The sequence below is a fragment of the Haemophilus sp. SZY H56 genome (assembly GCF_054332415.1).
The window spans coordinates 115,344-172,764 of sequence record NZ_JBTGNX010000002.1; the positions used below are offsets into that span (position 1 = coordinate 115,344).

Below are 57,421 nucleotides of genomic sequence, written 5' to 3' on the forward strand. Positions count from 1 at the left end.
ATTTAAATGGACCTGCGATTTCGATATCGTTGAATACTCGACGCTGAGGGGTAGAAAAATCATTTGCCTCTTGGGCAAAGCGAGTGATGAACCTTTTTTCTTTGTCTAAAGCTCCTAAAATTTCTTGTTCAGGTGTCATGATGACAGGACGATAAGAATCAAACTTATCTACGGGAAGGACTGGAACACCCGCAAGAATGCTGCTAATTTTATTATTTCGAATGGATTCAAAAAGCTTCTTCTGATAGTTCGATATGTCATTTTGATTTAAGTCTGAATATAGGCGGCTATCATAATGAGGTAGTGCCACTAAGAGCGCAGCCATCGTAAAGAATGCTAACCAAAAGACAATAAATGTGCGTATAGTGAGCTGATTTAAGCTAAATTTTTTGACACGCATTATTCACATACCAATAGGTAACCATGCCCACGTAATGTTTTCAGCCATGGCAAACCATTTTTTCTTTCAGGAAGTTTTTTACGTAAGTTTGACATATGCATATCAATGGAGCGATCAAAAGGTGAGAGATTTTTGCCTAGCGCGTTTAGACTTAACTCTTCCCGAGAGATAATTTCTCCTGGTCGAAGTACGAGTTTATAAAGTAGAGCAAACTCAGAACCGGTTAGACCGAGATCTTGACCTTCATAAGAGGCTTGTTGAAGCCCTGAATGAAGTAATAGACCTTCGAATTCCAATGTATTTTCTTCTGATGATGAAGGCGTATTTTGTACGTCTTCGGATTGACTCGTACGTCTCAAAATCGCTTTGATACGAGCAACCAACTCTCGGTCATTAAAGGGTTTTGGTAAATAATCATCTGCACCCAGTTCTAGGCCAATTACACGGTCGATTTCTTGACCTCGTGCAGTAAGCATCATCACAGGAATATTTGATATTTGACGAATTTTTTTGAGTGTTTCAATACCATTTTATACAGGTATCATAACGTCTAGTAAAACTAACTGGTGGCTTTCATTCAGTTTTTCTAATGCCTCTTCACCATTATTGGCGACGTCGACTTCAAAGCCTGTAAGTTGTAAAATCTTAGCAAGTAAATCTGTAAGTTCAACATCATCATCAACTAATAGAATTTTTGACATTTTTATTCCCTTTTAATATAACAAACCTGCTTGGTTTAACAAGCAGGTATTATTCTTTAATGATTACCAAAATTTCCACCAGCTTTTTTTGTCTGGGTTATCAGGCGCACGGATGATTGTATTATTTTCATCTTGTTTTGCTACTTTAGGTAGCGGTTTATCTAATTCAGCACTGCTGACTAAGCCATTTTTATCAAATTTTACCGTGAAGGTGTGTTGTTCCGGTTTTTGGTAAGAGTGTTGTTGTAAGAACACGTAATACCAAGTTAAGTTACTATAAGGATCAATTAAAACCGGTGTACCAAGTAAATATTGAACTTGTTGGGCTGTCATGCCTGGTTTTACTTGTGCCACCGTGGCAGCCTCTAAATAGTTACCTTGTGGTACATCAATACGATAAACGACTTTTTGTACAGTTGAACAAGAAGTTAAGCTTAATGCTAAAACAACTGCACCTAAAAATGTTTTTAATTGCATATTTTTACCTTTTACTGCAAAGTTATGTCGAATGATACCGAAACTTTATGATCTTGCCAAATTAATTATCGCACTTTAATGCTTTTTGAAGTTGATCTTTCAAATTTGGTGGTATCCCTTTGATTGTTAAAGTATCTGTAAGTGGATCCCATTCAATACGGTTATTCAATAAATCCACATCAAAACTTAATGTCACCCCTTTACCGGAACCTGAAAATTTCGTTAATGTTTTTAAGGCTGAACGTACTGGTGGAATCGTTTCTTCCAAGCCGTAATCTTGCTCTTCTGTAAAGGTGACAAAAGGGCGCTCGTTTAGAGTCGGCAAATTAGCTGAAAGTTCAGTTAATGCGATCTCGCCGCCGCTAGCTAATTGACCTTTGCAGTACTCAAATACCTGTTTTTTGACTGCTTGGGTTTGTTCTTTATTTAGTTCACCTTGTTCACAGTAGTCACTTACCGCTTGTAATAAGCATTGGTTTTGAACTTGTGGATTTAATCCTTCTTCAGCCCCCAAGAAATCCATAAAGAAGTCACTGATTTTACGGCCAACACGACCTTTAATGAAGGTAAGGTAGCGGTTTGAGTTTGCGTTCACTTGCAAATCCGTTAAGTTGATACGTGCCGCAATATCAAATTGTGTGATATCTAAGTATTCTGTACGGCGAATTTCAAGATTTTCGTCAACTAACATACTGATACGGCTATCCAACAAAGCAATGAATAGGTAATCCGTCGCTAAAAAATTATATTGACACAGGATAAGCGTACCACTGTCTGCAAAATTATATTTACCTAATTCTTGCGCTAATAATTTTGTGGATTGTTGGCTGAAATTTAAAAAGTTGATTTCATTTTCTAATAAACGATTCAGATCTTGTGCAAAAATAGAGTTCTCTTGGAAGACACCAAATGCTTTACCTTTATTTTGATAGCCTTGATGTAATTGCAACATCATTTGTTCGACTTCTGGCGTAATGGTGAGAAGTTCATCACGCAACACGCTTTCCATGGTAGTGGTTTCATTTTCAGCGTGCTTAACTAATTGATGTAGCACGATTTGATTAACCGTAATGCTCATAATTTTTTCCTTTGTAAAATTTACCTTAAATTATAACCGCACTTTTTAAGCAAGAAAAAAGAAATTATTCAGATTGAGTAAATTATCGGGTATGATATGAGAAGTTTTTTTGTATTTAGAACAGGTTTAAAACATTCCAAATGGCTCAACATTCAAAGTATTCCGATGGGCAAGTTAATGCCATCATTAACGACATGATTAGCGTACTTGAAACTCACAAAGCACCCGTTGATCTTTCTCTTATTGCTTTAGGCAATATGGCCAGTAATTTATTGACCACTAGCGTACCAGCCGCACAGCGTGAAGCGCTCGCTCAAGCCTTTGCCAACTCTCTGATGAATTCGGTGAAAACAAAATAAAATGTGGTGGTTTAAAAAGAGCAAATTTAACGGACGTGAATACCGTGAAGAAACCTCACGAAAAATTTCGTGGGGACATTGGTTTGCTTTTTTTAACATTATCATCGCCATTCTTATTGGCAGTCGTTACGCCTTTCTCATTGACTGGCCTGACACCTTATTCGGTAAGATTTATTTCTTTATCAGCTTATTAGGACATTTCAGCTTTTGTGTTTTTGCCTTGTATTTGCTGGTTATTTTTCCGCTGAGTTTCATCATCAAAAATCACCGCACTTTCCGTGGATTAACGGTGATTATCACGACAATTTGCACCACTTTATTACTGTTTGATACGGAAGTATTTAATCGCTTCAATATCCATCTTTCTTCTATCGTTTGGAATTTATTAGTTAACCCTGAAAAGGGTGAGCTTTCACGAGATTGGCAAATTTTCTTTACGCCAATGCCGATTATTTTACTGATTCAAATGCTTTTCTCCCGCTGGAGTTGGGAAAAATTACGTAGTTTAGAACGTCAAAAATGGCTGAAGAAAGTCGGATTCGTGCTGACATCTACTTTTGTTGCAACACATTTAATTTACGCTTGGGCGGATGCATTTTTATATCGTCCGATTACCATGCAACGCTCAAATTTCCCACTTTCTTATCCCATGACTGCTCGAACCTTTTTGGAAAAACAAGGATTTATTAATGCGGAAGCATATTCTCAGCGCTTAGAGCAAGAAGGGCGTTTAGACGCATTAAAACTTGATTATCCGAAAAAAGACCTTCGGTTTGAGCAAGTTGAGAACAAACCAAATATTCTCGTGATTACCGTTTCAGGCTTACGTTATGATGCGCTAACTAGTGAGAAAATGCCTAAATTGTTTGAGTTTGCCACAAGTTCTACTCAATTTACGAATCATTACAGTAGTGGTAATACGAACAATGCCGGCTTAGTGGGCTTATTCTATGGACTTAATGCAAATTATACGGACAGTATTTTGAGTAATCACACACCGTCGGTATTAATTAAAAAGCTACAAGATGAGAAGTATCAATTTGTCGCTTATTCGTCTACGGCATTTAAAGACAGTTTATTTAAACAAGCCTTGTTCCGTAATGTAAAATTGCCTAAAGTGAAAGCCTCTTCGCCAAAAGAAGAGATAAATGGTGTTTTATCACTCTTAAAAAATGATAAGCCTTGGTTTGCTTATGTGGATTTAGATATTACGGATAAAACGCAAGAAAATTACACCAAATCGCTTGCAGATATAGATCAACAGATTGATGAAACCTTAGCATCAGTTTCTTTAGAGAATACGATTGTCATTATTACGGCAGAACATGGTACAACCTTTAATAAGATGGATGAAAAAGCGCAAGAAAACTATTTTAGTCGTGATGAAATCCAAGTGCCATTTATTGTTTACTGGAAAGATTTGCCGGTGCAAGAAGTTTCGAAATTAACGAGTCATACAGATTTATTACCGGCATTGATGTCATCGATCTTTAAAGTGAAAAATCCTGTTGTAGATTATGCACAAGGTCGCAATTTATTTGAGCTTAATGGCGATTCTTGGGTGTTAGCATCGAATTTCCGCTGGAATGTCATTATTCAGCCAGATGGCACACAGTACCATATTGATCGCAAAGGAAACTATAAGAAATTTGACCGCACTTATACTGAGCAATCCTCTAGTCGACCTCCGCTCGGCTTGTTTTTAGACGTTTTCAACCAAGAGCGTTCTTTTATTAATAAATAGGTAGCTTTTTTGTGCTTAAAATCTTATACTTTGCACCCAGTTGAAAGACTGAAAAGATGTTATTAATTAAAATCTGCGAATTTTTCATAACATTGCAAACAATTCACAATAGATCTGACCCTTATTGGGTTTGCTTTTCAATTAATACACTTCTCGTCTCTCTTTTCCTTTCTTTTTTGGCGGAGTTATTATGAGAAATCACGTTCGTAGCTTTAAAACGTTTATTCGAGACGAAATTATTAAAAAAGGTGGCTGGGTTAATGCCCACGCTCATGCAGATCGTGCTTTTACAATGACACCCGAAAAAATCGGCATTTACCACAACAGTAATCTTCAACAAAAATGGGATTTAGTGGACGAAGTTAAACGTACCTCAAGTGTTGATGATTATTACGCCCGTTTCTGTCAATCGATTGAGCTGATGATTTCCCAAGGGGTGACGGCATTTGGTACTTTTGTGGATATCGACCCGATTTGTGAAGACAGAGCCATCATTGCTGCACACAAAGCTCGCGAAGTTTATAAGCATGACATTATTTTGAAATTTGCGAATCAAACCTTAAAAGGGGTCATTGAGCCAGAAGCCCGTAAATGGTTTGATATTGGCTCTGATATGGTGGATATGATTGGTGGCTTGCCTTATCGCGATGAGCTTGATTATGGTCGCGGTCTTGAAGCAATGGATATTTTACTTGATGCGGCTAAGTCTCGCGGCATTATGTGTCATGTGCACGTGGACCAATTCAATTCTCCGAAAGAAAAAGAAACCGAACAGCTGAGTGATAAAACCATTGAACATGGTATGGAAGGTCGAGTAGTGGCAATCCATGGTATTTCCATTGGCGCTCACAGTAAAGAATATCGCTATAAACTTTATGAGAAAATGCGTCAGGCAAAAATGATGATGATTGCTTGCCCAATGGCGTGGATTGATAGTAATCGAAAAGAAGATTTAATGCCTTTCCATAATGCCTTGACACCGGCAGATGAAATGATTCCAGAGGGGATTACAGTCGCGTTAGGTACGGATAATATCTGTGATTATATGGTGCCACTTTGTGAAGGCGATTTATGGCAAGAACTAAGTTTACTTGCTGCGGGCTGTCGTTTCCCACATCTTGATGCAATGGTTGATATTGCCAGTATTAATGGACGTAAAGTGTTAGGTTTAGAGCCTGTTTAATCCAAAAAATTAGATAGAAGTGCGGTCATAAGACGAAAAGTTTTGTGGCCGTTTTTATTTATAAGACAAAACAGAACGAATACTAATTTGACTGATTTAAGTAAGGATTGTAAGAAAGTGGTGGGCGATACCGGTCTCGAACCAGTGACCCCCTCCTTGTAAGGGAGGTGCTCTCCCAACTGAGCTAATCGCCCGATGCACCTGAAAAGGTATTCGGATTTATTTAAACACTAAAATTAAGTGGTGGGCGATACTGGTCTCGAACCAGTGACCCCCTCCTTGTAAGGGAGGTGCTCTCCCAACTGAGCTAATCGCCCACATAAGAAAAGCGTTTAAATAATGGGAAAGTTTGAGCGGAAAGAACACTTTAGAAAAGTGGTGGGCGATACCGGTCTCGAACCAGTGACCCCCTCCTTGTAAGGGAGGTGCTCTCCCAACTGAGCTAATCGCCCGCTTGGTCAAACTTTTACAACATTAAAGCTTACTTTGGAAAAAGTGGTGGGCGATACCGGTCTCGAACCAGTGACCCCCTCCTTGTAAGGGAGGTGCTCTCCCAACTGAGCTAATCGCCCTTAATGTTGTGGATTGGCATTATAAGTATAATGAGATTTCAGTCAATATATTTTTATGAAAAAGCGTCTAGTTGTTGCAAAAATAGGCATAAAATCAGATTTTTTATTTAGAAGTCACGCAAGTCGTAGTAAAATAAAGGTAATTTTTGTAATGAATAGGTTATTAAGAAAATGAAAATTGATCCTCCTTTTGAATTAGATCCGAATGTCAAAGTACGTACACGTTTTGCCCCAAGCCCGACAGGTTATTTGCATGTAGGCGGTGCACGTACAGCCCTTTATTCTTGGTTATTTGCAAAACATAACAACGGTGAGTTTGTATTACGCATTGAAGATACCGATTTAGAGCGTTCTACACCGGAAGCAACAGCAGCAATCATTGAAGGGATGGAGTGGTTAAACCTGGCTTGGGAGCATGGTCCTTACTATCAAACCAAACGCTTTGAGCGTTACAATCAAGTGATTGATGAAATGATTGAGCAAGGCTTGGCTTATCGTTGCTATTGCTCTAAAGAGCGCCTAGAAGAATTACGTCATACACAAGAGCAAAACAAAGAAAAACCACGTTATGACCGTCATTGTTTACATGATCACAATCATTCAGCCGATGAGCCACATGTTGTACGTTTTAAAAACCCAACAGAAGGTTCAGTCGTGTTTGATGATGCCGTGCGTGGTCGTATTGAAATCAGCAATAGCGAATTAGATGATTTAATTATTCGTCGTACCGATGGTTCACCAACCTACAACTTCTGTGTGGTAGTGGATGACTGGGACATGGGTATTACTCATGTTGTGCGTGGTGAAGACCACATTAACAACACTCCACGTCAAATTAATATCTTAAAAGCGTTAGGCGCACCAATTCCTGTCTATGCGCACGTTTCCATGATTAATGGTGATGATGGTCAAAAACTTTCAAAACGTCATGGTGCGGTAAGTGTGATGCAATATCGTGATGACGGTTATTTACCTGAAGCCTTAATCAACTATCTTGTTCGTTTAGGTTGGGGGCATGGTGACCAAGAGATCTTTACACGTGAAGAAATGATTAAATTCTTCGAATTAGATCATGTGAGTAAGTCAGCGAGTGCATTTAACACAGAAAAATTATTGTGGTTAAACCACCATTACATTCGTGAGTTACCACCTGAATATGTGGCAAAACACCTTGCATGGCACTATAAAGATCAAGGTATTGATACATCAAATGGCCCAGCATTAACTGAAATCGTGACGATGCTTGCAGAACGTTGTAAAACCTTAAAAGAAATGGCATCAGCAAGCCGTTATTTCTTCGAAGAGTTTGAAAGCTTTGATGAAGCAGCGGTGAAGAAACACTTTAAAGCAGCGGCGATTGAATCACTTGAAAAAGTAAAAGAAAAATTGACCGCACTTTCTCGCTGGGATTTACATTCTACGCATGAAGCGATTGAACAAACCGCTGCTGAATTAGAAGTGGGGATGGGTAAAGTCGGAATGCCATTACGCGTGGCAGTGACAGGCTCAGGTCAATCACCTTCTATGGATGTGACATTAGTGGGTATCGGTCGTGAACGTGTGTTAGCGCGTATCCAACGTGCCATTGATTTTATTAAATCTCAAAACGCTTAATATTTAGGCTGATAAACGGGATTTGATTATTTCAATATTGACAGTTTATCAGCCGAAATTTATTATAGCTTGCGTTATTTGGGGATATAGCTCAGTTGGGAGAGCGCTTGAATGGCATTCAAGAGGTCGTCGGTTCGATCCCGATTATCTCCACCAAATTAATAAAGCAAGGTTAATCACCTTGCTTTTTTTTCGTGCAGAATAAGGCATTTTGCGCCATTTCATAACGCATAGTAACGCACAATAACGCATATTGACCGCAAATAATAGTACCCAATTTGGTACCCGAGTGTTATAGTACCCAAAAATTTGGGTACTAAAAGGGCTATTTATGGCACGTAAAATCACAGGACTAACCAATACTCAAGTAGAGCGCAGTAAGTACGATTCAAGCGGGAAAAATGAATTAAATGACGGCAATGGGCTATTCTTAGAACTTAAGCCAACAGGGGCTAAGGTATGGCGCTTTCGTTACAATCACCCCGCCACCAATAAGCGCACTAAAACCACAATAGGCAACTACCCCGAAATCACGCTTGCACAAGCCCGACAACAGCGCGAGGAATGGCGGGCGTTATTGGCGCAAGGGATAGACCCACAAACGCACAGGGCGCGTATAGCGCGAGAGTTAGAGCTCGCAGAGGCTAACACCTTTCTAGCCGTAGCCGAGAAATGGCGGGCGAAAAAGCAAGGCGAGATCACCAAGAAAACATTAGATAAATACTGGAGCAGTTTGCGCCTTCACGTCTTCCCTTTTATTGGCTCACATCCAATAGGCGAGATAGTCCCGACGGTAGCGCTAATTCCCTTGCAACGTGTAGAGGGGCGTAACAATATCGACATGGCAAACCGCCTAGCGAGCTATATCAACGAGATATTAAACTTTGCCGTAAATGGTGGGCTGATTCCATTTAACCCTTGCTTGCGAATGAATAAAACGCTAAAGCAACACAAGAAAGAGAACAACCCACGCATTAAGAGTGAAGAACTACCAGAGTTTATGCAAGCCTTAGCGCATGCAAAGATTGAGCCACAAACCCGCGCCCTAATTCAATTTCAAATGCTCACAATGACACGACCGGGCGAGGCAAGCGGGGCGCAATGGTCGGAAATTGATTTAGACAAGCGATTATGGACGATTCCAGCAGAAAGAATGAAAGCAAGAGAGGCACACATTATTCCGCTTTCTTCTCAAACCGTTCAACTATTGGAAACCTTGCAACCCGTAACGGGGCGCTTTGAATATGTATTCCCTAAACATGGCGATAACCACGCGTCTATGAGTTCATCAAGCGCGAATATGGCTATTAAGCGAATGGGCTATGCGGGCAGACAAACCGCCCACGGCTTGCGGGGATTAGCTAGAACTTACCTAGCCGAGCAGAACACCAACCACGAACACGCAGAGGCGTGCTTGGCTCATAAAACAGGCGGGAATGTAAGCCTAGCCTACAACCACGCCACCTATTTAGAGCAACGCAAGGCAATTATGCAAAAATGGGCGAATTATGTCGAACAATGCGCTCAAGGCTCAAGCCTTTTGAAATAATCTTCCGCCACCACACACCACAAGAGCGAGCAATCGCTCTTTTTTTTCGCCTTATTCTTACCATTCATCATTTTTTATAAAACTTTTTAAAAATTTTTCCACTTTTACACTTAACTACCTATTTCTTAATTTAACTATATGAAAATAAATAAAAATAATTAAGTGATAAATTAAGTGGTTTAAAGTGGTTAAGTGGAAAAATAGAAAAGGGAAAGAAAATGGCAATTTTGCCAACTGTTTAAAATCTATCCAATCAAAAATATTTTTGTTTCTTTCAAGTTCTAGAAAGAGCTTTATTATGTTAAATAAAGCCGTAAAAGTTCCTAAAACTCAATTCCGTTTAAACTACGTTTAAATTCCCCGCGCTTGCTTTAAATGCTTTTTGGTAAGCAAACGGGATCACCTCAAAAATTTAAACGCGCTTAAATGCATTTAAACGCCTCTTAAATCAATTTAAACCACTGTTCAAGCATACAAATTTACTCATTTTAATGTTTCTCATTTTTAGCGGTTAAAAACCGCTAAAAGTGGGAATTTAGCGATATTTAGACGCTATTGACAATATTTTTACCGCAAATTAGGCTAAATAACGCACAGAGCATTAACATGATGAATCAACAGTCACCAAGGGGATTTTATGAACGAACAAGAAAGCCAAGTAGAAAAATATTACACCGTAAAAGAACTTGAAGAACGCTTGAGCGTATCGCGCTCCACGCTTGACCGATTGGCGAAGAATGGAAAATTACAGAAAGTTAAATTTGGCAATAAAACACTCTTTACTGGGCGTAGCGTAAACGCGTATTTATTGGCGGTAGCGTAATGGTTAGACTTTTTCGCAAAGGCTTGACACCCTGCGGGGAATTTGGCACACTTTCCCCGCGGTCGCAAAAAACGACCGCCGAGCCTGGAAACTCGAATAAATTATCAACGGCGCAGAACACGCCCGAAGCGTGTTTTTTTATGCGTAAATTACACACACCCAAAGAACGCCCCGAGCGTCTATCTATGGTAGCGTGTAATGGGAAAGGTTCCGCCCTTTGCTGTGTTCCGTTGATCGCAGTTTTCCAGCCCGTTACACGTTACCGCCAAAACCTGGAAAATTTAGCGGTAACTCTTGAAAAATTTATCAACGGAGTTACGCAAATGTATCAATTCATTTTTGCGCTTATGCGCACACCTAAACAAAGCCTAAAAATCCGTATTTTAGCCGATAACGAACAACAAGCCCGCGCCCGTTTTACTCATGGCGATACCTTGTTATTTGTTGGCAGAATTAACCAAAACCCACGGAAAAACAACCGCACTTTAGCCTCACGTTTTCCCCTTTCTGCACCAGCAACACAAGGGGGCGTTTATGCGTAATATCCTACACACCGCCTTACGCGAACATTTAGCCCAATATGCGGGCAACCGTGAAAAATTAAACGAGCTTTATCAAGCTTTCAAAGACCACGAAGAAAGCACCACGGAAGCAATCACGCTTTATGCGGATTTAGTTTTTAATTATGGCGTTGATGAAGATAGCACGCTTTCAAAAATCAATGCGCACACCGTGATCGGAATGGGGCTAACCTTAAAAAGTCTAGCCAATGATTTAGAACTTTCGCAATACGGGCGCGAATATACGGATATTGAATTAAGCCGTGAAACCCAAGGGGGAAACCATGAAAACTAAACTTAAAAACGCCCCGCACTTGAACGAACAGAAAAATGACGGTGCGGAATTGCTGGTTTTAATTGGTTCTAAGGCGTGGAATGCATGGGATAAAGGCAATGGTACGGAATGGCTATTACTGGCGCAAGCCTTACGCACTGACCCGAAAGAAAAGCCTGTAATTATTGGCGCAAGCCAATTAGAAGAAATTAACCACTTGCGCCTTGCGGAAGAAACAGACCGCTCCGCAGTGCGTCTATTCCAATTTGGCAATCTTTCACAGGAACAGCTTTCAGCGGTGGTGGCGAATTTGGCGAAAAATAGCCAAGTAACACAGCTTACCCTTTGCGACAACCTAGGACACTTGCAAGATGACGGCAATTTATCGGATTGGCTAAAACGCACAAGAGCGCAAGGCGCGGAAAGTGTGGCGGAGGTGGTGGCGAAAACCTTAACCCCGAATGCGCCGTTATTGGATTTTGAAAGCGAAAAACCGACACAGCCAGAAATCGCCGAAGCCTTTTTAAACTGGAATACTAACCCACTTAGAACAGATGGCAACTCAGGTGAATCCTTTGAATATAACGGACTATATTGGGAAAAATTGCCAAGTATGGAACTTCAACGAAAAGTGCGGGAATTTTACAAGGCGCACGGCTATAACAAGTACACCGCCAACAGTTTAAAATCTATTGCGGATTTAATCGCGATTGAAGCAGAAAGAATCCCTACACCAAGTCCCGATTTTATAGGCTTTCAAAATGGCGTGCTCAATAAGAAAACGGGCGAATTTATGCCGCACAAAATCGACCATTATTTGCGTTCAGCAGAAAAATTTGAGTGCAATATTCAAAGCAAAAATACACCGCACTTTGATGACTGGCTTGATTTTGTATGCAATGGCAACGACAACAAGCGCAATGCAATTCTAGCGGGGCTTTATATGGTGCTCACCAATCGCAATGAATGGGGGCTATTTTTAGAAGCAACCGGCACGGCAGGCGCGGGGAAATCGGTATTTTCACGCATTGCATCCATTATCAACGGAGAAAGCAACACGGCTTATATCAGCCTACAAGAATTGGAGAAAGACGAAAAGCGGGCAATGCTTATCGGTAAAAGCCTGGCTATTTCACCTGATCAGAAACCTTACACTGGAAGTGCGGACGAATTGAAGGCTATTACTGGTGGGGATAATGTGGGGGTGAGAATGCTTTATGTGGGCTCATTTTCTACAAAACTTAGCCCAGTGTTTATGCTTGTTACAAATAATCCACTTACATTTACTGACCGTAACGGAGGGATTTTGCGCCGACGTATTATTATTCCATTTGAGCGGTCAATTCCGAAAGAGAAAAAAGACGTGCATTTTACGGAAAAAGTGCAAGCAGAAGTTTACGGCATTGTGAATAAATTATTAGCGCTATATCCGAATCCGGATAGCGCCCGCAAGATTTTGGAAGATTATCGCGAATTAGACGAAGGGAAAGGCGTGAAACGTGAAGCGAATCACCTAATAGACTTTTTGGGGCATTTTGAGTTACGCGAACACCGCAACGAAAAAGCCTTGCGCCTAGGCAATGCACGGGGTGGGTTTATTCCTTATGGCGATCAGACAAAACCTGATAGTTTATATTCCGCCTATTTGTTCTATTGTGAATGTAGCGGATTAAATCCAATCAACCGATTTACATTCAATAACGCATTAAGCGACGCGTTCAAAGAATGTGGCGAGAAGGTAGAATATGACGTAAAAATGTATTATGGCTATGAAACTACGAATGCATTTTGGAAAAATCGCGGGCTTTCTATACGACAATGGGAAGGTTAAAATATTATTGCGGTGGGGGTTTCCTACTGGAAAGGTTGCTCGGTGTAAGCCCGCATTATCCTGTTCGAATCAGGCAAGCCACCGCACCTAATCAAAAACAATAAGGCGATAAAATCGCCTTTTTTTTTGCTTAAAATTTGTCTTTTCTATCTGTTTTCACTTAAAAAAATCACTTGAGTGATTTGTATCACTGAGCCTTAATCCTTGTGGCGCAAGGCTTGAGCGTGTTTAAGTGGAAAAGTGGAAAAATTTTTCAAAAGTTTTTTTATTTGTTTGTTTATTTATTTTTCCTTTCTTTTGCTCCTCTTTCTTTAAATCGCTTGAAAATCAAAAATGATTAATTTGCTTTAAAGTTTCACTATAAACAGAGGGGTAAGAAATGGAAAAAAATGTTTTTAGTGAATTTGCCGAGAGTTTTCATTTAAGCATTAAAGAAGCTCAAGCAATGGGGCTAGAAGGTGAAGAATTGAGCACTAAAGCTTTAGAGTTATTTCAATTCTATTGTGGTGGATTAGTTTTATATATTCCTAAAGGTTGCACCAATAATTCATACAGAAACAAAGCCATTATTGCTGAGTTTAATGGAAAGAATCACAGAGAGCTTGCAAGAAAATATGGCGTATCAGTTCAATGGATTTATTCAATTTTAAATAATGGAAAGAAAAATGCAGAAAATTGAGATTTTCAAAGCGGGGAAACGACCCGATTCAAACGGTAACTTTACAGAAATAAAAGTATCACAACTTGCGCAAGCAGTGACGGCGTATGACCCTAGTCTACACGAAGCGCCCGCAGTGATCGGACACCCGAAAGATAATGCGCCCGCCTATGCATGGGTGAAAGGCTTAAGCCTTGAGGGCGATACGCTCAAAGCAGAATTAACGCAGATTGACCCCGAATTTTCTGAAATGGTACAGATGGGGCGTTTTAAAAAAATTTCCGCTTCTTTCTATCTCGAAGATAGTCCGCACAATCCTAAACCAGGCAAATTATATTTGCGCCATGTGGGCTTTTTAGGTGCAATGCCACCCGCGGTTAAAGGCTTGCGCAATCCCGAATTTTCGGAAAATGAGAAAGGCGTAGTTAATTTTTCCATAGAAATAGAAGACAACTTGGAGATTAATGCGTTACGCGCTGAAAATGAGCAATTAAAGGCAGAAGAAAGAGCTCGTAAAAATCTAGACTTTGCGGAAGGGTTAGTATCTATTGGCAGACTGGCACCAATCGCAAAAGGAAAAGCTCTAGAGCTTCTTAGCTATGCCGAAGAATGCGACCAGGCGGGCGTAATTAATTTTAACGAAGGAGAAAGCATGGCACAAAAAGTGCGAGAGTTTTTAGCCCTTCAACCCAAAGTGGTGAGTTTTGGCGAACTTGCCACAAAAGAACACGCGGTAAGCGGTCAATCTTCCGATTTAGTGGAGTATTCCGAGGATACGCCCGCAAATATTATCGAATTAGACCAACAGATCCGCCAATGTATGAAACAAAACAATGTGGACTACATAACCGCGTTTAACCTTATTCATAAATCAAGATAGGAGCCATAAATGAGCTTATCAGCACAACGAATCCAAGACCCGATTTTAACCGAACTTGCTCAAGGTTATTATAATGCAGAATTAGTATGTGAAAGCCTTTTCCCGGTGGTAGAAATTGAGAAAGAGGCGGGCAAAATCCCACAGTTTGGGCGTTTAGCATTCCGACAACAATCAACCGTACGCCAAGTTTTGGGCGAAAGTAACCGATTAACACCAGAAGACGTAACGGCAATTAATGTAGAACTTGAAGAGCATGATATTGAATACCCAATCGACTACCGCGAAGATAATGATGCAAGCTATCCACTGAAAAAATACGCGTTAGGCGTGGTGCAAGATATTATCGCGTTAGGGCGTGAAGTTGAAACGGCTAAAATCGCACAAGATGAAAGCAATTACAGCCAACACAACAAAATCCACCTTTCTGGTGCGTCTAAATTAACGAACGCTAAAAGCAATCCGTTACAGTTGATTGACGACGGCGTAAATGCGGTTTATTCAACGATTGGGCGCAAACCGAATGTTTGTGTTATTTCCGCTGACGTTTGGGCGGTATTAAAGCAAAATGAAACACTTTTAGAGCGTATTAAGTACACCCGCACGGGTATTCTTACTCCCGCAGTGTTTGCCGAGCTAATCGACGTTGAAACGGTTAAAATTGGTTCAGCTATGCAAGAAGTAGAGGGCAATTTAAAGCCGATTTGGGTAGATTGTATTATTTTGGCTTACGTCTCACCGAAGAGTAAAGAAAAAGCGGGCAATATCTTTGACCCGTCTTACGGTTACACAGTACGTAGAAAGGGGGGATTATTTGTTGATACTTATCAAGAAAAAGGCGGTAAAGTTGAAGTTGTGCGCTGCACCGATATTCACAAACCGCACCTAGTTGGAAAATCAGCGGGTTATTTAATCAAGGGTTGCATTACTGAATAAAAAGCGGCACACTAAGCTCTTAGTTGTTAAGTTGTTTATTTTTCAGCATAATCCCGCTATTACAGGGGTCCTTGAAGAAAATATGCGGGATTATGTTGAATTATGTGGAATTTAGCGGGAACAGGTTAATTATTAAGCTAATAAATTTTTGACTTTGTAAAATAGTACCCAATTAAGTACCCGTGCAAGCTCTGTTGGTTTTTTATTTTGTTTTAAATCAATCGCTTAAAGTTTTGTTTTGGTTGTGATTATACCACCAAATTCTAATTTTATATAGTATGATATAGTCCGATAAAGCCTTGATATATAGCATATCAAGGCTTTTTTGTTGTTCTAACAAGTCCGATAGAAACCAACCAAATCCACAAATTCTAGTAACACTAATAGTAACACCATGCTATGATAGGATCATATAGTGTTACTAAATTAATTATAACTTTATGATTTATAAAATAAATTTATAAAGTTTTTAGTGTTACTTCATTTTGGAGGTATCTAATGGCAAGAAGAACAACTCCCTTAACAGATACGGAGATAAAAAAAGCTAAGCCAAAAGAAAAAGAGTATAGCTTATGTGATGGTTATGGGCTTTTATTAAGAATTAAGCCTAACGGCTCTAAATTATGGCTATTTAATTATATACGACCTATTCTTGGTACAAGGACTAATTTAGGGCTAGGTACATATCCGATAGTTAGCTTAGCTGAAGCTAGAATGTTAAGAGATGACTGTCGTAAATTATTAGCTCAACAAATTGATCCTAAAAAACATAGAGAAGAACTAGAAAGAAAGCAGCTTATGGATACTCAAAGTTCCTTTGAGAAAGTTGCAGAACTTTGGAAAGAGAAAAAAAGTTCAGAAGTTGAAGAGAAAACGATCAATAAATATTGGCGAAACTTAGAGCTTCATCTTTTTCCTTTGATAGGTCGATATTCTATTAAAGAAATTAAGCCTTCTTTAGTAGTCCAAATGTTAAAGAAAGTGGAGGAAAATGGATCTCCAGATATGGTTCATAGACTATGCGGTCATCTAAATGAAATCTTAAATTTTGCGGTTAATAGTGGGTTAATTGAAAGTAATACTTGCCTAAAAATTAGCTCTACATTCAAGTCTGTTCGTCAAAGAAATAACCCTAGAGTAAGTATTGAAGAAATTCCTACCCTTATAAAATCAATACATAGTGCTAAGATTGAAAAGAAAACTCAATTATTAATCTTATTTCAATTATTAACAATGGTTCGACCTAGTGAAGCAAGTAACGCTTCATGGAGCGAATTTGATTTTGATAAAAAAGAATGGAATATTCCTGCTGAAAGAATGAAAGTGAGGTTTCTACATACAGTACCATTATCATCCCAAGTAATGGCTTTGATAGAACAGCTAAGACCAATGACGGGTCATAATAAATATTTGTTTACTCATAGAAGTGATTTAAAGAAAGCAATGAGTTCATCTACTGTTAATATGGCACTAAAAAGGATGGGTTACAAAGATAAACAGACTGCACACGGATTAAGGGGATTGGCTAGAACTTTTTTAGCAGAACAAGGCGTTCAACATGAGCATGCTGAAGCTTGTCTAGCACATAAAACAGGAAGCCAAGTTAGCCTAGCTTATAATCATGCTAATTATTTGGAGAAAAGAAGGGATATCCCTAAATAATGCTGCTAGCAGTGATTTAGATAGGTTATACAGCGTTTTCTGATAGTTAAATAATTTAGATAAAATAAGTATATTATAGATAGTGTCTATTTCGATTTAAGCAAAGAAATAATCTCTTTCAATGCTGAAATCTCGCTATCTTTTTGTTCAATCACTAGATCTCTTTGTTTCAATAGCTCATCTTTATGCGAAATAGTTAGTTTTAATCGATCGATTTCTGATGTCAAATTCTCATTTGAACCGTAGTAGTTAGTATTATGATCATTCATAAAGAACAATACATTCTTATCATCATTTTTGATTAGTTCTAAAACATCAATATTAAAGATATTGGCAATTTGCTCCAATTTATGAAGATTGAGCTTAGTTTCTCCACGTTCAATTTTTGCATATAGAGTTGCTGGACATACAACGGTGTCTCCATTGACTATAACGAAGATGACCTTCATCTGGATCAGGAGTATCCCATATCCAGTAAAACTCTTCTTTGAGTTCATAGGCTTCTTTTAAAGCAGGAAGATTACCTAACCAAGTATCTAAGAGGAATGATTCACGTTCATTTAGATCGTGTTTACGCTTTAGAAGGATAAACCTTTCACGCATAAGGGTACGTCTTTCTTTTTGGCTCATATGGGCTTTCAAAGACTTTCTGACGTTATCTAAGGCTTGATTAGCCATTCTAACTACATGAAACTTATCTACGACAACTTTAGCGTGTGGAAGGATAGTGTTCACTGCGTCTTTGTAGGGCTTCCACATATCCATTGTGACGTACTCAATGTAAGTCCTGTCACTGATTTCTGAAAGACGTTGGATGACTGTTTCCTTGTTACGGTTAGGCTTGATGTCATAAATAGTCCTGCGTTCAATATTAGTCAATACAAGCCGAGGTCTACGGATAATATTTATCTCGTCTATCCCAAGCCACTTAGGAGTTTCAAACTGGTATTCACGTTCTTTGAGTGCCACATAGTCCTTAAAAACGTTCCTAATGGTTTTCTCGTCAACACCAACGCTTTCTGCGACTTCTACAAAGGTCTTAGACATGGATTGCTCTTGAATGGACTTTAAAAGCCTTTTGGTCATACTACGCTTTTCATCTACAGATATTAGGCGTTCCCAGAAGGTAGATCCGCATTCACGACACTTGTATCGTCTACGGTTCAATTGTAAGCCCACTCGCTTTAAACGAATGGGCAAATCCATAATTAGTTGATTTCTTGAACTGTGTTTGTACAACTTGTCAAAACCACATTCAGGACAACGTTCAGGTGGTCCGACTGCTTCAACTTTAAACATCATATCGGTTTCATTTTATTGTGGCGGTTCTATTGTTTTAATGTCTGGTAGGGATAATAAGTCTGACATATTATTCATCCTTTATTACTCTGCGGTGTTAAGGTATCAATTATAGATTTGATGTCGAAATCATCAGTGTTAAATTATTTTTGTGACCACAAATGCACTTAGAAAATCCCTTAAAGCATTAGCTGGTTCACTTGAATAGGGAGTTGTAAAAAAGTTCCCTTAGCCTGCACAACAAGATAATTTCGAAATATCTTTATCGAACGTAAGTGCAACTAATTTTAGCCCTTCAGCCATTGTTAAATATGGTGCTAGGGTTTCTGTTAAATCTTCTATCGTTAAGCCAAATTTAACAGCTAATGATGCTGCATAGATGACATCTCCTGCATTTTCAGATACAATATGAACCCCTAATACTTTTAGTGTTTCTGCATCTGCTACTAGTTTAAATACACCGGTTGTTTCACGGTTTACAATTGCTCTTGGAACAGCATCTAAAGGTAATACAGATGTCTTCACATCATACCCTTTCTCTTTTGCTTGTTCTTCTGTTAAACCAACCGTTGCAACCGTCGGATTCGTAAACGTAACAGCAGGAACTACCGATAAATCTATTTTTTTGTTTAATCCACCAATAGCATTATCAGTAATAATTCCACCTTCATAGGCTGCTACATATACAAATTGTGGTCCTAAAGTCACATCTCCTGCTGCATAAATCTTTTCATTACTTGTTTGACCAAAATCATTGATCAGGATTTCATTATTTTTTCCAGTTTCAACACCTGCTGCACTTAAATTTAAAGAATCCGTATTTGGTTTTCTTCCAGTGGCAACAAGTAACTGATCTGATTCAATGACTTCTCTACTGCCATTTACTGTTACGTAAACCCTTTTTATCTCTCCACTTTGTTCAACACGCTCAAAAGTTGCCCCTTTGACAAGGTTTATACCCTGTTCAATTAACGCTTTTTCAACTGACTCTGAAATCTCAGGATCATACTCCTTTAAAAGTCGCTCACTTCTTTGCATAAGCGTTATTTCTGAACCTAAATGATGAAATAGTTGTCCAAGCTCCATTCCAATGTATCCTGAACCAATTACAGTTAATCGTTTTGGTATTTTCTTTAACTCAAGAAGTGTTGTACTAGTTAAATAGTCCATTTTTTCAAGTCCTGAAATTTGGGGCAACGAAGGCGATGCACCTGTTGCAATTAAAAAGCGTTTTGCAGATAACTTTGCCCCATTGACCTCAACCGTACTAGCATCAACGAATTTTGCTTCACCTTTAATTAAATCAAAATTATATTCATCAATTAAATCCATATATTTTTGATTCCGAAGTTCGCTCACCAATTTATCCTTTTGCGTGATTAAACTAGCTAAATCCACTTCTCCAGCGGATGTTTGTAAACCTATAAACGGATTGTCTTTTGATAAATGATTGATTTCCCCTGCCCTAAGAAGAGTTTTTGACGGAACACAGCCAATATTCACACAGGTTCCCCCAACCGTTCCACGCTCAATCATTCCAACTTTTGCACCGTATTCTATAGCTTTAATTGCCGAAGAAAAGGCAGCAGCACCAGAACCAATAATAAGAAGGTCATAATTGTCTTCATTAATTAACGCCACGTTTTCTAGTGATGATACTTCTTCAATTTCTCCGGCTTGGTAATTTGCTTCATCAATCGCCTTTATTGCACTTTCAACCTCAATATCATCGGGCAGTTCAAATACTGCTTCACCACGACGATAACTAGACTCAATATTTTTAGCACCTATCTTTTCAAGTGCTGATTCTACGTGTTTTTCACAACCCGTACAGGTCATTCCTGAAATGTTTACCTTAAATTTATTCATAAAAAAGCTCCTTTCGTTAATTAATCTCTCATGTTAATGTTTCTATTATTGGACACGAATGTAATTGCTTTTCAGCTGGACATCGTTGTTTTAAGTCGTCTAACATAGTTTCAATTCGTTTTAAATCCTCTATTTGTTTTTGCACTTCCTTTTGTTTTTTAGAAACAAATTCGAACATATCTTGACAACGAACTTCATCTTTATCTACAACAGCAAGTAATTTATAAATCTCGCTTAAAGAGAAACCAAGTTCCTGTATTCGTTTAATAAACCCAACACGCTTAACGTCATCATATGAATATATCCGATAACCAGCTTCCGTTCGGTGAGGTTCTTGTAATAAATTTTTTCGCTCGTAATATCTGATCGTTTCTTTATTAACTCCACATTTATCTGCAAACTCACTAATGCGATAAATCATCTTATTTCACCCCCTGAATATTATAAACCATGTACCATAGTACACGGTCAAGTAAATTGGACTATTTTATTTTTTTTCCAAAGTATCACTCGTATGTGATTGATACTTTTATATAATACTATTGATTATCCTAACATCCCACCAGAAAATCCAATTTAAACACCAGTTGTTTTTAAACTATTAAGAAAGTAATTCCATTATATATTCCGAAGACCCAAAAAAAGAAATAATGCTAAAAAATGCATTTAATGAATTTTCATTAAAAATGGATAAAAGAGAAAAAGAACAGTTATCTGAATTAGAAAATAAATATTCTAGTAAAAAGAACAGTCTTTCTTCAGATAAAAATAAAGCTATTTCTGATTCAGAACAAAAATTACTAGAAAATGAAAATCATTATAAAAGAATGTCTAGCCAAATCGAATTAGATGCTAAAAACTATAAAAGAGCAGGAGCAAGTGATAAAGAAGTGTCTGAGTCTTTAGAACGTAACAAAAAGGAACTTTCTAATAATTACAATCATCATAAAAATAGATTCAATCAAGAAAGGGATGATAAGGTTAAGAATATTGAAGATAATCTTAGGATTTTAGAAGAATCTTACCCTCAAGATATTAATAGAGTAAAAATTTATTATCAACAAGAAAGGGATAAATATTTATCTGAAACTAAAGAACAGTTAGATAAAATGGTTAGAGAACATGAACAAGCAATAGAAGTTTATAGAAATCAATATAACAGTGGCATAAAAGCACCTATACGTTATAAAATTGAAAGTAGTGATAATGGAAAAGATTTTTATGTAACTATTTAATAAAAAATAAAGCCTAATAGATTAACTCCCTATTAGGCTTTTATTTTATAAAGTTAAATTTATATTAAGGTATTCCATGAGAGCATTTTGAAGTGGTATAACATCTCTCCTAGATTTAAATTTATGATCAACAATATCATTTAATTCTTTAAGGCTGGTTTTAATTTCCATAATTTCATTTTTTAAATCTAAAATATTCATTTTACGAATGAAGTTTTTTACTTTTTTTAGTGTATTCTTATTCAATTCATTTTCCATTATATTTAATATTCTTCTCATTTTAACCATTCTTTTAAAATCATTATCTTCTATATTCAATATACTATTAATACTTTCTTCAAATGAATCGTATCCATCCAATAATTTCTCATTATAATTGTAAAAAAATGCGATAGATACTGACTTTCCTATTCTTGCTTGAGTTCTAAAAATTGCTTGAACTATTTCTGATTTTACTAGATCTTTAGATTCTATTTTAGTATTTAATACTTCAGAAAGTCTCTCTGCATGAAATGAATTATTAAACCACTCACCAAAAAATATTATTGAATCATATTTTATATACTCATTTGTAGCTCTACACTTTCCTGAATTATAATGAATAACCTCATATTTATCTCGCAAATCTTTACTAATATTTTCTTTAATGAAGTTAGGTAGATTCTCTATATGAAATGTATTATTCCATGTAATAACAAGATGTTTATTTCCATTATTCATAGAAATATATTTCTCAAGTTTTCTTATGTCTTCAACAATATCTTTTTTATGTTTCTCATTACTTTTTCTTGTCCTTCGTGTTGATAACAATGTATCATAATAAATATTATTATTTATAACTACTTTACTTTGATTATATCTTTCTATATTCCAATTATTACTACCTTCAAATAAAAATTCTGCTGTGGCATCTAAAATAATTAATTTTGTATCTTCATCTATAAAGTCATTAATATCTTGGTGTATGATAATATCTGATGATATATCTGTATTAGATAGATCTCCTAAAGATACTATAAGTTTATTGAATAGCCAGCTAACTCTTTCATGATATAGTTTTTCATTTTTTATATCAGGTAAATCATTAAATAATTCATTAAATATATTTTTGTCAAAATTTATTATATTCTTAATTGTCTCCTTATTTAGCCTTATCTCTTTTCCGTATATCAACTCTCTTTTATAAAGTTCTACTAATAATTTCTCATGTTTTACTACTATATCCGTATAAGGGGTCTGGAATTCATCAAAGATAACTAATTCTCTCTTTGTTATCTCTTTCTTTATGGGATCATCATAGTTAATAAATATATTGCTTGATTCATATAAAGCCCTCCAGTTATTAGTTACTACTATTCTATATTTTGACAAAGCATAAATATTACATTCTAATTCTTTTAATGTATCGCTTCCTTTATAAATTCCACAAATGGACTGTTTAGGATTTAATGCTTTAACATCAAATACAAGCCTTTTAATTTCTTCATTTGTTTTTACAATAATCAAAGTAGACTTATCAGTATTAGCACAAAGAACCTTTAAATTTGTGGTTTTCCCTGAGCCGCAACCCCAAGCTAAGACTTGCCTATTTGAATAGCTATCTATGCTATTCTTAAGTTTGTAACTGCTATCATCTACTTTATCTAGTAAATAGTTACGCCTAGAAAGTAGATAGTTATTATCATCTACATTGTAATCAATCTCATTATTTTTTAATCTCCATCCCTTCCATTTATCTGGAAAACTTACATTTTCTTTCTTCATAATAATCTCCATAAAAAAGCCACTAAATAGTGGCTTGGATTTAAATTTTTAGCATATAGATATTATCTATTTCAGTTCTTTTTAAATAATCTACTTTTATCAATTCATTTATAGCTTTAATGAATAAATCTCTTTTTAAGTTAAAAACAGATTCCGAGTTGAAAGTAGTTAACGTTATTTCTTTATTTTCATTTTTACTTTTTATGATTAATGTATATAAGACATTTCTAGCATTGCTAGTTAACTTCTTAAAACGTTTCTCTAATGGCAATTTCCTATTAATAATTGAAAAAATCTTATCATCTACTGTTTTAAGCATAGATCACCTCATTTAGGTTTTTAATGTTGTTTAAGTACCGATTTACATCAGATTCAAAGTAGCCTACGGAGTTAGCTCCTAGGCTAACTTTTTTGGGAAAATTAGGCTTATAATAAGCAGAACTTTTATCCTGCCAAGTGTAGAATGTACTTTTAGATATTCCTAATATCGTTAAAAATTCTTTTACCCTGATTATTCTATCCATGGTAAAACCCCTATATATAAAAAGGGTATTACTCTTTAGTTAGTAATACCCTTATATTATTGCGTTTAAAAAAATGATCTGTAATATCACTTTTGATAAGGCGTATAGCCTCTATTTCATATATTAATAAGAAATCCTTACTGTTGTATGGTCTAACTAAAATCAACTTGAGACCATCCTATACTTCCTCCAGATTGCTTGCAAGCATTTTTTGAACAAATTTTCTGCTTTCCAACATAGGAAACTTATCTTATTCATTCTCATATATAACTAATGTTTTCATTAAGAAAATTTTTAAAAATTTCTGTCTAAAAAATAGTCGAATAATACTATTTTACTTTTTTAGATATTTTCCTATTGTTGTGCTACCATTAACTCACAAGGTAGCATACCAGTGCTTTAATTATTATAGATAATCTATCACTTCATTTTTTAGTAACACCAATAGTAACACTGAACACAAACCCAACAAATAAAGTTATTATAAATCAAAGTCTTATATTGCTAGTTCAAGTGAGATTATCCCACCAAATTTAGAACCTTGAAACTTAAAGTGAGTTTCAAGGTTTTTTTCTTTATGGAAAATCTACATTTCTTTCAGATAATTTAAGCCTAATCCATTCATTTGTCCCATAATCCAACTTTGTTTTTTACGAACTAATGCACTAGGCTTATTCACTTTATAGATAATCGGATTCGGTAAAACTGCAGCGAGTAATGCCGCTTCTGATTGAGTTAAGTTTTTCGCTGATTTTTTGAAGTAATAGCGACTAGCTGCTTCTACACCAAAGATGCCATGACCAAATTCTGCGATGTTCAAATACACTTCTAAAATGCGTTCTTTGGACCAAAAGATTTCCATTAATGCCGTTATGGGAACTTCTAATCCTTTGCGAAACCAACTTTGTCCATGCCAGAGAACGAGGTTTTTTGCTGTTTGTTGAGAAATCGTTGAAGCGCCTCGGATTCGGCGAGATTTTTCATTAAATTTAAAGGCCTTTTGAATTGCTTCAAAATCAAAGCCCCAGTGGTTGGGAAATTTTTGATCTTCAGCGGCAATTACCGCAAGTTGCATATTCGGTGAGATTTCATCAAGGCTCACCCAATCGTATTTGATTGAATAGCTGAAATCTAACTGTAATAAGTGCCCGATTTTTTGCTGTGCCATATAGGCAGAGAAGGGAACAGGGATAAAGCGGAAGCAAATGAAAAATGCCAGGATTGCGAGAGAAAAACGCCACGCAACCCGTTGCCAATTTTTTTTCCACCAAGAGGGGCGAAAAAGATGTAAAAGTGCGGTCAGAATTCGCTTAGTTTTTTGCAGCTTGCTCATCGAGTTGGCTTTTCACCCAGTTTATAAAATCCGGATCCATTGTTTTGAGCATATTAGAACCACGCGTAATGGTTGCTGCACTGGTATTGAGATTTTGTTGAATCTCTCGTTGTGAGAGATTTTTATCCAATAACTGTGCTACGATTTGTAAACGTAACCCCACCGCATCACGTTCATCAGGCGTGAGCAGAAGCGTTAAGAAATCTTGTGCTTTGCCTTGCTTAAATGCAGTTTGCAAGGTCGCGAGGAAAGCATTCCATTGTTCTAAATTGCGACTAATATACATATCAACAACCCTATACTATTAAACTAGTGCGACTAGTATAGCCGATCGTATTCCTCTTTGCTAAAGGTTTGTAATTTTTCTTTGTCTTGTAGGTTTTGATAGTAAAAATCGTAAGTTAATACGTTTTGAACATAACCTCGCGTTTCAAAGAATGGAATAGAGGCAATAAATTCATCCATAGCCAATTTGCCATTGGCTCTTGCAAGCCATTTTTCTACACGGCTTGCTCCCGCATTATAGGCGGAGGCGATCAAAATTCGGTTATTAGGGTATTTAGCATTTAACTCATTTAAGTGAGCCGTGCCGAGTAAAATATTATTAAGCGGTTTAAATAAATCTAACTCACCGTTATAAGGAAGTTGCTGATTTTCTGCTGTTTTTTGTGCAGTACTCGGTAATAGCTGCATTAATCCTCGAGCATTTGCAGAAGATTGTGCCATTGGATTCCAAGCACTTTCTTGGCGAGCAATGGCCATGGCAAAAGTTTTGGTTACACGATTATCCACAATCGCTTGAGGTTCCGTTGCGCTGAGATTCCCATTACTGAGGGCAATATCAAAATATTGACTGTAAGCATTTGGTAAGCGTAAGTCGATATAATCCCAAGCTTTTGCAATAATTGAGCCATCTACGCCCAATTCAAACCAATTTTGTTCATTTGCATATTGGCTTAACGCAAGTTGTTTCTCTTGCGGTAATTTTTCTAATAGAGAACGCCAACGTTGTTTGGCTGCGCCTAATCGATCTAATTGACGCAGTTCTGCAATCTCAGCTAATTCAGCTGAATACTCCTCTTGGATATTGGACTCTTGAGAAATTTTAGGCATTTCCAGTTTGTAGGAATGGCCTAATTTGACCGCTGCTAACATTGGATAAAACCCACGTTCTTTCGATAAAGCTTCTAATCGTTGTTTCGCATCTTTATCGGATGCTTGAGCAGCTATTTTAGCCATCCAATAACGCCATTCTTGTTTTTGCTTCGCTTCATCTGAAAGGGCATTCAACCAACCTAATAAATCCGTTTGTTGCCAAATAGCCGTACGCAAACGACGTTCAATGAGGTTATCTGCATTGAGTTTTAGGATTTCTTGATCGCGCCATTGCACAAAGTTAGGGCTTTCGTTATCAAAGAAACGGCTAATAAAGGCGATTTTCCAACCACGTAATTCACTTTCATTTAATTGCCAAGTCTTAGCCCATTGCTCGTAAGGAGTGAAAGTTGGCTCATTCATATTTTCCGGAATGGTTCGCAAATAACGAGCAAAACCGAGCACTACAGCAAATTTATTGGTGATTTTATTCGTATTATCATTAATTAATGGTAATTTCTCGGCAAGTATTTTCAAATTGGCTGGATTTTTTAAGAGATCCTGATAGAGCGCTAAATGAGCGGCTACTTGCTCATCTTCTTTAGCATTCTCAATTTTTTCTAACTCTTTAGCGAGTATTTCTAATCCTTTCGCATCATTTTTACTGAAGAGCATTTCCGCTTTTTGATAGATCTTCTCTTCAGCGCGTCCACCTTGTGAATACCAAGCCGCCCAGAGTTGAGCATCATTAGGAAGCTCTGCATTATTGAGCCAAAGTTGTTCATATTCAGACAAAATAGCCGATTTATTCTTGTCGTTTGATTGGTTTTCTGTCGTCTGACTGGTATTGGCTGCCTCTATTTGATATTTAGCTGTAAGCACGGCAATTTGTGTTTCTAAATTATTTGGCTTGAGTTTGGCGAGAGATTGAGTATCTTCAGCATTGGTGAATAACGTAAAAATACGTTGTTCTAATTTTCCACGTAGGAAATGAGAGGAATGTTGCTGAATAAATTGTTCAATGTCTGTTCGCAATGCATTCACTTCTTCACGAGGTGTATCGCGATTAACGGTTTTTACACGTGCATCTAAATAAGCCGCTATAGCATCAGTTTGCAATGGATAACCTTTTAAAGAATCAATAAGCCCAAGAAATAATTTGGCATTATTAGAAACATGATTATTTTTGACCGCACTTTTTAGGAGCGACTCTAATTGCAGAAAAGTCGCGCGTTGTTCAATCAGCTTTAATTCATGAGCGTGCTGTTGCTGTGCCCATTTGGCTTGTTCTTCTGCAAGGTTAATTTGTGGCGCTGTTTCATTTTTGCTTTTATGGGCATGCTGATTAGCCAAAGCTGAGCCTGAAAGTGCGGTTAAAATCAATAACGAAATTGTCGTGTGTTTAAGTGCTCGCATAGGAGATTCCATATAAAGAGAAAGACGGATATTTAGATCCGTCTTTGAGTGTAGCGTTCGTTTTATTTAGAAAACTTTTTTGAAAGGCTTCACAATCACATCACCGTAAACGCCAGCTTCAACATAAGGATCTTGTGCAGCCCAGTCTTTTGCTGCAGACAGACTTTCGAATTGAGCAATCACAGTCGAGCCGATAAAGCCAGCTTCGCCTGGATTTTCATCGTCAATGGCAGGATTAGGACCTGCTGTTAATAAGCGACCTTCTGCTTGTAATTGTTTTAAACGAGCAAGATGTTGCTCACGTACAGTAAGGCGTTTTTCTAAAGTACCAGGAATATCTTGGGCAAAAATTACGTAATACATCATTTATCCTTTTAACAATTTAATTCTTCGATAGAGGCTAATGCTCGTTCTAGTTCAAGATTACCTTCACGTGGAATAGAGCGGGATTTGCCGTCTTTTCCTACGGCGACAAAGGTAAATACAGCATCTGTCACGCAGTAACGTTCCCCAATTGGTTCACTGGCAACTTTTTTCACCCATACTTCTACCTTGATTTTAATAGAAGAACGACCCACACTGAGACATTGGCCGTAACAACACACCACGTCACCGACGGCGATAGGCTTAATGAAATTCATACTTTCTACGGCAACGGTGACAACGCGACCATGAGCAATTTCTTTTGCTAGAATTGCTCCGCCCATATCCATTTGTGACATAATCCAGCCACCGAAAATATCGCCGTTGGCGTTGGTATCTGAAGGCATAGCCAAGGTGCGTAGTAATAATACGCCTTTAGATTGACGACCGTCTTTATCGATAAGATTTGAAACCATTATTTTTCCTCATCATTTTTTTGATCATCTTTAGGTAAGTAACGGTAAATATAAGCACCGCTGACAATTGTTGCAACAAAGGTCATACCAAGTAAACCAAAAGATTTGAAATCAACCCAAGCATCTTCAGACATATTTTGGCTGATATAAATATTTACCAGCATACACAGAATAAAAAATCCTGCCCAGCCTACATTTAATTTGTTCCACACATTATTCGGTAATTGGATTTCCTTGCCTAATAACTTTTTCACCAGTGGCGTATTGAATTGGAATTGTGCAACCAATAAAACAATGGCAAATAAGGCATTAATAATCGTGACTTTCCATTGTAGGTATTTGATTTCATTGAAATAGGCAGTGAGCAAACCAAAAAAGACGACAGCAATTGCCATGATTTTTTGTTGTTTCTCAATCATGCCATATTTCAGTTTTAGTACAACCATCTGAATGATGGTCGCGATCACTAAGACAATCGCCGCCTCACGCACCCCAAACATTTTGTAGGTGATGAAAAAGAGAACAAGAGGAATAAATTCAAGAAGTTGCTTCATATTATGCCTTCATAAATAAACTGTAAAAACGGTAAGTAAATACTAAAATAAATAGTTGAAATAATGCTACCAAAATGCCAAAAATCACACTTAGAAATGATGTACCTAGGATTGCACCAACGCTATTCACTAATAAAGGTAGAAGTAAATAAGTGATCAAAGCATAAATAATCAATATGCCATTACGTTTAACACCCGCACGCCACACTTGTAAAGCACTTTGCCCGATAGATTGATTGGAAGCAATATAATGCACGGGCGATAAGCATAAACGAACAAAGAAAAACAAGCCAAATACCATTGAAAAAAAGGCTAGAGGGGAGAGTGCATTTTTGCTTAAAAATGAACTCATAACATCAACGATACCAAATAAAAGCGGCAAGCTCATAAAAATATCTAAAACCACCACACCTAAAAAACGACGTAATGTCAGCATGAGACCTTGATTAATCGGATTTTGGTTTTGCTGGCTAATATGATGAATGGTTGCAATACCGAAGGTCGCAATAAAAGACATCAATAATTGTTGGAATACAAAAGATCCAATCAGAGCAGTTGGCTCCACTTTGCTTAATGCATCAATAATGTCTTGTTGTGATGGATTAGGATTATCACCCAAACTCGGCATTGGTACACTGACTAATGCATTAATCAATTGTGAGACAACAAAAATCCCAACGAAAATCAGCACGGTTTTTCGCTGATTACGCATAAAATTGAGGCTATCTTGAAAAATCTGAGTAAAGTTAATTTGCATCTTATTTTCTCGGTAAAAAAAGTGAGGTAATTATACAAGCTTTGACATCAAAAAACTAAAAATACGAAGAATTGCTCTAGATTAAAAAAAATTTTTTAATTAATTTCAAAAAATTTGACAGAGATCACGGTTTAATACCCCAAAATAAGTATTATTATAACAAGAGATAGTATTGTCCGAATGCGGACTTAAAAGATAATGACTAAGGAGTCAAAATATGAAAAAAACGGCATTAGCATTGGGATTAAGCGCAGCATTATTAGCAGGCTTTGCAAATGCACATCAACAAGGTGATGTTATTGTAAGAGCGGGTGGTGTTCTTGTGGATACTCACACGAGCACAAATAGCGATGTCTTCAAATTTAAAGTGAACAATAATACTCAATTGGGGTTAACGGGTACTTATATGTTCACTGATAACATCGGGGTAGAATTACTTGCGGCGACACCTTTTAGTCATGAGATTAAGTTAGGGTCTGCTTTAGTGGGTAAAACTAAACATTTACCGCCAAGTTTATATGCTCAATACTATTTCTTGGATAAAGATGCTAGTGTACGTCCTTATATAGGTGGAGGTCTTAACTACACCACGTTTTTCAGTGAAAAAGCTAAGTTAGCTGGTGTATCTAATCTTAGATTAAAAGATTCAGTTGGCCCGATTGCGAATGTGGGTATAGATGTTAAACTGACAGATAACCTTTATTTCAATGCGGCAATGTGGTATGCGCAAATTAAAACCAAAGCGCGTTTTAATTTAGCTGGTGAAAATCATACGGTGAAGGTGAAACTTGACCCTACAGTATATTTCGTCGGTTTAGGTTATCGTTTCTAATAGAACCTTGCTCTGAAAAAGCGGTACACAGTGTGTATCGCTTTTTATTTAACGTTATTCAGCGGCATAGCCAGATATGGGTAAAGGGGAGTCGTCTAAATATGCTATACCGTTTTCGAGTTTTAATCGCTCTTCAATAAACCATTTAATCACTAAAGGATAAATATGATATTCCTGTTCACGTGTACGAAGTTCAATCTCCTTGACGGTATCACCAGGGAAAATCGGCACTTTAGCTTGTAATACAGTCGCACCACCATCGATCTCTTCATTGACAAAATGTACGGTTGTACCGTGTTCTTTCTCACCATTATCAAGCGCACGTTGATAAGTATGTAAGCCTGGATATTTGGGAAGCAGGGAAGGGTGGATATTCAAAATTCGACCAGGAAAACGCTGAGTGAAAGCTTTGGTCAAGATTTTCATATAACCGGCTAAGACGATAAGATCAACATCGAGATCTTCTAAATAATCACCGATAGCGTTATCCATCTCAAGATTAGAGGCAAAATCTTGACGCAAAAAAATGTGACTAGAAATGCCCGCACTTTCAGCGCGTACTAAGCCATATGCATCTATTTTATTACTGATGACAATAACAATTTTTCCAGGAATAAAGCCAGTTTGACAAGCATTTATGATCGCTTGAAGATTTGATCCTTGACCTGAAATCAGGACAGCAATTTTTTTCATATTATTCTATATAAAAGAAGGGCGAACGTTTCATTCTGAAATTTTCGCCCTGAAATGGAAAAGAGAAATTATTTGATGATAACCTGTGGTTCACCATCTGTCGCACTTTCGATATGACCGATCAACCACGCATTTTCACCCGATTGTTTTAAAATCGCTAAGGCGGTTTCTACTTCTTCTTGTGGTAATGCAATCACCATGCCAACGCCGCAGTTGAACGTACGGTACATTTCATAGGTTTCAATGTTGCCTTTTTCTTGTAACCATTTGAATACGGGTTGCCATTCCCAACTGCTTTCATAAATAACGGCTTTGGTATTTTTTGGTAATACACGGGGAATATTTTCCCAGAAACCGCCACCCGTTAAGTGTGCAATAGCATGGACTTCCGTTTGTTTGATTAAAGCAAGAACAGATTTTACATAGATTTTTGTTGGTGCAAGCACTTGTTCACTTAATGGATGACCATCTAATTGCTCAGTGGCTGGGTTGACGCCAGCAACATCAATGACTTTACGAATTAAAGAATAACCATTTGAATGCGGGCCACTTGAACCTAGTGCAATTAAAGCATCTCCTACTTTAACTTGGCTACCATCAATGATTTCTGATTTTTCAACCACGCCCACACAGAAACCTGCAAGGTCATAATCGCCAGCATGGTACATGCCTGGCATTTCGGCGGTTTCACCCCCGACTAATGCACAACCTGATTGTACACAGCCTTCAGCAATGCCTTTCACTACATCGGAGGCAACATCTACGTCAAGTTTGCCCGTGGCGTAGTAATCCAAGAAGAATAAGGGTTCGGCACCTTGCACGACTAAATCGTTAACACACATAGCAACCAAATCAATACCGATGGTATCGTGTTTTTTTAAGTCAATGGCCAGGCGTAATTTAGTGCCCACACCGTCTGTACCTGAAACAAGGATGGGTCCTTTATATTTGCCCGGAATGGCACATAATGCACCAAACCCACCTAATCCCCCGATAACTTCAGGGCGAGTTGTCCGCTTTACGTGTGGTTTAATACGTTCAACTAATTCGTTACCGGCATTAATATCCACGCCTGCATCTTTATAACTTAATGATGGTTTGCTCACAATGTTGTCCTATATTTTTAGGTTAAATGATAAAACGGCGTGATTGTACCAGATCAAGCAAACGTTTGCGATAGTGATTTAATCATGATTTAAGCAAAAAATAACCGCGCTTTATTTTTAATAATAAAGTGCGGTTATTTTCTAGAATGTTTTTTAGCGATTCGCTAATTCGAAAATCATTGCTTCAGCCTGGCAGCTAAATGTAAAACGTGCCGTTAAATTGGCGCCATTTTCAGTTTCTGTGATTTCACTTTTAATATCGCAAGGATCACTTTCTGTTTTGCGTGCTTTTTCAACGAAACAATTAAGTGCCGCTTCAGCTTCAGCTTTATTTGCATAGGTTTGATGAATATCAACAGCGCAATCTGAACCGTCAATAATCGTCCCCACATCAACACAACTACAAGTGAGAGATTCTTCAGCTTTGCATGTTACAGTCATAGGATTTCCTTATTTAAAAATTAAGATTGGCTGTATTTTAGCACTTTTGAACAACTCTGCAAAAATAACCGTATTTTAAATTGAAATATGATTTATTGAATAGTGGTCGGAACACTTATAAATTAGTTTAAAATAATTTGCACTCTATTTCATGGAGCTTTAGAATCTGGGAGCTTTTTATTATTAGTCACAATAGGTTCTCGATGAAAAAATTTCATAAAACGCTAGTAGCGATGGCGATCTTATCTACTGCAAGCGGTGTAAATGCTGCTGCATTCCAATTAGCAGAAGTGTCAACGTCAGGTCTTGGTCGTGCTTATGCCGGTGAAGCTGCAATTGCGGACAATGCCTCAGTGGTTGCAACTAATCCAGCATTAATGAGCTTATTTAAAACCAACCAATTCTCTGTGGGTGGCGTTTATGTGGATTCTAAAATTCGAATGAGTGGTCCGGTTACCGTTAATGCATTAGGTCGTACTGTTGCTGCAGGTTCTGCAGATCATGATAGTGTTATACCAGATTCATTGATTCCGAATATGTATTTTGTGGCACCAATTAATGACAAATTTGCCATTGGTGGTGGTATGAATGTGAATTTTGGATTAAAAAGTGAATATGAATCAGATTACAACGCAGGAGTATTCGGCGGTAAAACTGATTTAAGTGCGATTAACTTAAATTTAAGCGGTTCATATCGTGTGACTCAAGGTTTAAGTGCTGGTGTGGGTTTAAATGCAGTTTATGCAAAAGCAAAAATTGAGCGTAGAGCTGGTGCTCTGGCTGATGCAGCTCAATATGTTGGTAAGGCTGTACGCGAAGGAGCTATACAATTACCTCCTACAGCTGGTCCATTATTGGCTTCATTAAGTAGCGTTCAAAAAGATACTATTCTAACTCAACTACAAGACAAAGCGGCTTGGGCTTTTGCTTGGAATGCTGGTGTAATGTATCAATTTAATGAAAATCATCGAATTGGTTTAGCTTACCATTCTAAAGTAGATATTGATTTTACAGATCATACAGCAACTAGTTTACAAGCTCAGCGTATTGGGCAAGAAGGTGGTTTAAAGCTCAATTTGCCTGATTATTTAGAGTTTTCAGGATTTCACCAATTAACCGAGAAATTTGCTATGCACTATAGTTATAAATATTCTCACTGGAGTCGTCTGAAAAACTTATATGCAACGTATCATGCTGATGGCGTAGAAGCATTTCATAAGAAAATGTACTACAGAAATAGTTCGCGTGTAGCACTAGGTGGAACTTACGATGTGGATGAGAAATTAACTTTACGAGCAGGTATTGCTTATGATCAAGCTGCAGCAACTGAATATGCTAGTGCGGCAATTCCTGATACAGATCGTACTTGGTATAGCGTAGGTGCTACATATAAATTTACTCCAAATCTTTCAGTTGATTTAGGCTATGCTTATTTGAAAGGTAAAAAAGTTCATTTCAAAGAAGAGCAAATTATCCGCAATGGTGCTGTAGTGGTAACTGGAAATTACACCTCTAAAGCAAGTGCAAATCTTTACGGTTTGAATTTAAATTATAGTTTCTAATCGGTTAGAAAATTTAGCATAATAAAGCACACCTCCACACGAAGTGTGCTTTTCTTTTTTATAAAACAAGGCAAAAAATGACCGTACTTTATTATACTTATTATCCTTCTCCTATCGGGCGGCTTTTAATTTTATCTGATGGTGAAAGTATTACACATATTGATTTTGAAAAAGAGCAATATGAACCTAATCCTAAATGGCATAAAAAAGATGAATTGCCTGTTTTTCAAAAAGTATACTTGGCTTTTGAACGATATTTTAGTGGAGAAGTCGAGCGTTTTTCAGATATCCCCTTGAAGCCAGAAGGTACAGCGTTTCAACTCTCTATTTGGCAAGCTTTACGCGAAATTGATTATGGTGAGCTTTCCTCTTATGGTGATCTTGCGTTGCAGATTAATAATCCTAAAGCGGTTCGAGCCGTAGGTGGTGCGGTAGGGAGTAATCCGATTAGTATTATTATTCCTTGTCACCGCATTTTAGGTAAAGATCGTACTTTAACTGGTTTTGGCGGAGGCTTAGAGGCAAAACGTTTTTTATTACAATTAGAAAAAATTCCCTATATTGATAAAGGTACTGAAAATACTAAGCCTCGCTTTTTTAAGAAATATCACGAATGATTCCACAAACCCTTGAACAATTACTTTCCAAAGCACAATCCATAGCTGGCTTAACTTTTGGTGAATTAGCTGACGAATTACATGTTCCAGTTCCACCGGATTTAAAACGCGATAAAGGTTGGGTTGGGATGTTGCTTGAAACTGCATTAGGTGCTACGGCAGGCAGTAAGGCTGAACAGGATTTTTCCCATTTAGGCATTGAATTAAAAACTTTACCCATTAATGCAGAAGGCTTTCCGTTAGAAACCACGTTTGTGAGTCTTGCGCCCTTGGTTCAAAACTCCGGGGTAAATTGGGAAAATTCGCACGTTCGTCATAAATTATCGAAAGTCTTGTGGATTCCCATTGAAGGCAGTAGAGATATTCCTTTACGTGACCGCCATATTGGTCAGCCTATCTTATGGCAACCTTCGGTTGAACAAGAACATCAATTACGCCAAGATTGGGAAGAGTTGATGGATTATATTGTGCTCGGAAAGTTAGATCAGATTACGGCACGTATTGGTGAAGTTATGCAACTGCGTCCAAAAGGTGCAAACAGTAAAGCCATTACGAAAGGCATTGGTAAAAATGGGGAAGTGATTGATACTTTGCCGCTGGGGTTTTATTTACGGAAAGAATTTACGGCAGGCATTTTAAACGCTTTTCTTTATCATAAAAATGGGTGAATCATCACTCATTTTTTATTTCTCTAAGTTCTGAAAAACACAGAAAAAACCTACCGCACTTTGTAAAGTCTCTCCATAGAAAATGAGTGGGATACGATTTCGTTGCCAAGGCGGAACACCGAGCTCTTGCCAAATTTTTTTCATGGTTTCTGCTGGGCGATTATGCTGTCGTTTTACTTTGCCAGTATAAGCAAATCGTATTTGAATCGGCTCTTGTGTATTAGCAAGTTGAACTTGTTTGTCATTCCAATGGACTAAAATGCCTTGCTCATTGTTGATTGCATAAATTCTTCCAAGATTATCAGGCAAAAGAATCTGTTGATTTAACGGCATATCAAGACAAGTTTGCGACAAATCAGCGAATTTCCCCGTTAAATAGAGACATTCCTGATAACGGCGAATAATATGCTCCCCGAGTTGAAATTGTGGGGATGCATCCGCTTTAGCCTGAATAACATCATCAATAATATGCATTAATTGAATCTGCGTAGGCATAGCAATCTGATTTTTAGCCAGCCACATACGCAAAAGTGAGGTTTGTTTTTGCGGTGAATAGTCTAGAAAGTTTATGAGCGAAAACTGTTTTTGATCCTCAAGAATGTGCTGCTCAAAGCAGGTCTGTAATAATTCATTAATCAGTTGTTGTTGCTCAAAACAATGTTGTGCGGCACGCTGAACAGCATGATCAAAATGTTCCCAGCGTTGACGTATTTCAGGCAAAATTTGGTTACGTAAGAAATTGCGATCGTAATGATTATCTTGATTGCTTTCGTCTTCGACCCAAGACAGATTTTCTTGCTGAATGTAATCTTCTAATTCATTACGGGTAAAAGAAAGAAGCGGGCGTAGAATAGACATCCCGAACAATTGACTTTCTTTTTGCATTGCGCCTAAACCTTGTAATCCCGCGCCTCGTTTTAGCGCTAGGAAAAAAGTCTCAGTTTGATCATTTAAATGATGTGCAGTGACCAGATATTCATCTGGCTGAATATGTTTCAAAATCGCCTGATAACGGGCTTCTCTAGCGCCAGCTTCAATGCCATCGTGCATTTCCACTTTGACTCTTTCAATAATAAGTGGAATGGCAAATTGTTTACAGAGTTGTTGGCAATGAGCCGTCCAAGCATCCGCATTCGGGCTTAATCCGTGATGGATATGGATAGCTCGCAGACTTAAGTGCGGTCGTTTTTCGCGGAGTTTTTTAACTAAAGAAAGCAGTGCAGTTGAATCCAAACCACCGCTAAAAGCAATGAGAAGCTTATTGGCGGTGGTTGGGATTTGAGCTTGGAATAATGAAAAAAGATCCATTAGGCAACTTTAACAGCTTTGTAGTTTGTGCTTGGATTTAAGATCTCAAAACGTGCAGCAATAGGTTGGAGTTCGTAAGATTTTAAATCAAAGGTAGTTTTCATTACGCCTGCCACCGCATTATTCATTTTTTCAAAAGCTTCAACATCGTTGCCACAGTTTAAGTAATGCGCCAAGAAAGTACCCGCAATTAAATCACCCACACCAACAGGTTCAAAGTTAAATTTATAAAGCGGACGGCTTAAATGCCATACACCTTCAGGTGTCGCCATAATAATTTCAAAGGTATCGGGATCATTTAATTTACCCGCTTTACCTAAGTGTTTAACCAACACTTTTTTCACACCTTTAGCCACTAATGCATTGGCGGCTTTCAGCACATCGTCAAACGTATTGATAGGGAAGTCAGAAAGCGTACGAAGTTCGGAAAGATTTGGGGTCATGATATCCGCACGTGGAATGGCTTTTTCAATTAAGCGTTCACGTACACCATCGGCGACCACGCAGACTTTTTCGGCATTTGGCATCACTGGATCGCACAAGTAAAGTGCATTTGGGTTACGTGCTTTGATTTTTTCTAAAGCATAGATAATTTGGTCAACTTGCTCAGCTGAACCTAAATAGCCAGAAAGCAACGCATCACATTCTTGCAGTTTTCCAATGGCATCTAAACCGTTAGCAATTTCACCAATTTGCTCTTGTGGAATCACCATGCCTGTCCATTTACCATATTGAGTATGGTTAGAGAATTGCACGGTATTGAGTGCCCATACATCCACGCCTAATAGCTGCATTGGAAAGGTAGCAGATTTATTACCAGCGAAACCATAAACTACGTGAGATTGGATTGCTAATACGTTTTTCATTTTAAGTTCTCCTTTTATATTATTTTAGGCATTGATGCTGTTTTTTGCATCCATGCAACATTTTTTTCAAAACACAAAAAAGAGCGGTTAAACTAACCGCTCTATTTTATTAACAATAACCGTAAGACATTAAACGTTCATAACGTCTTTCTAATAAGCCATCTTTGTCGAAGGTATCGAGTTCGTTTAGTTCTTCAAGGAGGCATTGTTTTAAATTACGTGCCATTTCATGATAATTACGATGCGCACCACCTAATGGCTCTTGAACGATATTATCAATTAAACCTAACTCTTTTAAACGAGTAGCGGTTAAGCCCATGACTTCGGCTGCGGTAGATGCTTTTTCTGCGCTCTTCCACAAGATTGAAGCACAGCCTTCTGGTGAAATAACGGAATAAGTTGAATATTGCAACATATTCACTTTGTCGCCGACACCAATGGCTAATGCACCACCAGAACCGCCTTCACCGATTACCGTACAGATAACAGGTACTTTTAATGTAGACATTTCACGTAAGTTACGAGCAATCGCTTCAGACTGACCACGTTCTTCCGCACCGATGCCCGGGTAAGCCCCTGGTGTGTCGATAAAGGTAATGATAGGTAAGTTAAAACGCTCAGCCATTTGCATTAAACGTAACGCTTTACGATAGCCTTCAGGTGCTGGCATCCCAAAGTTACGAGTTACTTTGTCTTTTACCGTACGACCTTTTTGGTGACCGATAATCATTACCGCGCGACCATCTAAACGAGCAAGACCACCTACGATTGCTTTATCATCTGCAAAGGCACGATCGCCTGCCAGTTCTTGGAAATCAGTAAAAATATGTTCGATATAATCAAGCGTGTATGGACGATTTGGGTGACGTGCCATACGAGAAACCTGCCATGCATCAAGATTTGCAAAGGTTTTTTTGGTTAATTCATCGCTTTTCTTTTGTAAGCGTTTAATTTCATCGTGTAAATCAATTTTGTCATCAGATGCTGAACGTAGTGCTTCAATTTTAGCTTCAAGTTCAGCAATAGGTAATTCAAAATCTAAATATTCTTGGCTCATTTCTTATCCTAAAATATCGTCAAAAGTTGCCCGCACTTTATCAAGATTTAAGGTGCGGTGCAAATGGTTTTCACTGGTTGGAGCGGATTATAAATATTCCTTTTTTAGTAATGATAACAAAAACAAAAATGCGGAACAAATCACGACAGAAGGCCCCGCCGCTGTATCATAAAAGGCGGAAAGGAATAACCCGCCAATAACGGAAAGCATACTAATTAAAATCGCAATAAACACCATTTGCTCAGGTGTCTTAGCAAAGCGTCTTGCTGTTGCAGCGGGAATAATTAAGAGCGATGTAATAATCAGAGCTCCAACAAACTTCATACTTAATGCAATGGTAAGTGCGGTCAAAATCATTAAGATAAATCGCATTTTTTTAATGTTAATGCCTTCCACTTGTGCCAGTTCAGGTGAGACTGTGGTGGAGAGTAAGGCTTGCCAGAAGTAAAGCAGCGTGCCTAATACAATAACCACACCCGCGCCAATGTAAGGTAAGTCGTTAAAATTAATGGCGAGCAAATCCCCAAAAAGATAACTCATTAAATCTACGCGGACATTTTTAAGCAAGCCAACCGTGACTACACCAAGAGAAAGACAACTGTGTGCGATAATGCCTAAAAGGGTATCTACTGAAAATTGCGTGTTACTTTCGAGCCACACCATTAATACGGCAAGAATAATCGTCAAAATCACAATGGCAACATAAGGATTAATTTGTAAGAAAATCCCTAACGCCACACCGAGTAAGGCAGAGTGGGAAAGCGTATCGCCAAAATAAGCCATTTTACGCCACACCACAAAGGCACCCAATGGGGCAGTAATTAAGGAAAGCAGTAAGCCGGTAAGCAAGGCTGGAAACAAAATCTCAAACATGATTTTTCCTTATTGTTGGCATTCTGATGGATTGGCACTGCAACTACAAACATCACCGTGCATATTATGGTGGTGATTATGATGGTGCGTATAAAAGCCCACATTTTGTGAGATTTGATTGCCCCAAAGACGCATAAATGTGGGATTATTCGATAAGCTTTCGGGTGTGCCGGCACAGCAAATATGTTGATTGATGCACAACACTTCTTTACTGTCCGCCATCACGATATGCAAATCATGGGAAACCATTAAGACCGCACAATTTAAAGCTTGTTGAGTACGATGAATTAGCTGATAAAGTTCAGCTTGACCATTAATATCCACCCCTTGAGTCGGTTCATCTAACACCAGTAAATTGGGTTTATTCAAAATTGCACGAGCCAATAGCACACGTTGCATCTCGCCACCAGAGAGTTTTTGCATATTATTTTTTCTCAAATGAGTAATAGAGAGTTGCTCAAGTGCGGTTGATATTTCTTGCGTTTTAACACCTTTTTTGAGCGCCAGAAAACGCTCAACCGTCATCGGTAAGCTGTGATCGAGGTGAATTTTTTGTGGGACATAGCCAATTCTGACATTCGCGCTATAAATCACTTCACCGGATGTTGGCGCTTGTAATTTTAATAAGGTTTTTAAAAGGGTTGATTTTCCCCCACCATTAGGACCGACAATGGTAATAATTGAATGAGGATAAATGTTAAGATTAATATCCCGCAGTGCGGTCTTTTGCTCAAAGACTACATTGATATTTTTTAGCGTAATTAATGGTACTGATTGGGTTGGTTGAATGGCGTTAATTTGCATAATTCTCCCCTTAAAAATAGCCCAATAACATAGCTCATTTCCTTATTTTTCTCAAGAAATTCTATCAGTGTCTAAATATTAGGCATAAGATTTTATATTCTTGGGGTAAAATGAATTTTTTCTAGATTTTGTAGTCTGAATCACGAAAATCTTTTATTTTATATCTAAGGGTAGCAAAAGTGCAGCACGTTAAATTAGCCAGAGAACGACGGAAAAGAAAGTCTCGCATAAAAGCAGCGATTTTTTTTACTGCACTTTTACTTATTTTTACAGGTACTTTTCTCGCCTTTAAAGATACCGCTGATTATGATCCTTCTTTGCAAAGTAATCTTGAGCCAGAGATGGTAGATAACGTTCAATATCAATCTCTGACACCTGAAAAAACGGAATCGGGCAATCCTCAATCTCAAGAAGGCGAACATCCTGAAGCAAAACAACATGCTAATACGGAAGATGCAACCTCTTATGATGATGAACTCCAAGCAAAAGATGATGAAGTTGATGAAATTAAGCCTCAGTTTGATGAGCTAAATGAGCTACCAAAAGATGCACAAGATGCATTGACCGGTATTTTAGATGTGGCTGATCAGGCACTACGTATTACCGATCAATTTAGTCATACCGTGGTACGAGGTGATTCATTAAAAGATGTGTTAGAACTTTCAGGTCTAGAAGATAATACTGCGAATAATTTGATTTCAACCTATCCTGAATTAAAAAACTTACGCGCAGGTCAGCAGTTCTATTGGATTTTAGATAAAGAAGATCAACTGGAGTATTTAAACTGGTTGGTATCTGAAAAAGAAGAGCGAATTTATGAGCGCACTGAAGACGGCAAGTTTAAACGCCAAATCTTAGAGAAGAAGAGTATTTGGAAGAAAGAGGTATTAAAAGGCACGATTAACGGATCTTTTGCATCAAGTTTGCGTGATTTAGGTTTGGATGGTCGTCAAATCAGTCAGTTAAGTTCCGCATTACAATGGCAGGTAAGCCTTCAAAAACTCAGTAAAGGCACCAAATTTGCGATTTTAGTGTCACGTGAATATTTAGGTGATAAATTAACGGGACAAGGTAATGTAGAAGCTATCCATATTATAACAGGTGGTAAAAGTTATTATGGAATTCAAGCGGCAAATGGTCGCTATTATAATAGACAAGGTGAGACCCTTGGCAAGGGCTTTGCGCGTTATCCACTACAACGTCAAGCGCGTGTTTCTTCGCCATTTAATCCAAATCGTCGTCATCCAGTCACAGGACGTATTCGCCCACATAAAGGCGTCGACTTTGCTGTTGCTCCAGGTACGCCCGTTATTGCGCCAGCAGAAGGCGTAGTTGAAAAGGTGGCTTATCAAGCAGGTGGTGCAGGACGTTATGTGGTGATACGTCATGGTCGCGAATATCAAACGGTGTATATGCATTTAAGTCGTGCTTTAGTTCGTGCAGGGCAAACTGTGAAGAAGGGAGAGCGTATTGCTTTAACAGGAAATACAGGAATCTCAACGGGACCTCATTTACATTATGAGTTTCATATTAATGGTCGTGTTGTAAATCCATTGACAGTTAAATTACCTGGTACAAGTAGTGCAATGGCAACAGCAGAGCGTAAACAGTTCTTAGTGCAAGCGAAAGAAGCGGAAAAGATGTTAAAACTGTAGCGAATAAAGTGCGGTCAAATTTGGACCGCATTTTTTATGTGCTTAAAAAATTAATCAAAAACTGACCGCACTTCATCTTTCCTCTTTTTCATCAATATGCTATCCTTCTTTGCGTTTTAGAATTATTCTCATTTGTTATGATTAAGCGACGTTATCTCATTTTTCTTTTGATCGCGCTTTCCTTTGTCTCACTTTTTCTCGGGGTGAGCACTGTTAATCTGAAAGGGTTACTGAATTTTGAAGGTAATCAATGGCAGATCTTTTTAATTAGTCGCGTGCCTCGCTTAATCAGTATCTTGATTGCTGGCGCATCCTTGAGTATTTGTGGCTTGGTGATGCAGCAACTCAGTCGAAACCGATTTATTTCTCCCACCACGGCGGGCACAATGGACAGCGCACGATTAGGCATTTTAATGGCGATGCTGTTTTTCCCAACTGCTTCTATGTTGTTAAAAACCACTATTGCGGTCATCGTGTCTTTTCTTGGGACATTGTTATTCATGACGATTCTGTCCCGTTTGAAATTCAAGGACACGATTTTTGTGCCTTTAGTGGGGATTATGTTCGGCAATATCATCAGTTCAATTACCGCCTTTATTGCTTATAAAGAAGATTTATTACAAAACTTATCCGGGTGGCTACAAGGAGACTTTTCTCTTGTGATGTCAGGCCGCTATGAATTGTTGTATTTCAGTATTCCTACCCTCATCGTAGCTTATTTATTTGCACATCGTTTTTCTATTGTCGGGATGGGGAAAGATTTTGCGGTTAATCTGGGTCTAAATTACAACCAAGTACTTTATCTCGGCCTGCTCATTGTGGCGGTCGTATCTTCGATTATTATTGTGTCTGTTGGCGTGATTCCTTTCTTGGGGTTAATTATCCCGAATATCGTCACACTTTATTTGGGTGATAACTTGAAGAAAGTGTTATCTCATACCGCCTTGTTGGGTGCCGTATTTGTTTTATTCTGCGATATTTTAGGGCGAAGTGTGATTTATCCTTATGAGATTTCCATTAATGCCGTAGTTGGCGTATTTGGCAGTGGTATCTTCTTATTTTTATTATTAAAGCGGTATAGAAATGGCTAAGAAATCTTCTTCTCAACTGATTGTATTGTCGTTGTTAGCCATTGTTTCTCTTGCACTCTATTTAGGCTACAACTTACCAAACCGTTGGCAATATGCCTTGGAAAATCGTGCCTTATCCTTAATTGCGATTGTGATTACAGGTGCGGCAATTGCACTCGCTACGATGATTTTCCAAACGATTGTGAATAACCGAATTCTCACGCCGAGTATTTTGGGTTTAGATTCGCTGTATTTACTGATTCAAACGACGATCATTTTTCTTTTCGGTTCAAGTACATTGCTTTCAATGAATTCGATTGCATTGTTTGTCTTATGTACGGGATTAATGATGGCGTTTTCATTAGTGCTTTATCACTTCCTGTTTAAGAAAGAGAGCCAAAATATTTTCTTCTTGTTGCTTGTCGGGATTATTTTCGGCACCTTCTTTGGTAGCTTAACGACCTTTATGGAAGTGTTGATTGACCCAAATGAATTCCAGATCGCTCAAGATATTGGCTTTGCAAGTTTCAACCGAATCAATACTCAAATCTTGTGGGTCGCATTAGCCATTTTAGTAGCGACCATTGTTTTCAGTTTTAAATATTGGCATTGCTTTGATGTGTTGGCGTTAGGGCGAGAAAATGCCATTAACTTAGGTATCGATTACCAAAAGACCTTAAAAGTCCTATTAATTCTCGTGGCAATTTTAACATCAGTATCGACCGCACTTGTTGGCCCACTTACTTTCCTTGGGTTATTGGTAATGAATGTAACTTTTGAATTTATTCGTGATTATCGCCATAAGGTGCTTATTCCTGCTGCGATGTTAATTTCCATTATTACCTTGGTTTTTGGGCAATTATTGGTTACTCATATTTTTACCTTCCGCACGACATTAAGCATCATCGTTAATTTTGTCGGCGGTGTGTACTTTATTTATTTGTTATTAAGAGCAAACAAAAAATGGCAATAGAAATTCGCAATATTACGAAAAGTTACGGAAGCAAAAAGGTGGTGGACAACGTGTCTGTCACCATCCCAACGGGGAAAATTACGTCTTTTATCGGACCGAATGGCGCGGGGAAGAGTACAGTGCTGTCTATTATGAGCCGTTTGTTGAATGCTGATAGTGGCGAGATTTATCTCAACGGTGAATTGCTCAATCGTAAGAAAAGTAGCGATATTGCGAAACAGCTTGCGATTTTAAAGCAGACTAACAACATTAATTTGCGTCTAAGCATTGAAGATTTGGTCGCTTTTGGGCGTTTTCCTTATTCCAAAGGAAATTTAACTCAAACTGACCACACTTTTATTGATAATGCCATTGCTTATATGGATTTAGATGATATTCGTCATCAATATATCGATAACTTAAGTGGTGGGCAGCGACAACGCGCTTATATTGCGATGACGCTTGCACAAGATACCGATTATATTTTGTTGGATGAACCATTAAATAATCTGGATATGAAACATTCTGTGCAGATCATGCAAGTTTTGCGTAAATTAGCGACAGAACTCAACAAAACCGTGGTGATTGTGATTCATGATATTAATTTCGCCTCTTGTTATTCTGACTATATTGTTGCCATGAAAAATGGAAAATTAGTCCAACAAGGTGAAGTTAACCACATTATGCAATCAACCGTATTACAAGATATTTATGATATGACGATCCCTATTCAGAATATCGATAATAACAAAATTGCTGTTTACTTTAGATAAATAAGGAAATCTTTATGAAAAAAACATTATCAACTTTAGCACTTTCACTCTTCGCACTTTCTGGTGTTGTACAAGCTGCGGATATTACGGTGGAAAATTCTGTTAGAAAACAAGTTGTGCCACAAAACCCACAACGAGTGGTAGTTCTCGATTTTGGTGCAGCTGATACGCTTCGTGCATTAGGTGTGCAAGATAAAATAGTGGGCTTCCCACAAAGCGGAAAAATTCCAAACTATCTTTCAGAATTTGCAGACAAAAAATATAAAAATGTTGGTGATTTGAAAGAACAATCATTGGAGCAAATTAACGAACTTAATCCAGATTTGATCATTGCGTCTAAACGTCAAGAAAAAATGATCGACAAGTTTAAGGAAATAGCCCCCGTGTTGAATGTGGATTATGACTACAACAATTACTACCCGAGTTTTCAACAAAATGTGACCGCACTTGGTCAGATCTTTGACAAAGAAAATGTAGCAAAAGAGAAATTATCCGAGTTAGACAGTAAAGTTGCGCAAGTTGCAAAAGACGCACAAAGCAAAACGGCACTATTAGTGTTGGTTAATGAAAGTAAAATCAGTGCTTTTGGTGATGGTTCTCGCTATGGTATGGTGTATCAAAAATTTGGTTTTAAACCGATTGATGACAGCATCAAATCGTCTACGCATGGACAAAGCGTTGGTTTTGAATATATCTTAGAAAAAAATCCAGACTTTTTACTCGTAGTGGATCGTACAGCGGCCATTACAGAAAAAGCCAACAATGCGCAAAAAGTATTGGATAACGATATCATCAAACAAACCAAAGCATATAAAGATGGACACATTGTGTACCTTGATGCAGCCAATTGGTATCTTGCATTTGGTGGTTTAGAAAGTATGGAAATCATTGCACAAGAACTTGATCGTGCAGTGAAAAAATAATACGAAAAATCATTTAAAAGGGCAGTCAATGATTGCCCTTTTTATATGTAAATTAATCTTTACACATATCAATAAACTTCCTATCATATCGGCATCATTCAATAAAACAGAGCTTATTTTATGCTGACATTTAATCCACAAGATCCGTTCTCTTGCTTTGTCACTCAAAGCCTTTCCATGAAAAGTGCGGTCGAAAATGCACAACGTTTTGCGATGTTTGATGTGCCGCTTTTAATTCAAGGTGAAACGGGCACGGGTAAAGATTTATTAGCCAAAGCTTGCCATTTTGCGAGCTTGCGTCGTGAGAAAAAATTCATTGCAGTAAACTGTGCAGGCCTGCCGGATGAAGATGCGGAAAGCGAAATGTTTGGGCGGAAAGTGAGTGACAGTGAAACCATCGGTTTTTTTGAATATGCTCACGAAGGTACGGTGTTGTTAGATGGCATTGCCGAGCTTTCATTAAGTTTACAGGCAAAATTATTGCGTTTTTTAACTGATGGTTCTTTCCGTCGAGTGGGTGAAGAAGAAGAACATCATGCAAATGTTCGGGTGATTTGTACTTCACAAGAACCGATGGAAAAGCTGTTAGAACAAGGGAAATTGCGCAGTGATTTATTCCATCGCTTAAATGTCTTAGCACTAAATGTACCGCCATTGCGTGAGCGAGTTGAAGATATTCAGTCTTTAACGGACGGTTTTTTGCAAGAAATTAGCACGCAGCTTAAGATTTCAATGCCGCAATATGATGCTGATTTTTTGAATTATTTGAAAGGGCAGCCTTGGCAAGGCAATGTACGAGAGCTTTACAATGTCTTGTATCGCGCCTGTTCCTTAGCGAAAAATAACCAGCTTGATATTGAAAGTTTAAATTTAAAACCCGTACAAAGTGCGGTCATTTCTGTGGATGATTTTGGTGAGCAAACCCTGGATGAGATCATGGGACAATATGAGGCGAGTGTATTGCGTACTTTTTATGCTCAGTATCCAAGTACACGAAAATTAGCACAACGATTAGGCGTATCACATACGGCGATCGCCAATAAATTAAAACAATACGGTATTAGTAAATAATTTCTGACAGTTTAGGGAATTGTTTACAAAGTTTGAGCCATTCGACTTTATCAATTTGTACATTGAGGATAAATTCACCTTCATCCGAAATTTGTTCGTGACGAATGCTATCTAATTGATAGAGCGCATGGCGAATTTTGCCCTCTTGCGGGAGCAGCGTGAGAGTGAAAGAAAGTATCTCATTTTTCAACCGCACTTTAATGGCTTCAAGTAGCAGATCTAATCCTTCACCTGAATGTGCTGAAAGGTAAACGGCAACGGGCTTATTCTCGTCATCATATTCAATATGGGGCGCTACATTTTCCAATAAATCGATTTTGTTATACACCAACAATACCGGTACTTTGTTAGCCTTAATTTCTTCCAATACTAAATTCACCGCTTCAATATTTTCGATCTTTCGAGCGTCTGCCGCATCAATGACGTGCAATAACAAACTGGCTTCTACCGTTTCTTGCAAGGTAGATTTAAAAGCGGACACTAAATCATGAGGGAGCTGGCGAACAAAACCAACGGTATCGGCGAGAATTGAAGTACCAACATCTTGAATTTGTAAACGTCTTAATGTGGGATCGAGGGTAGCAAAAAGCTGATCCGCGGCATAGACATTGGCTTGTGTGATGAAATTGAATAGTGTCGATTTGCCCGCATTGGTATAACCGACCAAAGAAATGGTAGGGATATCCGCTTTTTGTCGAGTTTGATTACGTTGTTTTTCGACTTTCGCCAAACGATTTTGCAACTGCGCAATACGCACCTTGATTAAACGGCGATCCGTTTCTAATTGCGTTTCGCCTGGACCACGTAACCCAACCGCACCTTTTTGCTGATCTAAGCCTGTTTTTCGACGAACTAATCGAGTCGATAAATGCTTGAGTTGGGCTAATTCAACTTGCAATTTTCCTTCGTGCGATCGGGCTCGTTGGGCAAAGATATCTAAAATCACCCCAGTGCGATCCACAACACGGCATTGGCAGATGCTTTCTAAATTACGGGTTTGTGCAGGGGTTAATTGATGATTCACCAAAACAACATCGGCATCTAAGGCTTTTACTGCATCCGCAATTTCTTGTGCTTTTCCTTCACCGATAAAATATTTTGCTTGTGGTGTAGTACGGCTCGTGGTGATGATTTGTAAAATCTCAACATTGGCAGATTCTGCTAAAAGCTGGAATTCTTGCAGATCTTCAATGTTTTTATTTTGAGAAAAGAAAACATGCACGACGACAGCTTTATCTTTTGCCGATTGGTTATTGTCGCCTGTTTTAGATGACGAAAGTGCGGTTGAAATTTCTGGTGAATTTTCAACCGCACTTAAATTGATGAAATCATTCATTGAACAGAACTATTCTGCTTGTGTTTCTACTTCCGCTGCAGCATCAGAAGCTTGTGCTGCATGATGACCGTTATTATTGTGGTGAGAAACAGAACGTGCTGGAACCACAGTTGAAATAGCGTGTTTATACACCATTTGATTAACAGTGTTTTTTAATAAAATCACGAATTGGTCGAATGATTCGATTTGACCCTGTAATTTAATCCCATTAACGAGATAAATCGAAACAGGAATACGTTCACGGCGTAACGCATTCAAATAAGGATCTTGTAATGATTGTCCTTTTGCCATTTTTTGCTATCCTTTGTTGTTATATGTTAATTAATGATAGAAACGAGTTGTCTCCGTTATCAAATATAGCAATAAACATTTTTCTTGTCTATGGGTTTATCTCTTTGCTTTCACGCAGTTTTTTCAGAATTGTTTTCATTTTTTCATCTAGTTGTGCGTTGAAACGTAATGTTTCGCCCGTTTTAGGGTGTTCAAATCGAATAGAAAATGCATGTAAAAACAAACGATTGAGTCCGAGATCTTGCATATATTTATCGAATTCTTTATCACCGTATTTATCATCCAGCGCGATTGGGTGACCTGCATATTGAGTATGAACTCGGATCTGATGGGTCCTTCCCGTTACAGGCGACGCTTTTACTAAGGTCGCATTCTGGTAGCGTTCTTCAATAGCAAATCGCGTTTCAGAAGGTTTGCCTTGTTCACTGACTTTAACGATGCGTTCGCCACTGGCTAATTCATTTTTTAATAAAGGTGCTTGCACGACTTTCACATGAGATTGCCATTGTCCACGCACGAGTGCGAGATAGTCTTTTTGTACCGTTTTAACACGAAGTTGTTCGTGTAAGTTGCGTAAGGCAGAGCGTTTCTTTGCCACCAATAAAATGCCTGATGTATCTCTGTCTAAGCGATGAACCAATTCTAAAAAACGGGCTTCAGGACGTAATGCACGCAAGGCTTCTATCACACCAAAATTCAAGCCACTTCCGCCATGAACCGCAATGCCAGAAGGTTTGTTCAATACTAATAAACAATCATCTTCAAAAATAATATGGCTTTCAAGGGAGGCGACTTTATTCAAGTTTTTAGAAATCGGCGCGGTATTTTTTTCAGAAACACGAACTGGTGGCACACGCACCACATCACCATTTTGCAATTTATATTCAGGTTTGATTCGTCCTTTGTTCACACGAACTTCGCCTTTACGCAGAATGCGATAAATCAAACTTTTTGGCACACCTTTTAATTTTGCCAATAAATAATTATCAATGCGTTGTCCTGCTTCATCCTCAGAAACGGTGAGCATTTTGACGGATTGATTGATGATTTTTTCTTGTTTTTCAGTCATTGAATCTGTCCTTTAAAAATTGGGCTGAATCATATCACAATATCCCTGGTGATAATAGCAAGAATGCCTTGCTAATTTAGCCCCGAATGTGGATAATAGAGCGTCTTTCTATGCCTAAAATTTGGCATTTAGAAAGCGATTTTGTATGTTGGTCAATACTCAATGCAGCGAATGGCATAAGACATTGATAATCAACATATTTTTCTTGAAGATTAACGCTTCCTTGCAATGCGTAATTAACACACCGCATTGTTTTACGAAAATTGTCTTAGATAACAATTGAGTATGCTATCAATGCACCCAGCAACACACAGTCGTGAGATTGACTGTTCGCGAGAAACACGAGGTCGATGGCTAAGGTCAGTCAATCTGTAAAGTGCGGTTAATTTTCAAGGTATTTTAGATAATTCAAACGAGAAATTGACAATGAAAAGAATGTTAATCAATGCGACTCAAAAAGAAGAGTTGCGCGTTGCGTTGGTCGATGGCCAGCGTTTATTCGACTTGGATATTGAAAGTCCGGGTCATGAACAGAAAAAAGCCAATATTTACAAAGGGAAAATCACTCGCGTAGAGCCGAGTTTAGAAGCTGCCTTTGTGGATTATGGTGCAGAGCGCCATGGCTTCCTTCCTTTAAAAGAAATTGCCCGCGAATATTTCCCTGCTGATTATGTATTCCAAGGTCGTCCAAATATCCGTGATATTTTGACTGAAGGTCAAGAAGTGATCGTTCAGGTGAACAAGGAAGAGCGTGGCAATAAAGGCGCAGCCTTAACCACTTTTGTTTCCCTTGCCGGTAGTTATTTGGTGATTATGCCAAACAATCCGCGTGCAGGTGGCATCTCTCGCCGTATTGAAGGCGATGAACGTATCGAATTAAAAGAAGCATTGAGTTCTTTAGATGTACCAGAAGGCGTAGGTCTTATCGTGCGTACAGCGGGTGTAGGTAAATCACCAGAAGAATTACAATGGGACTTAAAAGTACTGTTGCATCATTGGGAAGCGATTAAACAAGCTTCACAAAGTCGTCCGGCGCCATTCTTAATCCACCAAGAAAGTGATGTGATTGTTCGTGCGATCCGTGATTACTTGCGTCGTGATATCGGTGAGATCTTAATTGATTGCCCGAAAGTATTTGAAAAAGCGAAAGCACACATCAAACTTGTGCGTCCAGATTTCATCAATCGTGTGAAACTGTATCAAGGCGAAGTGCCGCTATTTAGCCACTATCAAATTGAATCTCAAATTGAATCCGCCTTCCAACGTGAAGTACGTTTACCTTCTGGTGGTTCGATTGTGATCGATGTGACAGAAGCGTTAACAGCGATTGATATCAACTCGGCGCGTTCAACTCGTGGTGGTGATATTGAAGAAACAGCATTAAATACCAACCTTGAAGCGGCGGATGAAATTGCTCGTCAATTACGTTTACGTGACTTAGGTGGCTTAGTGGTTATCGACTTCATCGATATGACACCTGTTCGTCACCAACGTGAAGTAGAAAACCGTATCCGTGATGCCGTGCGTCAAGACCGTGCTAGAATTCAAATTAGCCGTATTTCTCGCTTCGGTTTGTTGGAAATGTCACGTCAGCGTTTAAGCCCATCATTAGGTGAGTCTTCTCACCATGTTTGCCCACGCTGTCAAGGTACGGGTAAAGTGCGTGATAACGAAAGTTTATCACTTTCTATCTTACGTTTAATCGAAGAAGAAGCGTTAAAAGAAAACACCAAACAAGTACACACTATCGTGCCTGTACAAATTGCATCTTACTTACTTAACGAAAAACGTAAAGCTGTTCATAGCATCGAAAAACGTCATGATGTTGATATTATCGTCGTGCCAAATGAAGCGATGGAAACGCCACATTTCAGCGTATTCCGTGTACGTGAAGGCGAAGAGCTAAATGAATTAAGCTATAACTTAACCAAATTCCATGATGCACAAGACGATACATTTGTACCAGAAGAGTCTCTTGTTTCTCGCAACATTGAAACTGCAGCCGTGACCTCTGAGCAAGTGGTGGAAAGTGCAGCAGTATCTTTATCGATTCCAACAGCTGCACCAGCACCAGTTGAGCGTAAATCGGAAGAACCATCATTGTTTGCGAAAATTGTTGCCGCAATTAAAGGTTTATTTGCTTCTGAACCAAAAGAAGAAGAGAAAAATCAAAATAACCGCAACAATCGTAACAACAACCGTAATAATCGCCGCAATCAAGATCGTCGTAATAATCGCCGTTCTCGCAATAACGAAAACAACGATAATGCGAAAAATACAGATGAAGAAAATGCGCGTCCAACTCGCGAGCGTGTAAATAATCGTCGCAATCGTCGTAATGCGAATGAAGAAGTGACATCTGAAAGTGCGGTTAATTTAGCGAATGTTTCTGATGATAATCGTCAAGAAGAAAAAGCAGAGAAACCGGTAGCAGAGCGTCGTCAACGTCGTGATTTACGTAAACGTGTTCGTATTGAGGATAATACAAATAACATCAATGAGAATGTTATTGAGGCCGTTGAAGTTCCTGTGATTAAAAATGAAGTGGTTGAAAATAACACTGTTGATAATACAGAAAATAAACCTCGTCAAGAACGTCAGCGACGTACTCCACGTCATTTGCGTACATCGAATAATCAACGTCGTCGTCGTAATGAAGTGAAGTCACCAATGCCATTATTTGCGGCAGTTGCTTCACCTGAATTAGCAAGCGGTAAAGTTTGTGTCGATTATTCTGTTGTAAATGCAGCGAAAGAAAGCAATTTCTTATCTGTGGATGAATTGCTTGAGCAAGAAAAAACGAAAAAAGGTGTGATCACGCCTGCAACGGGTATTGTCGTGGAAGAAAAACCGGTAAAAACTCAACCGGCTTTAGATTTCATTACTCAACCGGCAAATGAAGCAGTGCAACAGAAAGTGCAAGAATCATTAGAACGCTTGCATCATAAATCAGAGCCGGTTGCTCAAGTCGAAACAGCTGAAGTTGAACCGCAAGAAAAAGCAGAATTCGTTCGCTCTTATGTGTTTACAGGTCGTGCAGGTACCATTTCAGCAGTACAGCACACTAAAGCAGCGATGACATTAGCGAAAGCACCAGATGAAGAGTCCAAACCATTCCCAATTGTAAAATGGACGGAGTCTCGTTATTACTTTAACGGTAAAGGCGCCGCAGGCCATCATAGTGCAATTAGCCATATTTATTCTGAAGCGACACAAGCGAAAGCAGAGTAATATCTCAATAATAAAGACGGAGCCAGTAGGTTCCGTTTTTTATTTTGTGTATTTTTAAAGCATTATGATTTAAAAGTAGTCAGTCAGATAATTTTTTTATTTTCTTGCTTGACGGGGTGAGGGAAAAAACGTATTATTCACCTCGCTTAAATCACGGAGGAATGGTCGAGTGGTTGAAGGCACCGGTCTTGAAAACCGGCGAGGGTTTACGCCCTCCGTGAGTTCGAATCTCACTTCCTCCGCCATCAAATTCAAAAAATCCCTAAATTGAAAGATTTAGGGATTTTTGCTTTTCAGTCTATTTTAAAAAGATCTTATTTTTTGACAGCACTGTCTCGAGCCTCTTTAAAAGCAAGGTATTCTTCTAAGGTCTCAATCGCTTCTAAACATTTTTGTCGGCGTGTTAAATAAATCGCAGCTGTTTGCTTATATATATCTCGTTGAATATCTGTTTGAGCCGTATTAGCTTGTGCTTTGGCTTCTCCGTATTTTTCTGTGAGTTGCTGCAAGGCTTCATAATACTTTTCTAGACGCTCTCTAGGAGGGAGACGATGAATGCTATGTTGTGATTTATTACTTGTAACTGGTTGTTCCGTTTTTTTCGGTTGAATAGCCTTTTTATGCTTGCGATTCATCGCTTCGTTCAAGGCGGTACATTGCCCTAAAAGATGTTCTGCCATAAATACAATTTGCTCTTCATTTTGATGCGGAATTTTACATAGCTTAGTTAAGCTTTGTTGGATTTCTTTGAGATAAAAACCAACGGTTTCAAAATCTTCGGTAAATAAAGTGCGGTTAAATTTCGCATTGATTTTTTTATCGGAGTTAGGTTGATAGGCTTGAGTCAGTTGAAGTACTTTTTGCTCGAGCGTATTGAGTAATGATTGAATAGACATAAAAAAATCCCCGCATAATATATGCAGGGATTATAACGATTAAAGGGTCATGGCTGCAATCCAACCGAATGTTAATAATGGGATATTGTAGTGCATAAAAGTTGGTACAACCGAATCCCAAATGTGGTCGTGTTTACCATCCATATTTAAACCGGATGTTGGCCCAAGTGTGGAGTCAGAAGCCGGTGAACCCGCATCCCCTAATGCCGCCGCTACACCTACGATAGCCACTGTCGCAAGTGGTGAGAAACCAAAAGAGAGACAAAGAGGTACATAAATTGAGGTGATAATTGGTACAGTTGAGAAGGAAGAACCAATACCCATAGTAATCAATAACCCAACGAGTAACATTAAGAATGCGGCAACACCTTTACTTTGAATCACGCCAGTAGAAAGCGCATCTACTAAATCTTGTACACCACTTGTGGTATTAATGACATTAGCAAAACCAGAAGCTGTAATCATAACAAAGCCGATCATCGCCATTAAACGTAAGCCTTGTTGGAAAATGTCATTACTTTCTTTGAGTTTGAAGATACCGAATACACCGAAAATGACTAAACCGACTAAACCACCAATAATTGTTGAGCTTGTGAAAAGCTGTGTAGCAAAAGTAGCGACAATAGCAACCGCACTTGCAGTAATTTGAATAGGTGTAATGTTCGCAATGTGTTGTTCAATTTCGGTTGTCGTTGGCTCAGTAGTTGTTACTACATATTCACGTGGTTTACGATAGGTAATAAATACAGCAGTGAGTAAACCAAGAATCATGCCTGAAACAGGGATAAGCATAGCAAGGGAAACTTCACCTACGCTGGTTTGTAATCCGAGTGGTGCACCAGCAAGATTGATATTTTTGACTAACACGCTCTCAATGAAAATTTTTCCAAAACCGACAGGCAAGATCATATAAGTTGCGGTTAAACCAAAGGTAATAATACAAGCCACTGCACGACGATCGATTTTTAAACGGTTAAAAATAGAAAGTAAAGGCGGCACTACAATCGGGATAAACGCAATGTGTACTGGGAGTAAGTTTTGGGATGAAATGGCGAATAAAAGCAAAATGCCAAGCAGCATATATTTAAACCAGGCTAAATTTTTACTGGTTGGTGTTTTGTTCATTCGGGTAATCATTTTGTAGGCAAGCAAATCAGTAATACCAGATTTTGAAATCGCAATGGCAAATGCACCGAGCATCGCATAGTTCATCGCCACTTCAGCACCACCACCTAAGCCGCCTGTAAAGGCTTCAATGGTTTTGCTTAAACCTAAGTTACCGCATAAGCCTGCAGTCAGGGCGGAAATCACCAGTGCGATAACCACATTCACGCGCAATAGGCTTAACGCCAGTAGCACGACAATTGAAATAACAACGGGATTCGATAGCATATTGTTGTTCCTTATTGATTAATTAAAAGAAAAAGGTTGCATAAAAGAAAATTGATTTAAGATTAAATGTCGCATAGTAATAAACTCCTGTAATTAATAATAAAACAAAACCCCTCGAAAGTTGCCTTCCGAGGGGTAAGATTTTTTTGATCTTTATCTTGTCAGCTCGGAAGAAATCTTCCAAGCACGCCAACAGCCTGAAAGATTATTCAGTTGAATGGCGATGATGGTGACGAAGGATAAAGTTCATTTGAAACTCTCTTATTTAGATAACTAAATTGAATTACTTTTTAAAATACGGTAAACCAGAAATGATTGCAAGTTTTTTTCTAAAAAACTTTAAAAATTAAAGTGCGGTCTGATTTTCAGCTGTTTTTTCCGTTTCATTTGTTTGAGCAATATGCGGGAAACCGCCAAGCTCTTTTAAGTGATTCACCATATAGCAAAATAATTCCGCAGTACGTTCAGTATCATATAGCGCTGAATGGGCTTGTTTGCCATCAAAAGGAATTTTTGCCGCTTGGCACGCTTTGACGAGTACTGTTTGCCCAAACATAAAACCAGCAAGCGTTGCCGTATCAAACATCCCAAAAGGGTGGAACGGATTGCGTTTTACACCCGTACGTTCAGCCGCCGCCATCACGAAACTTTGGTCAAAAGTGGCATTGTGCGCTACGATGATAGAGCGCTGACATTCTGCATCTTTTTGTCCACGACGCACCATTTGGAATAACCCCGTGATGGCGTCTAATTCAGATACGGCTCCACGCAATGGATTGTGAATATCAATTCCATTAAATTTGAGTGATTCGGGATTAATATTCGCCCCTTCAAATGGTTCAATATGAAAATGGCATTTTTGATCAGGTTGCAAATTGCCATTTTCATCCATTTTTAAGGTGATTGCCGCAAGTTCTAAAAGTGCATCTTTTTTTGCATCAAATCCTGCTGTTTCTACATCAATAATAACGGGGAAGTAACCGCGAAAACGATTTTTTAATTGGTGGTGATAAGGTATTTCTTGAGAATTGGACATATTTTATCCTTTAAAATAAATAACGCAGGTAACCCTGCGTTATAAAAGAGCGAAAAAATCAACCGCACTTTTAATTAATTACCTAGACCTGATTTTGAACTTTTATCTTCGATAAATTCAATTTTATAACCATCAGGATCTTCAACAAAGGCAATAACGGTTGTACCACCCTTAACTGGGCCTGGTTCGCGAGTCACTTTACCACCACTTGCACGAACTGCTTCACAAATAGCATAAATATCATCAACGCCTATAGCAACATGTCCATATGCTGTACCTTGTTCATATTTATCTACGCCCCAGTTGTATGTTAATTCAATTTCTGCTGCACTTTCGCCATCTTCGTAACCTAAAAATGCAAGCGTATATTTATACTCAGGATTTTCACTGGTACGCAGTAAACGCATACCTAAAACGTCTTGATAAAATTTAATAGAGCGGTCTAAATCACCTACTCGAAGCATCGTGTGTAAAATTTGCATTTTGTTTTCCTCTTTTCTATTTGGGTGTTGGGCGATTATAGCATAGAAATTGGTTGCTTCTATTGCAAGATATAACTTGCTTTCTAGGATTTGGTTTATTTCACCGCAATCATTGAACCAAAATTAAAGCATTGGAACCACAATTCTACATGTGAAAATCCGATATTTTTTAACCGCTCTTTGTGGATATTAATCGAGTCAGTACGCATGACATTTTCAAGTGCGGTGCGTTTTTGGCTCACTTCAAGCTCACTGTAACCGTTAGCACGTTTGAATTGGTGGTGTAGGTCAATTAGTAGCTCATTCACTTTTTCATCTTCAAAACGGAATTTTTCAGAGAGCACCAACACGCCGTTTGAATTTAAACCTTGGTAGATTTTGGTGAGCAAGGCTACACGATCTTCTGGTGGTAAAAATTGCAACGTGAAGTTGAG

Annotated in this window: 57 protein-coding genes, 6 tRNA genes, 2 pseudogenes and 1 other annotated feature (2 of these 66 only partly in view); of the genes and pseudogenes, 28 read left to right on the plus strand and 37 right to left on the minus strand. The window is 38.2% G+C overall.

The genetic code is table 11. The annotated features are described in order from the left end of the window. The 4 genes and pseudogenes from cpxA to yejK form a co-directional block, all read right to left on the minus strand. Window positions 1–400 carry the beginning of an envelope stress sensor histidine kinase CpxA gene (gene cpxA / locus ACXVWP_RS02440; protein ID WP_289901520.1) on the minus strand. It extends 1,004 nt beyond the left edge of the window, so 400 of the gene's 1,404 nt are visible here — the first part of the coding sequence; it begins with the start codon at window positions 398–400; its stop codon lies beyond the left edge, outside the window. Then, window positions 400–1,101 (minus strand): annotated as a pseudogene (locus tag ACXVWP_RS02445) (response regulator). The gene cpxA and the pseudogene ACXVWP_RS02445 overlap by 1 nt, the downstream one beginning before the upstream one ends. A gap of 63 nt (window positions 1,102–1,164) precedes the next feature. Continuing rightward, on the minus strand, window positions 1,165–1,578 hold the full coding sequence (gene bamE, locus ACXVWP_RS02450) for an outer membrane protein assembly factor BamE (protein ID WP_289901518.1): 414 nt from the start codon (window positions 1,576–1,578) through the stop codon (window positions 1,165–1,167). A gap of 61 nt (window positions 1,579–1,639) precedes the next feature. Next, a complete protein-coding gene (gene yejK, locus ACXVWP_RS02455) occupies window positions 1,640–2,656 on the minus strand; it encodes a nucleoid-associated protein YejK (RefSeq protein WP_289901517.1) in 1,017 nt (338 codons plus the stop codon). Between the two features lie 140 nt (window positions 2,657–2,796). On the opposite strand from yejK, the gene ACXVWP_RS02460 reads away from it, so the two are divergent. The 3 genes from ACXVWP_RS02460 to ACXVWP_RS02470 all read left to right on the plus strand — a co-directional run bounded on the left by ACXVWP_RS02460 (window position 2,797) and on the right by ACXVWP_RS02470 (window position 5,942). Then, entirely contained in the window at window positions 2,797–3,015 is a 219-nt protein-coding gene (locus ACXVWP_RS02460) for a YejL family protein (protein ID WP_014064863.1), read from the plus strand. Window position 3,016: 1 nt separating this feature from the next. Further along, complete coding sequence (locus ACXVWP_RS02465; protein ID WP_297568763.1) at window positions 3,017–4,759, plus strand: DUF3413 domain-containing protein; 1,743 nt, start codon at window positions 3,017–3,019, stop codon at window positions 4,757–4,759. Between the two features lie 190 nt (window positions 4,760–4,949). Continuing rightward, complete coding sequence (locus ACXVWP_RS02470; RefSeq protein ID WP_297568761.1) at window positions 4,950–5,942, plus strand: amidohydrolase family protein; 993 nt, start codon at window positions 4,950–4,952, stop codon at window positions 5,940–5,942. A 118-nt stretch (window positions 5,943–6,060) separates the two neighbouring features. Here the strand turns inward: ACXVWP_RS02470 and ACXVWP_RS02475 are convergent. The 4 genes from ACXVWP_RS02475 to ACXVWP_RS02490 form a co-directional block, all read right to left on the minus strand. After that, window positions 6,061–6,136 (minus strand) — tRNA-Val (locus ACXVWP_RS02475). A 47-nt stretch (window positions 6,137–6,183) separates the two neighbouring features. Next, a tRNA-Val gene (locus tag ACXVWP_RS02480) sits at window positions 6,184–6,259 on the minus strand. A gap of 59 nt (window positions 6,260–6,318) precedes the next feature. Further along, window positions 6,319–6,394, minus strand: a tRNA-Val gene (locus ACXVWP_RS02485). 44 nt (window positions 6,395–6,438) lie between these two features. Then, a tRNA-Val gene (locus ACXVWP_RS02490) sits at window positions 6,439–6,514 on the minus strand. A 171-nt stretch (window positions 6,515–6,685) separates the two neighbouring features. Between ACXVWP_RS02490 and gltX the strand changes: the two genes are divergently transcribed. The 12 genes and pseudogenes from gltX to ACXVWP_RS02550 all read left to right on the plus strand — a co-directional run bounded on the left by gltX (window position 6,686) and on the right by ACXVWP_RS02550 (window position 17,298). Further along, window positions 6,686–8,128: a glutamate--tRNA ligase gene (gene gltX / locus ACXVWP_RS02495; RefSeq protein ID WP_297570141.1), complete on the plus strand. Its 1,443-nt coding sequence runs from the start codon at window positions 6,686–6,688 to the stop codon at window positions 8,126–8,128. An 80-nt stretch (window positions 8,129–8,208) separates the two neighbouring features. Further along, a tRNA-Ala gene (locus ACXVWP_RS02500) sits at window positions 8,209–8,284 on the plus strand. Between the two features lie 175 nt (window positions 8,285–8,459). Further along, a complete protein-coding gene (locus ACXVWP_RS02505; protein WP_297570144.1) occupies window positions 8,460–9,677 on the plus strand; it encodes a tyrosine-type recombinase/integrase in 1,218 nt (405 codons plus the stop codon). Between the two features lie 637 nt (window positions 9,678–10,314). Further along, a complete protein-coding gene (locus ACXVWP_RS02510) occupies window positions 10,315–10,500 on the plus strand; it encodes a helix-turn-helix domain-containing protein (RefSeq protein WP_297570147.1) in 186 nt (61 codons plus the stop codon). Further along, window positions 10,500–10,784, plus strand: a pseudogene (locus tag ACXVWP_RS02515) (host cell division inhibitor Icd-like protein); the annotation flags it as partial. The gene ACXVWP_RS02510 and the pseudogene ACXVWP_RS02515, both read left to right, overlap by 1 nt. Window positions 10,785–10,823: 39 nt before the next feature. Continuing rightward, the gene (locus ACXVWP_RS02520; RefSeq protein ID WP_297570168.1) at window positions 10,824–11,042 is read left to right on the plus strand and encodes a host cell division inhibitor Icd-like protein; all 219 of its coding nucleotides are present in this window, start codon (window positions 10,824–10,826) and stop codon (window positions 11,040–11,042) included. Continuing rightward, window positions 11,035–11,355 carry a hypothetical protein gene (locus tag ACXVWP_RS02525; RefSeq protein WP_297570150.1) on the plus strand — a complete coding sequence of 107 codons (321 nt, stop codon included), beginning with the start codon at window positions 11,035–11,037 and terminating at the stop codon, window positions 11,353–11,355. The genes ACXVWP_RS02520 and ACXVWP_RS02525 overlap by 8 nt, the downstream gene beginning before the upstream one ends. Then, the gene (locus ACXVWP_RS02530) at window positions 11,345–13,165 is read left to right on the plus strand and encodes a DNA primase family protein (RefSeq protein ID WP_297570153.1); all 1,821 of its coding nucleotides are present in this window, start codon (window positions 11,345–11,347) and stop codon (window positions 13,163–13,165) included. The genes ACXVWP_RS02525 and ACXVWP_RS02530 overlap by 11 nt, the downstream gene beginning before the upstream one ends. A 379-nt stretch (window positions 13,166–13,544) precedes the next feature. Beyond that, complete coding sequence (locus ACXVWP_RS02535) at window positions 13,545–13,844, plus strand: Mor transcription activator family protein (RefSeq protein ID WP_297570156.1); 300 nt, start codon at window positions 13,545–13,547, stop codon at window positions 13,842–13,844. Next, window positions 13,831–14,703, plus strand: coding sequence for a peptidase (locus tag ACXVWP_RS02540; protein ID WP_297570159.1), 873 nt, complete (start codon window positions 13,831–13,833; stop codon window positions 14,701–14,703). The genes ACXVWP_RS02535 and ACXVWP_RS02540 overlap by 14 nt, the downstream gene beginning before the upstream one ends. A 9-nt stretch (window positions 14,704–14,712) precedes the next feature. Further along, window positions 14,713–15,636: an inorganic pyrophosphatase gene (locus tag ACXVWP_RS02545; protein ID WP_297570162.1), complete on the plus strand. Its 924-nt coding sequence runs from the start codon at window positions 14,713–14,715 to the stop codon at window positions 15,634–15,636. A 498-nt stretch (window positions 15,637–16,134) separates the two neighbouring features. Then, a complete protein-coding gene (locus tag ACXVWP_RS02550) occupies window positions 16,135–17,298 on the plus strand; it encodes a tyrosine-type recombinase/integrase (protein ID WP_297570165.1) in 1,164 nt (387 codons plus the stop codon). 378 nt (window positions 17,299–17,676) lie between these two features. Here ACXVWP_RS02550 and ACXVWP_RS02555 read toward each other — a convergent pair whose 3' ends face one another. The 3 genes from ACXVWP_RS02555 to merR all read right to left on the minus strand — a co-directional run bounded on the left by ACXVWP_RS02555 (window position 17,677) and on the right by merR (window position 20,887). After that, complete coding sequence (locus tag ACXVWP_RS02555) at window positions 17,677–18,600, minus strand: ISL3 family transposase (RefSeq protein ID WP_289901380.1); 924 nt, start codon at window positions 18,598–18,600, stop codon at window positions 17,677–17,679. Between the two features lie 225 nt (window positions 18,601–18,825). Continuing rightward, on the minus strand, window positions 18,826–20,466 hold the full coding sequence (gene merA, locus ACXVWP_RS02560; RefSeq protein ID WP_001031935.1) for a mercury(II) reductase: 1,641 nt from the start codon (window positions 20,464–20,466) through the stop codon (window positions 18,826–18,828). A gap of 28 nt (window positions 20,467–20,494) precedes the next feature. After that, complete coding sequence (merR, locus tag ACXVWP_RS02565) at window positions 20,495–20,887, minus strand: Hg(II)-responsive transcriptional regulator (RefSeq protein ID WP_005644354.1); 393 nt, start codon at window positions 20,885–20,887, stop codon at window positions 20,495–20,497. A gap of 229 nt (window positions 20,888–21,116) precedes the next feature. Between merR and ACXVWP_RS02570 the strand changes: the two genes are divergently transcribed. Beyond that, entirely contained in the window at window positions 21,117–21,701 is a 585-nt protein-coding gene (locus tag ACXVWP_RS02570; protein WP_369866683.1) for a hypothetical protein, read from the plus strand. A 45-nt stretch (window positions 21,702–21,746) separates the two neighbouring features. Here the strand turns inward: ACXVWP_RS02570 and ACXVWP_RS02575 are convergent, their stop codons facing one another. The 10 genes from ACXVWP_RS02575 to ACXVWP_RS02620 form a co-directional block, all read right to left on the minus strand. After that, entirely contained in the window at window positions 21,747–23,465 is a 1,719-nt protein-coding gene (locus ACXVWP_RS02575) for a hypothetical protein (RefSeq protein WP_005644504.1), read from the minus strand. A gap of 40 nt (window positions 23,466–23,505) precedes the next feature. Further along, a complete protein-coding gene (locus ACXVWP_RS02580; protein ID WP_010129410.1) occupies window positions 23,506–23,784 on the minus strand; it encodes a hypothetical protein in 279 nt (92 codons plus the stop codon). After that, window positions 23,777–23,989: a helix-turn-helix transcriptional regulator gene (locus ACXVWP_RS02585; protein WP_010129411.1), complete on the minus strand. Its 213-nt coding sequence runs from the start codon at window positions 23,987–23,989 to the stop codon at window positions 23,777–23,779. The genes ACXVWP_RS02580 and ACXVWP_RS02585 overlap by 8 nt, the downstream gene beginning before the upstream one ends. 586 nt (window positions 23,990–24,575) lie before the next feature. Beyond that, on the minus strand, window positions 24,576–25,322 hold the full coding sequence (gene mtgA, locus ACXVWP_RS02590) for a monofunctional biosynthetic peptidoglycan transglycosylase (RefSeq protein WP_289901378.1): 747 nt from the start codon (window positions 25,320–25,322) through the stop codon (window positions 24,576–24,578). Next, window positions 25,300–25,608, minus strand: a complete 309-nt coding sequence (trpR, locus tag ACXVWP_RS02595; protein WP_289901377.1) for a trp operon repressor — start codon at window positions 25,606–25,608, stop codon at window positions 25,300–25,302. The genes mtgA and trpR overlap by 23 nt, the downstream gene beginning before the upstream one ends. A 32-nt stretch (window positions 25,609–25,640) precedes the next feature. Next, a complete protein-coding gene (locus ACXVWP_RS02600; protein ID WP_297569587.1) occupies window positions 25,641–27,833 on the minus strand; it encodes a transglycosylase SLT domain-containing protein in 2,193 nt (730 codons plus the stop codon). Between the two features lie 66 nt (window positions 27,834–27,899). Beyond that, window positions 27,900–28,196, minus strand: coding sequence for a YciI family protein (locus ACXVWP_RS02605; RefSeq protein ID WP_128787676.1), 297 nt, complete (start codon window positions 28,194–28,196; stop codon window positions 27,900–27,902). A gap of 11 nt (window positions 28,197–28,207) precedes the next feature. Then, window positions 28,208–28,672, minus strand: a complete 465-nt coding sequence (gene yciA, locus ACXVWP_RS02610; protein WP_049372961.1) for an acyl-CoA thioester hydrolase YciA — start codon at window positions 28,670–28,672, stop codon at window positions 28,208–28,210. Beyond that, window positions 28,672–29,226 carry a septation protein A gene (locus ACXVWP_RS02615; RefSeq protein WP_289901375.1) on the minus strand — a complete coding sequence of 185 codons (555 nt, stop codon included), beginning with the start codon at window positions 29,224–29,226 and terminating at the stop codon, window positions 28,672–28,674. Before ACXVWP_RS02615 ends, yciA begins: the two co-directional genes overlap by 1 nt. Window position 29,227: 1 nt before the next feature. Continuing rightward, window positions 29,228–29,983, minus strand: a complete 756-nt coding sequence (locus tag ACXVWP_RS02620; protein ID WP_289901374.1) for a beta-methylgalactoside transporter — start codon at window positions 29,981–29,983, stop codon at window positions 29,228–29,230. A gap of 217 nt (window positions 29,984–30,200) precedes the next feature. Here ACXVWP_RS02620 and ACXVWP_RS02625 point away from each other — a divergent pair, with 217 nt between their 5' ends. Continuing rightward, window positions 30,201–30,815 carry an OmpW family outer membrane protein gene (locus ACXVWP_RS02625; protein ID WP_049356401.1) on the plus strand — a complete coding sequence of 205 codons (615 nt, stop codon included), beginning with the start codon at window positions 30,201–30,203 and terminating at the stop codon, window positions 30,813–30,815. Window positions 30,816–30,869: 54 nt separating this feature from the next. Here ACXVWP_RS02625 and purN read toward each other — a convergent pair whose 3' ends face one another. The 3 genes from purN to ACXVWP_RS02640 all read right to left on the minus strand — a co-directional run bounded on the left by purN (window position 30,870) and on the right by ACXVWP_RS02640 (window position 33,055). Continuing rightward, window positions 30,870–31,508 (minus strand): phosphoribosylglycinamide formyltransferase, encoded by a 639-nt coding sequence (gene purN, locus ACXVWP_RS02630; protein WP_297569578.1) that lies wholly within the window; start codon window positions 31,506–31,508, stop codon window positions 30,870–30,872. Between the two features lie 68 nt (window positions 31,509–31,576). Then, entirely contained in the window at window positions 31,577–32,614 is a 1,038-nt protein-coding gene (gene purM / locus ACXVWP_RS02635; RefSeq protein ID WP_297569576.1) for a phosphoribosylformylglycinamidine cyclo-ligase, read from the minus strand. 153 nt (window positions 32,615–32,767) lie between these two features. After that, window positions 32,768–33,055: a YfcZ/YiiS family protein gene (locus ACXVWP_RS02640; RefSeq protein WP_289901371.1), complete on the minus strand. Its 288-nt coding sequence runs from the start codon at window positions 33,053–33,055 to the stop codon at window positions 32,768–32,770. A gap of 203 nt (window positions 33,056–33,258) precedes the next feature. On the opposite strand from ACXVWP_RS02640, the gene ACXVWP_RS02645 reads away from it, so the two are divergent. The 3 genes from ACXVWP_RS02645 to mutH all read left to right on the plus strand — a co-directional run bounded on the left by ACXVWP_RS02645 (window position 33,259) and on the right by mutH (window position 35,902). Beyond that, on the plus strand, window positions 33,259–34,617 hold the full coding sequence (locus ACXVWP_RS02645; RefSeq protein WP_289901370.1) for an OmpP1/FadL family transporter: 1,359 nt from the start codon (window positions 33,259–33,261) through the stop codon (window positions 34,615–34,617). Window positions 34,618–34,694: 77 nt separating this feature from the next. Next, complete coding sequence (locus ACXVWP_RS02650; RefSeq protein WP_289901369.1) at window positions 34,695–35,234, plus strand: methylated-DNA--[protein]-cysteine S-methyltransferase; 540 nt, start codon at window positions 34,695–34,697, stop codon at window positions 35,232–35,234. Next, window positions 35,231–35,902, plus strand: coding sequence for a DNA mismatch repair endonuclease MutH (gene mutH / locus ACXVWP_RS02655; protein WP_289901368.1), 672 nt, complete (start codon window positions 35,231–35,233; stop codon window positions 35,900–35,902). Before ACXVWP_RS02650 ends, mutH begins: the two co-directional genes overlap by 4 nt. 15 nt (window positions 35,903–35,917) lie before the next feature. Here mutH and tilS read toward each other — a convergent pair whose 3' ends face one another. The 5 genes from tilS to znuC form a co-directional block, all read right to left on the minus strand. Then, a complete protein-coding gene (gene tilS / locus ACXVWP_RS02660) occupies window positions 35,918–37,210 on the minus strand; it encodes a tRNA lysidine(34) synthetase TilS (protein WP_289901367.1) in 1,293 nt (430 codons plus the stop codon). After that, window positions 37,210–38,076: a pyridoxal kinase gene (gene pdxY / locus ACXVWP_RS02665; protein WP_049369150.1), complete on the minus strand. Its 867-nt coding sequence runs from the start codon at window positions 38,074–38,076 to the stop codon at window positions 37,210–37,212. The genes tilS and pdxY overlap by 1 nt, the downstream gene beginning before the upstream one ends. A 109-nt stretch (window positions 38,077–38,185) precedes the next feature. Continuing rightward, window positions 38,186–39,133 carry an acetyl-CoA carboxylase carboxyl transferase subunit alpha gene (gene accA / locus ACXVWP_RS02670; protein WP_075915680.1) on the minus strand — a complete coding sequence of 316 codons (948 nt, stop codon included), beginning with the start codon at window positions 39,131–39,133 and terminating at the stop codon, window positions 38,186–38,188. An 87-nt stretch (window positions 39,134–39,220) separates the two neighbouring features. Further along, complete coding sequence (gene znuB / locus ACXVWP_RS02675) at window positions 39,221–40,006, minus strand: zinc ABC transporter permease subunit ZnuB (RefSeq protein WP_049366407.1); 786 nt, start codon at window positions 40,004–40,006, stop codon at window positions 39,221–39,223. A gap of 9 nt (window positions 40,007–40,015) precedes the next feature. Further along, on the minus strand, window positions 40,016–40,810 hold the full coding sequence (gene znuC / locus ACXVWP_RS02680; protein ID WP_289901366.1) for a zinc ABC transporter ATP-binding protein ZnuC: 795 nt from the start codon (window positions 40,808–40,810) through the stop codon (window positions 40,016–40,018). 179 nt (window positions 40,811–40,989) lie between these two features. Between znuC and mepM the strand changes: the two genes are divergently transcribed. The 6 genes from mepM to ACXVWP_RS02710 all read left to right on the plus strand — a co-directional run bounded on the left by mepM (window position 40,990) and on the right by ACXVWP_RS02710 (window position 47,254). Continuing rightward, window positions 40,990–42,465: a murein DD-endopeptidase MepM gene (gene mepM / locus ACXVWP_RS02685; RefSeq protein WP_289901365.1), complete on the plus strand. Its 1,476-nt coding sequence runs from the start codon at window positions 40,990–40,992 to the stop codon at window positions 42,463–42,465. Between the two features lie 137 nt (window positions 42,466–42,602). After that, window positions 42,603–43,556 carry an ABC transporter permease gene (locus tag ACXVWP_RS02690; RefSeq protein ID WP_289901364.1) on the plus strand — a complete coding sequence of 318 codons (954 nt, stop codon included), beginning with the start codon at window positions 42,603–42,605 and terminating at the stop codon, window positions 43,554–43,556. Continuing rightward, window positions 43,549–44,508, plus strand: a complete 960-nt coding sequence (locus ACXVWP_RS02695) for an iron chelate uptake ABC transporter family permease subunit (RefSeq protein WP_297569565.1) — start codon at window positions 43,549–43,551, stop codon at window positions 44,506–44,508. Before ACXVWP_RS02690 ends, ACXVWP_RS02695 begins: the two co-directional genes overlap by 8 nt. Continuing rightward, the gene (locus tag ACXVWP_RS02700; RefSeq protein ID WP_289901362.1) at window positions 44,499–45,260 is read left to right on the plus strand and encodes an iron ABC transporter ATP-binding protein; all 762 of its coding nucleotides are present in this window, start codon (window positions 44,499–44,501) and stop codon (window positions 45,258–45,260) included. The genes ACXVWP_RS02695 and ACXVWP_RS02700 overlap by 10 nt, the downstream gene beginning before the upstream one ends. A 14-nt stretch (window positions 45,261–45,274) precedes the next feature. Beyond that, the gene (locus ACXVWP_RS02705) at window positions 45,275–46,183 is read left to right on the plus strand and encodes a siderophore ABC transporter substrate-binding protein (protein WP_289901361.1); all 909 of its coding nucleotides are present in this window, start codon (window positions 45,275–45,277) and stop codon (window positions 46,181–46,183) included. Between the two features lie 120 nt (window positions 46,184–46,303). Beyond that, complete coding sequence (locus ACXVWP_RS02710) at window positions 46,304–47,254, plus strand: sigma 54-interacting transcriptional regulator (RefSeq protein ID WP_289901360.1); 951 nt, start codon at window positions 46,304–46,306, stop codon at window positions 47,252–47,254. Here the strand turns inward: ACXVWP_RS02710 and hflX are convergent. From hflX to rluC, 3 genes are all read right to left on the minus strand, one after another. Next, window positions 47,244–48,590, minus strand: coding sequence for a ribosome rescue GTPase HflX (gene hflX, locus ACXVWP_RS02715; RefSeq protein ID WP_289901359.1), 1,347 nt, complete (start codon window positions 48,588–48,590; stop codon window positions 47,244–47,246). The genes ACXVWP_RS02710 and hflX overlap by 11 nt on opposite strands. A 9-nt stretch (window positions 48,591–48,599) precedes the next feature. Beyond that, complete coding sequence (gene hfq, locus ACXVWP_RS02720; RefSeq protein WP_289901358.1) at window positions 48,600–48,881, minus strand: RNA chaperone Hfq; 282 nt, start codon at window positions 48,879–48,881, stop codon at window positions 48,600–48,602. Between the two features lie 88 nt (window positions 48,882–48,969). Continuing rightward, window positions 48,970–49,950 carry a 23S rRNA pseudouridine(955/2504/2580) synthase RluC gene (rluC, locus tag ACXVWP_RS02725; protein ID WP_065244214.1) on the minus strand — a complete coding sequence of 327 codons (981 nt, stop codon included), beginning with the start codon at window positions 49,948–49,950 and terminating at the stop codon, window positions 48,970–48,972. A gap of 426 nt (window positions 49,951–50,376) precedes the next feature. Here rluC and rne point away from each other — a divergent pair, with 426 nt between their 5' ends. Both rne and ACXVWP_RS02735 read left to right on the plus strand, forming a co-directional pair. Then, window positions 50,377–53,181 (plus strand): ribonuclease E, encoded by a 2,805-nt coding sequence (rne, locus tag ACXVWP_RS02730; protein ID WP_289901357.1) that lies wholly within the window; start codon window positions 50,377–50,379, stop codon window positions 53,179–53,181. 155 nt (window positions 53,182–53,336) lie between these two features. Further along, window positions 53,337–53,426 (plus strand) — tRNA-Ser (locus ACXVWP_RS02735). Between the two features lie 69 nt (window positions 53,427–53,495). Here ACXVWP_RS02735 and priC read toward each other — a convergent pair. The 5 genes from priC to cmoA form a co-directional block, all read right to left on the minus strand. Continuing rightward, window positions 53,496–54,077 (minus strand): primosomal replication protein PriC, encoded by a 582-nt coding sequence (gene priC / locus ACXVWP_RS02740; RefSeq protein ID WP_289901356.1) that lies wholly within the window; start codon window positions 54,075–54,077, stop codon window positions 53,496–53,498. Window positions 54,078–54,116: 39 nt separating this feature from the next. Continuing rightward, window positions 54,117–55,469, minus strand: a complete 1,353-nt coding sequence (locus ACXVWP_RS02745; protein WP_289901355.1) for a Na+/H+ antiporter family protein — start codon at window positions 55,467–55,469, stop codon at window positions 54,117–54,119. A 102-nt stretch (window positions 55,470–55,571) separates the two neighbouring features. Then, window positions 55,572–55,699 (minus strand) — a sequence feature (His leader region). A 116-nt stretch (window positions 55,700–55,815) separates the two neighbouring features. Continuing rightward, the gene (gene rnt / locus ACXVWP_RS02750) at window positions 55,816–56,505 is read right to left on the minus strand and encodes a ribonuclease T (protein ID WP_289901354.1); all 690 of its coding nucleotides are present in this window, start codon (window positions 56,503–56,505) and stop codon (window positions 55,816–55,818) included. 74 nt (window positions 56,506–56,579) lie between these two features. Continuing rightward, window positions 56,580–56,987 (minus strand): lactoylglutathione lyase, encoded by a 408-nt coding sequence (gloA, locus tag ACXVWP_RS02755; RefSeq protein ID WP_289901353.1) that lies wholly within the window; start codon window positions 56,985–56,987, stop codon window positions 56,580–56,582. Window positions 56,988–57,082: 95 nt separating this feature from the next. After that, on the minus strand, window positions 57,083–57,421 hold the 3' end of the coding sequence (gene cmoA / locus ACXVWP_RS02760) for a carboxy-S-adenosyl-L-methionine synthase CmoA (RefSeq protein ID WP_289901352.1). 387 nt of this gene lie beyond the right edge of the window; the window shows 339 of its 726 coding nt (coding positions 388–726); its start codon lies off the right edge, out of view; the stop codon is at window positions 57,083–57,085.

Coding starts and splice junctions, on each gene's coding strand:
- ACXVWP_RS02570 (WP_369866683.1), top strand. CDS start 21,117: ATGCTAAAAAATGCATTTAATGAATTTTCATTAAAAATGGATAAAAGA.
- ACXVWP_RS02695 (WP_297569565.1), top strand. CDS start 43,549: ATGGCTAAGAAATCTTCTTCTCAACTGATTGTATTGTCGTTGTTAGCC.
- ACXVWP_RS02705 (WP_289901361.1), top strand. CDS start 45,275: ATGAAAAAAACATTATCAACTTTAGCACTTTCACTCTTCGCACTTTCT.
- ACXVWP_RS02470 (WP_297568761.1), top strand. CDS start 4,950: ATGAGAAATCACGTTCGTAGCTTTAAAACGTTTATTCGAGACGAAATT.
- ACXVWP_RS02510 (WP_297570147.1), top strand. CDS start 10,315: ATGAACGAACAAGAAAGCCAAGTAGAAAAATATTACACCGTAAAAGAA.
- ACXVWP_RS02520 (WP_297570168.1), top strand. CDS start 10,824: ATGTATCAATTCATTTTTGCGCTTATGCGCACACCTAAACAAAGCCTA.
- ACXVWP_RS02580 (WP_010129410.1), bottom strand. CDS start 23,784: ATGCTTAAAACAGTAGATGATAAGATTTTTTCAATTATTAATAGGAAA.
- ACXVWP_RS02600 (WP_297569587.1), bottom strand. CDS start 27,833: ATGCGAGCACTTAAACACACGACAATTTCGTTATTGATTTTAACCGCA.
- rne (WP_289901357.1), top strand. CDS start 50,377: ATGAAAAGAATGTTAATCAATGCGACTCAAAAAGAAGAGTTGCGCGTT.
- accA (WP_075915680.1), bottom strand. CDS start 39,133: ATGAGCCAAGAATATTTAGATTTTGAATTACCTATTGCTGAACTTGAA.
- ACXVWP_RS02525 (WP_297570150.1), top strand. CDS start 11,035: ATGCGTAATATCCTACACACCGCCTTACGCGAACATTTAGCCCAATAT.
- ACXVWP_RS02545 (WP_297570162.1), top strand. CDS start 14,713: ATGAGCTTATCAGCACAACGAATCCAAGACCCGATTTTAACCGAACTT.
- ACXVWP_RS02585 (WP_010129411.1), bottom strand. CDS start 23,989: ATGGATAGAATAATCAGGGTAAAAGAATTTTTAACGATATTAGGAATA.
- ACXVWP_RS02745 (WP_289901355.1), bottom strand. CDS start 55,469: ATGCTATCGAATCCCGTTGTTATTTCAATTGTCGTGCTACTGGCGTTA.
- ACXVWP_RS02710 (WP_289901360.1), top strand. CDS start 46,304: ATGCTGACATTTAATCCACAAGATCCGTTCTCTTGCTTTGTCACTCAA.
- trpR (WP_289901377.1), bottom strand. CDS start 25,608: ATGTATATTAGTCGCAATTTAGAACAATGGAATGCTTTCCTCGCGACC.
- rnt (WP_289901354.1), bottom strand. CDS start 56,505: ATGTCCAATTCTCAAGAAATACCTTATCACCACCAATTAAAAAATCGT.
- ACXVWP_RS02575 (WP_005644504.1), bottom strand. CDS start 23,465: ATGAAGAAAGAAAATGTAAGTTTTCCAGATAAATGGAAGGGATGGAGA.
- gltX (WP_297570141.1), top strand. CDS start 6,686: ATGAAAATTGATCCTCCTTTTGAATTAGATCCGAATGTCAAAGTACGT.
- rluC (WP_065244214.1), bottom strand. CDS start 49,950: ATGACTGAAAAACAAGAAAAAATCATCAATCAATCCGTCAAAATGCTC.
- ACXVWP_RS02625 (WP_049356401.1), top strand. CDS start 30,201: ATGAAAAAAACGGCATTAGCATTGGGATTAAGCGCAGCATTATTAGCA.
- ACXVWP_RS02620 (WP_289901374.1), bottom strand. CDS start 29,983: ATGCAAATTAACTTTACTCAGATTTTTCAAGATAGCCTCAATTTTATG.
- ACXVWP_RS02555 (WP_289901380.1), bottom strand. CDS start 18,600: ATGATGTTTAAAGTTGAAGCAGTCGGACCACCTGAACGTTGTCCTGAA.
- ACXVWP_RS02535 (WP_297570156.1), top strand. CDS start 13,545: ATGGAAAAAAATGTTTTTAGTGAATTTGCCGAGAGTTTTCATTTAAGC.
- priC (WP_289901356.1), bottom strand. CDS start 54,077: ATGTCTATTCAATCATTACTCAATACGCTCGAGCAAAAAGTACTTCAA.
- ACXVWP_RS02700 (WP_289901362.1), top strand. CDS start 44,499: ATGGCAATAGAAATTCGCAATATTACGAAAAGTTACGGAAGCAAAAAG.
- ACXVWP_RS02640 (WP_289901371.1), bottom strand. CDS start 33,055: ATGACTGTAACATGCAAAGCTGAAGAATCTCTCACTTGTAGTTGTGTT.
- pdxY (WP_049369150.1), bottom strand. CDS start 38,076: ATGAAAAACGTATTAGCAATCCAATCTCACGTAGTTTATGGTTTCGCT.
- ACXVWP_RS02460 (WP_014064863.1), top strand. CDS start 2,797: ATGGCTCAACATTCAAAGTATTCCGATGGGCAAGTTAATGCCATCATT.
- hfq (WP_289901358.1), bottom strand. CDS start 48,881: ATGGCAAAAGGACAATCATTACAAGATCCTTATTTGAATGCGTTACGC.
- purN (WP_297569578.1), bottom strand. CDS start 31,508: ATGAAAAAAATTGCTGTCCTGATTTCAGGTCAAGGATCAAATCTTCAA.
- ACXVWP_RS02615 (WP_289901375.1), bottom strand. CDS start 29,226: ATGAAGCAACTTCTTGAATTTATTCCTCTTGTTCTCTTTTTCATCACC.
- znuB (WP_049366407.1), bottom strand. CDS start 40,006: ATGTTTGAGATTTTGTTTCCAGCCTTGCTTACCGGCTTACTGCTTTCC.
- yejK (WP_289901517.1), bottom strand. CDS start 2,656: ATGAGCATTACGGTTAATCAAATCGTGCTACATCAATTAGTTAAGCAC.
- ACXVWP_RS02605 (WP_128787676.1), bottom strand. CDS start 28,196: ATGTATTACGTAATTTTTGCCCAAGATATTCCTGGTACTTTAGAAAAA.
- ACXVWP_RS02540 (WP_297570159.1), top strand. CDS start 13,831: ATGCAGAAAATTGAGATTTTCAAAGCGGGGAAACGACCCGATTCAAAC.
- bamE (WP_289901518.1), bottom strand. CDS start 1,578: ATGCAATTAAAAACATTTTTAGGTGCAGTTGTTTTAGCATTAAGCTTA.
- ACXVWP_RS02530 (WP_297570153.1), top strand. CDS start 11,345: ATGAAAACTAAACTTAAAAACGCCCCGCACTTGAACGAACAGAAAAAT.
- gloA (WP_289901353.1), bottom strand. CDS start 56,987: ATGCAAATTTTACACACGATGCTTCGAGTAGGTGATTTAGACCGCTCT.
- hflX (WP_289901359.1), bottom strand. CDS start 48,590: ATGAATGATTTCATCAATTTAAGTGCGGTTGAAAATTCACCAGAAATT.
- mutH (WP_289901368.1), top strand. CDS start 35,231: ATGATTCCACAAACCCTTGAACAATTACTTTCCAAAGCACAATCCATA.
- ACXVWP_RS02690 (WP_289901364.1), top strand. CDS start 42,603: ATGATTAAGCGACGTTATCTCATTTTTCTTTTGATCGCGCTTTCCTTT.
- merA (WP_001031935.1), bottom strand. CDS start 20,466: ATGAATAAATTTAAGGTAAACATTTCAGGAATGACCTGTACGGGTTGT.
- mtgA (WP_289901378.1), bottom strand. CDS start 25,322: ATGAGCAAGCTGCAAAAAACTAAGCGAATTCTGACCGCACTTTTACAT.
- ACXVWP_RS02650 (WP_289901369.1), top strand. CDS start 34,695: ATGACCGTACTTTATTATACTTATTATCCTTCTCCTATCGGGCGGCTT.
- ACXVWP_RS02505 (WP_297570144.1), top strand. CDS start 8,460: ATGGCACGTAAAATCACAGGACTAACCAATACTCAAGTAGAGCGCAGT.
- ACXVWP_RS02550 (WP_297570165.1), top strand. CDS start 16,135: ATGGCAAGAAGAACAACTCCCTTAACAGATACGGAGATAAAAAAAGCT.
- yciA (WP_049372961.1), bottom strand. CDS start 28,672: ATGGTTTCAAATCTTATCGATAAAGACGGTCGTCAATCTAAAGGCGTA.
- ACXVWP_RS02645 (WP_289901370.1), top strand. CDS start 33,259: ATGAAAAAATTTCATAAAACGCTAGTAGCGATGGCGATCTTATCTACT.
- znuC (WP_289901366.1), bottom strand. CDS start 40,810: ATGCAAATTAACGCCATTCAACCAACCCAATCAGTACCATTAATTACG.
- ACXVWP_RS02465 (WP_297568763.1), top strand. CDS start 3,017: ATGTGGTGGTTTAAAAAGAGCAAATTTAACGGACGTGAATACCGTGAA.
- merR (WP_005644354.1), bottom strand. CDS start 20,887: ATGATTTATCGCATTAGTGAGTTTGCAGATAAATGTGGAGTTAATAAA.
- tilS (WP_289901367.1), bottom strand. CDS start 37,210: ATGGATCTTTTTTCATTATTCCAAGCTCAAATCCCAACCACCGCCAAT.